This is a genomic window from Paenibacillus xylanexedens (assembly GCF_007680605.1).
Lineage (GTDB): Bacteria > Bacillota > Bacilli > Paenibacillales > Paenibacillaceae > Paenibacillus > Paenibacillus xylanexedens_B.
In genome coordinates, this window is the sequence record NZ_VEIO01000009.1 from 173,015 (window position 1) to 213,501 (window position 40,487).

Here is a 40,487-nt window from a genome sequence, read left to right on the forward strand (position 1 = left end):
CGTTTCCGGTGTAGATGATGTTGTTTTAATATCAACACGTTGGCTGCGTGAGTTCCAGTAAACTTTTTCCCCGAAAGCTTCGCTCACAAAACGAATAGGCACCATAGTACTGCCCTTGATCGTACTTGCAGGGACATCCAATGCATTAAGTTGACCATTGATATATGCAGCCTTGGAACCGAGTGTTAATCTCACTTCTTGATCCCCACGGGTTGCTGTAATGGTTTTCGTTCTATTGTTGAACTGCACTTCCGCGTCAATTCCTTCAAAGATCGACCGGAGTGGAACGAGTACACGTCCAGCCTTCATCACAGGGGCTTGAACCGCTGGTACCTCTGTACCGTTAATATAAATGCTGATTCTTGCAGCTGCATCCATTACCGATGTTGGCAGTGCAGACATAAGCATGGCTGATACAGCCAGTGCTGACATCACTTTCTTGACTTGATTTCCTCCCGCTTTCCTCATAAACCTATCCCCATTCTCCTATTATTGGTACACTCTTATAGTTAGCTGTTCATTTCAGTAATTCCTGTATTTACCTATGCACAACTAAGACGTTCCGAATCGTGAAAAGGTTTCCGGTTCCCCAAAAATTATTTTCGCAGAAACATTGGCCTTGCATCTACCTACAAAGGTTAAAATTAACAGAAGATTTTGTCACCATTCCGAAACCACTTCTTGTGCCAATTGCTTTAATCTGTGTGTAATAGTGAGTCAAGTCTACTTTTCATCCTTATCTGTTCATTCCAAAATTACAGGAGGTTTATATCTATGACATCATCTTTGTATTTTTATAAAAAGAAAGGTATGCGTACGCTACTTACCGCCACGGCTATTACTCTATTGTTACAAACAGCGGTTTCACCAGTGGCAGTCATTGCTTCCGCTGCACCTTCTGCGAATACCAAAGTAACATCAAGCAATTCGACCGCAATCTACAAATCCTTTCAGAACATGCTCTACAAAAAAAATGGCCTGCCCGCGGCTGACCGTTACCTGGAGTCTAAAATCAGCCAAGTGACTCCTTATCATGCAACCCTGATGGTGCTGCAGTTGGAAAACGCCCGCTTCAAAGCGCTAACAGCCATAACGGATCGCATGCTTGTGCCCAATGTTCAGGATCAGATGCAGAAATTATACAAGTGGAATGACAGCTTTACGCAGCTGATGTCACGCACCAAAGACACGAGTCTCCGTTCACTGTTGCAACAGGCCAGAGACAGTGGTTATCGTCTTACGATGATCGAGGGTTATCTCTATCCAATCATGAATTATGCCGCATTTGAAAAATACACTTCTTATGTAAATCAAGATATCAAACAGTACATCCGCATCATGGCAATCGAAACGAGCAATATCTCCTCTGAAGATGGGGGCCTCATGATCGGATATCAGGATATGCTGAACCGCGCGCTGAATCAGGAGCGGTTCCTGAATGATTTTCCTAAGTCTAACCGGAAAAACCAGGTACAGATGTTGATGAATCAATACACCTTGTACACCTTTTACGGGCTCGATAATACCCCGCTGTTCGATTACGACACCAACGTAATGGTGCCAAATGCTCAAAAAGGGTACAAAGCTGTCTTACAGCGGAATACTTCCGAGGACAGTGCTTTTTTGAAAAAACTGGGTGCCTTCATGGATGTCGTCGCTGAATCCAAGTTTGAAAGAACAGAGGCTGTCGACAAATGGCTGGAACAGAACGTATCTAGGGATGAATATCTGCCGGAGTACGGTATATAAAAGTTTTAGATCCATCTAACTTTGACAATCAGCTGCTTGCCTGGATACGTTGGAGGGTGAGCAAGGGAGTCCGGTTAAACAAACGTGTGCATGCAATGGTAAGCTTGGAATAGGCAGCGTTTTTCATACACCGTTCCTTGTGCTCGTCGCGTAGAAGGTTGCACGGATAAAAAAATTCTAACGGTCACCTCGGACCTTATTCGGCCAGTTTAGAGGTATGCAGCAATGTAACGATCACCAGAGACGTTATTTCATCTATAGTGAGCAAAAAACAATGATTTTTCTGCTGACTTCGGGAAATAACGTTTCTCCTGATCGTTAGAATTTTAAATGGGCTAAAATCAGACGAATAGCGTCATCTGAGATCGTTAGCCGGGTTGCGGCTCGTTGTAAAGCTTGATGATGTGGTGACTCGCTGCTCCTTTAACACTTCGCCATGCTCTATTGTGTTGATTGATTAAGTGCTACATATACATTCTTTTTATACATGAGGGAGGGTAGCATGGAAGACGTTGAGCTGCCTGTGGGAGATACGCTACTTCATAGCAAGGTGGTTCACTACATAAAACCAAAAAGACGAAGACAACTGCCCGTCAGGCATTGCTTCGTCTTTTTCATTGTTTCCGAGACGTCCGTGAATAACCACGCACCTTCCCCTCGAGTCACCACTAGGATTCAATTCGTTTAATCATATGGTAATACTCATGTCCACCGATGAGAATCACTTCATCTTGAACATAGCCTTGCCGTTCATAAAGTTGCATCGCGCGATTATTGTCTTGCTCCACGATCAGGGCAACCTGTGTGTGCCCGAGTTCTCTTCCATGCTGCTCAAAAGCAGCCATCAGTGCACGGCCGATGCCCTGCCCCTGAAATGGCTCACTTACCGAAAGAGTATCGAGATAATACTCTCCTGGACGGGTTTCTTTTACCAGAGCATATTTCTCATCCCCATCACGTCCGGGACGATCCAGAAGCGGTTGATCCAGACGCTCCACATCATCACCGGCATACGCTACCAACATGCCAGCAATCTGGCCGTCCTGCTCCATCACAGTGATATTTTGATAACTGATCCGGTTATTTTCCTGTGTAACAAACTCACGTAAGATGTCCATTGCCCGCTCGTTGTCCGCCTCGCCCGCAAGTGCATAAGCGATATCCCCGATTGCCTGCACCAGCAGCGGAATGATCTGATCCACATCTTCCTTCCGAGCAGGTCGGATCTGAGGCACTGGCTTCTGTTGCTCCGACCCTATAGTAGGTTTCACTTGTAAAAGACACCTCTCTCTCAGATCAACATGTTGAACAGATTCAAGTTTTTGTTCAGCTCGGTGTAGGCGATACCTTTGCGGTTCATCCGTTCGATGAGTGGCTGGTAGTCTTCCTTGTACATGAGCTCGATGCCGACCAAGGCAGGGCCATTTTCCTTGTCATGTTTTTTCGTATATTCAAATCTGGCGATATCGTCATTCGGGCCGAGCACTTCCTCCAGAAACTCACGCAGCGCCCCCGCACGTTGCGGGAAATTCACCATGAAATAATATTTCAGACCTTCATAGATCAGAGAACGCTCTTTGATCTCCTGCATCCGGTCAATATCATTGTTACCGCCGCTGATCACACAAACTACCGTCTTGCCTGCGATCTGTTCCCGATATTGCTCCAGCGCAGCTACAGCCAGCGAGCCCGCAGGCTCCACCACGATAGCATTTTCGTTATATAATTCCAGAATGGTTGTGCAGGCTTTGCCTTCTGGCACCTTCACGATGTCATTCAGGATGTTGCTACAGATATCATAAGTCAAATCACCGACCCGTTTCACCGCTGCCCCATCCACAAATTTATCGATATCATCCAGCGTAACCACTTGTTTGCGGAACATTGCTTCACTCATGGAAGCTGCTCCAAGCGGCTCAACGCCGATGATTTGTGTTTCAGGACTAACCGTTTTCATGTAGGTTCCTACCCCAGCCGCTAATCCGCCGCCGCCAATGGTGACAAATACATAGTCTGCATTCTCATCAAGGCTTTCCATGATCTCCATCGCAACTGTACCGTTCCCTGCAATAATCTTAGGTGAATCAAACGGATGGATAAAGGTCATGCCCTGCTCGTCACATGCCCGCATCGCTTCCGCATACGCATCGTCATACGTATCACCGATCAGGACAACTTCTACATTATCGCCGCCAAAACGTCGTACCTGCTTCACTTTCTGGTTCGGTGTTGTGCTTGGCATAAAGATTTTGCCGTGAATGCCCAGTGCATTACAGCTAAAAGCCACTCCCTGTGCGTGGTTGCCGGCACTGGCGCAGACGATGCCTTTCTCCATTTCGGCAGGGGTCAGACTGCGTATCATATTGTAGGCCCCGCGAATTTTGAACGAACGCACCACCTGAAGGTCTTCCCGTTTCAGATACACATTACAGTTATATTTAGCCGAAAGTACAGCATCCCGCTGTAGCGGCGTTCTGACAATCACTTCACGCAGCACATGGTGCGCGCGCACGATATCTTCCATGCCTACATGGACATTTCTAGAACCTTCGTTTCCGGCTCCCGTTCCTGCTGTTTCTTGATTCTCTGGTTTCATCTGTCTCCACACTCCGCTTATATGGTCTAGCAATGTCATCCATTGCTTTTTCTTTTTATTGTATCACTTTTGCTCTGTCCTTGCGCCGGGTAACGGAAGGAACAATCTTCTACTCACTATGGCGACTGTACTCAAATACTTCTCATTTCTCATTGTAAGGCTTTCTCACTCTTACTCCGTACCGCGTATCATTCGCATGATCTCATCGATGATCACTTCAGGATCTGTAAACATCACCATATGACCGGAACGAGCTGCTTCAATCCATCTCGCATTGGCTAGCTTGCTTACCGTCTGACGGTGAGCTTCAACGATGGCAGGTCTGATTTTACGTTCTCCCTTGCCTGGCAAGGTACCTGAAATAATGCTAACTTCCGAATCTCCCAGCTGGGGAGGTTGCTCCTGTAGTCCCTTTAAATCTTGCAAAAATTTTTTTCCCTCCGCAGCCATCGTCCGAGCAGCTTGTACCGTAAAGTCCTCACGGCGGTGATCTGCTACAACATCGTCAGGCTGATTAAGAAAGTCTTTGATGCCAAGGAAACGATACAGGCCCACACGAGCCAGAACTGGAATAAGTGTGCCATTAACCGCGAAACCCACCTTCGCCATACGGGAAAAATATAACTCACAATGCTCATCCGACGGGTCAACAAGAATGATACCCTGCAGACGCGACAGGTTGCTAGCCGCCGCTACACGTACAATTGGCCCTCCCCAGCTATGCCCCACCAGAATAATCGGCCCCGGCCCCATCGCCGCTATCAGTTCATTCAGGTCTTCCGCAATCCGGGCGAGCGTGCGTGGAGAAGAATCAACATCACTTCGTCCCGCTCCTGCCCTGTCGTATACAACGGTACGTGCATGTTTCGCAATCGTCGGTACAACTAGCCCCCATGTAGATCTGGATACACCCATCCCCGACTCAAAAACGACCGTCACCTCTCCAGCGCCCTTCGACATGTAATGCAACTTGCGGCCATCCCGGGTCTGAATATATGCACTTGAACCCAACGTATGTAATCGAGCATCATTACTCATTGCTTCACCTTCCCTCCCCACTGGTCCACAGTATCCCGTCTCTCATCACACTTCTAAATGAAAATGATTATCAATTACTAATTATACCTTTTTCCCTGTAAAAAAAGAACACCCGATCCATCATCGGATCGGGTCCTCCTTTCAGCCTTGCAGCATCGGGATAAAACTCTCTATCCGCGAATGCCGTGATCCTTGTTATTCATCTGATCCAGCAACTGATTCATCGCTTCCTCGGTCATCGCACCACCGCTAAAGGCCACAAGGGCACGCAGCGGCATATATTTCATCATCGCGTTCATCATGTCCGCATGGTCATTATCACCGGAATCGTCACCGCCGCCAAAACCGCTCGCTTCCTGAAATTGCTGCAAAGCCTGCTCAATCAGCTTTTTATTCTCGGGGTCGCGCTGAATATCGCCAAGGGTACTATTACGTGTATACGTTGGAATAAACGTGGCAGTAGACTCTACGCTTACCCGAGTCTGCATACGAATATCACGCGAAGAACTGCCCACCTGAATCTCGAACTCGCCAGTCTCAACATGCCAGTCTTTCATATCCACGTTGTAATACGCAAACGAACGCTTATTCAGCGTGAAACGAACTATTTTGGACTCGCCAGCCTCCAGTGCCACCTTCGCAAAACCTTTCAGCTCCCGATCCGGACGAATCACCGTACTCTCGACGTCACTAACGTACAGCTGTACGATCTCTTTCCCTGCACGCTCTCCCGTATTGGTGACGCGTACTTGTACCTGCACCTCGTCCAGATCCGTTAGCGCCGTGCGATCTACCTGTAAATCGCCGTACTCAAACGTGGTATAACTCAAGCCGTATCCAAACGGGAACAGCGGCTCCAGTTCTTTTTTATCATAATAACGGTAACCGACGAAGATCCCCTCGCGATAATCCACACGATCTGCCTCACCAGGGAAGTTCAGATAGGACGGATTGTGGCTAAGCTTGGCCGGGAAGGTCTCTGCCAGTTTACCGGACGGGTTCACCTCACCGTAGAGCAGATCGGCGACTGCGCCTCCTGCAGCCTGTCCGCCAAGATAAGCTTCAAGCACGGCTTGAACCTGCGGAAGCCAAGGCATCTCCACTGGAGAACCGTTGCTAAGCACAACCACTACACGGGACTGCACCTTGGCAACCTCTTCAATCAGTCGAATGTGGTTGTCCGGCAGACGCAGATGGGCACGGTCATACCCTTCGGATTCGTATCGATCCGGCAAACCCACACATACGATAGCTGTATCTGCTGCTTGCGCGGCTTGAACGGCTTCCTGCATCAGGGTGTCATCCACATCGTCCGCTTCAATCCGATAACCCGGTGCATACGAGATGCTCACCCCATTGCCTGCGACCTGAGTCATCTCATCCACAATATCGTCTACCTTGGTCGGATTGATATGGGAGCTGCCACCCCCTTGAAAGCGAGGTTTACGCGCAAAAGCACCTACGATAGCTACAGTGCCTTCGCGTTTTAGCGGAAGCAGCCCGGCCTCATTTTTCAACAAAACCATACTCTCGGAAGCGACTTTGCGTGCAAGCTGATGATGTTCCGTTTTATCGTAGGAAGCCCCTTCTTTCTTATGATCCATCGCCTTGAAAATTAAGTTCAGCAAACGCTCCACCGCAAGATCCAGCTTGTCCATGGACAGCTTACCGTTCTCTACGGCATCGATCACCTTACGTTCTCCAATACCACCGCTCGCCGGCATCTCCAGCTCCAGTCCTGCCGCAAGCGCATCTGCCCGCTCATTCACAGCGCCCCAGTCCGAGACAACCAGACCTTCATGGCCCCACTCATCCTTCAGAATGTCGGTCAGCAGCCACTCATTTTCACCCGCATACGTGCCGTTCACTTTGTTATAGGAACACATCACCGTCCATGGCTGTGCGTCCTTCACCGCCCCTTCGAAGCTGGCCAGATAAATCTCGCGTAGCGTCCGTTCGTCTACCACCGCATCAATCGACATACGGCGCTCTTCCTGGTTATTCACTGCAAAGTGTTTGAGCGACGTACCCACGCCCTGGCTCTGCACACCCTGAATATGAGCGGCAGCCATCTGAGTGGATAACAACGGATCTTCGGAAAAATATTCAAAGTTTCGTCCACCCAATGGGGAACGTTTAATATTCACACCTGGCCCAAGCAGTACCGCCACATCTTCGGCCTGACATTCCTCACCCAAAGCTATGCCCACCTGGCGCGCAAGCTCGGTATCCCACGAACTCGCCAGCCCTGCCGCAGACGGAAAACAGGTTGCAGGTACACTTGCAGTTAAACCCAGATGATCTGCACTGGTATCCTGTTTGCGCAATCCGTGGGGACCATCCGTTACCATAATAGATGGAATGCCGAGACGCTCCACCCCTTTCAGATGCCAAAAGTCGAGCCCTGAGCACATTCCCGCTTTTTCTTCCAGTGTCATCTGCCGTACCAAATCTTTGACGTTACGTTCCACATTAACCCCTCCAGTTCATGATATTCGTATAGTGTAGAAGCTATATACCAAGCATACTGCGTGAACTCTTACCTTTTCAAATCTTTACCCGTTTCATCACGTTTACATAACAGATGCGTTCATTGGATAAAGGCGAACGCTTCACTTTTCCAAAAAGCGAAAAAACAGCCCGATCTCACCGATCAGGCTGCCTGTGAACTTCTTATTATATGTCGATATATGCTACATCTCGTAATGCAATACATCCAAATTCCCAACCTTTAATAAGCCTGAGACTTATACCATGCTGCCGCAGCTTCCGCCTCGGTACGTGTCAGTTGATGGCCCTGACGTTCCCAATGCATATGCACATCGGCACCTGCCCCGCTCAGCAGGGAAGCCAATTCCTCCGTTTCACGTCTCGGCACAATCGGATCATTCTCTCCAGCACCGATAAACACGGGCAGTCCTTTCAGATTAGGCAGCGTCAGTCCGCGAAGCGGCACCATCGGATGGTGAAGGATTGCTCCCTTGAATACATCTGCCTGATGGAACATCAAACTTGCGGCAATGTTGGCACCATTGGAATAACCCAGGGCATACACGTTCGAACGGTCGAATCCATATTCCACCGCAGCGGCATCGATAAAGGCTCCCAGCTCTGCTGTCCGTGCAATCAGATCCTCTTCATCAAAGACACCTTCTGCAAGGCGGCGGAAGAAACGTGGCATCCCATTCTCGGACACGTTACCCCGTACCCCAAGAATCGCTGCCCCCGGAGCAATCATCTCCGCCAGTCCGATCAGATCATTCTCCGTTCCGCCTGTACCGTGGAGCAACAGTAATGTCGGTGCATCTGGCTGCTTACCTGCTTTGTAGATATGTTTCATCGTCGATGTACTCATGATTTAGAATCCCCTTTCCATTCCCGTACTTGAATTGGTGGCAGCAACTGTTCAATCTGCTCACGCTGTGGTTCGTACCAGTCAGGCAGCATCAATTTCTCACCCATCGTCTCTTGTGGTTCATCCCGTGCAAAGCCCGGAGGATCTGTAGCAATCTCGAACAAAATACCGCCTGGTTCCCGGAAATATACCGCATTGAAGTACTGGCGGTCAATCACGGGAGTTGGATGATACCCCGTTTGATCCAGGTCCTGTTGAATTTGTTCATGCTCCGTGTAATCTTTGGCACGCCATGCAATGTGGTGTACCGTTCCTGCACCACCGATACCGCGCTGGATACCTGTCGATTGAATATCGATGATCTGTCCCAGATCACCGCTCGCCCGCAGACGGATCAGGCCATTCTCTTCGCCAACCTGCTCCAGGCCAAGCTTGCTGACAAGCACATCCATCGTTTTCTCAGGCACGTGACTGTACAGTACCGCACCGCCAAAGCCTTTGATGGCATGCTCCGGTGTTACCCCGTTAAATGCCCACTGGCTTGGCTGACCGCCTTCGCGCTCAACCAGTTCAAGGAGTAAGCCCCCTTTATCGAAAAAACGAATATAGTGTTCACCGAATCTGGTTTTATTTTCATATGGAATATCGAAGGAAGCAAGACGTTCTTTCCAGAAGGACAAGCTACCCATCGGTACGGCATAGACGGTAACCCCGGTCTGACCTGAGCCAATCACACCTCTTCTTGCATTCTTCTGCGGGAAAAAGGTAATGATCGTACCTGGAGCGCCTTGCTCATTACCATAGTACAAGTGATACACATCCGGTGCATCAAAGTTGATCGTTTTTTTCACCAGTCTGAGTCCCAGTACACCTGCGTAAAAATCAACATTTTTCTGTGCGTCGTCTACAAAAGCCGTAATATGATGAATGCCTGAAGTTCTGAACATAATCTCCACTCCCTTGGTTTGGTTTATAATCATTATCTTGGTTGTTGTACATTTGTTTTATTTACTGCATCTGAGGATTTACTTCCTTTAGCCTTGCTATTTATCTTTAAATTAAGATTCTTTAAATTCATATTAATCCATATGCGATCAATATGCAAGTATTTATTTCAAAATTAAGATATTACGGTGGTAAACCTTAATTACACTCGTTGTTTTTGTCAAAACGTATCGCTCTGAACTGCTTTTCACATAAAAAAACAGGTCTCCGCACCGAAGTACGGGAACCTGTCTTTATATAAGAATACAAATGAACGATTTCAAACTAAATACATCAAGCTGCGCTCATTCCCTTTTCCATAACCCTAACGGTACCAGCGTACTGGTACGTATATCCCACCAAAACAAAACCTGCTTCTGGTCTTCTTACACCAATTTCAATTTCTTCGGTGGATTGACCAGATCCTTATGCTCGTATTCATCCTTGATATCCCCGACAATCTCTTCGAGAATATCCTCCATCGTCACCATTCCGATCGTTGCGCCTGCTTCGTCTTTGACAGAAGCGATATGCACACGGCTATGTTGCATTTGAACGAGCACATCCTTGATCGGTGAACGCTCCGAGAAGCTCGGCATTGGGTGCATGAACGTGTTCATGCTGAACGTTCTGCCCGCAGCTACACTCGTTAACGTCTGTTTGGTATTAATAAACCCGACAAAATGGTTTGCATCCCCGCCTGCAATGACAGGATATCTCGTATACTCATGCTGATTCAGCACTTCGATAATTTGATCCAGCGGCATTTCTTTATTCAATGTAACGATTTTATTGCGGGGAATCATGATCTCCTGAAGCAACCGCTCATCAAAGGCAAAGATGTTTTTGAGATAGTCCAGCTCGGTTTGATTAATCTCACCGCTCTCATAACTTTGCGCCATAATCAGCTTTAGTTCCTCTTCGGAGTGAACCGTATCATGTCCTGCAGGTTTGATGCCGAAAATGCCAAGTAATAAACGTGCTGCACCATTCAGCGCATAAATGAACGGATTCATAATCTTACCGAACCAGTAGAGCGGTGGTGCAAGCAACAACGTCATCTTTTCAGCAAATTGAATGGCAAGTGTCTTCGGTGCAAGCTCACCAATCACGACGTGCAGGAAGGTGATCACTGCCAGCGCAATACCGTAAGAAAGCACGGTGGACAACGCAGCAGGCACTTCCAAACTCTGAAATAACGGATGTAACATCTTCTCTACGGTCGGTTCACCCAAGGCACCCAGTACGAGTGCTGTAATCGTAATACCCAGTTGACAGGCAGACAGATAATAATCCAGATTATGTGCCACTTTTTTGGCGACCACAGCTTTTTTGTTGCCTTCCGCGATCAATTGATCGATACGGGACATCCGCACTTTCAGAATAGCAAATTCGGCTCCTACGAAAAACGCGGTCAAACCGATAAATACAGCTACTAAAAATAAGTTTAAGGCTATTATTCCGTCCAATGATTTCCCTCAGGCGAGGGATTCACCTCCATTAAGTTTTGAAATGTTAAGCCAAATCGCTTGCAGGTTCTTGGGCCTCAGTACCACTCACACGCTCAAGCAGCACCTGCTTGATGTGATAGTTCTCGGCATCCACAACCGTCCAGACATAGTCGCCGTGTTCAACGGTATCTCCTTTTTCCACACCGACACCCTTCTGGTACTGAATCCATCCGGCAACCGTATCCATCTCTTCATTCCCCTCGAATACAATGCCGAATTGACGCTCCAGTTCATCCAGAAGTACACGGCCACTAATCAAATACTGGTTTTCCCCGGTTTCCTGAATGTCCGCTACTTCATCCGCATCGAACTCATCCCGGATCTCGCCGACCAGCTCTTCTAGGATATCCTCCATCGTAATGATTCCCGAAGTACCGCCGTACTCATCCACGACGACAGCCATATGAACACGTTCCTGCTGCATTTTGATCATCGCATCCTGAATGGAAGTGACTTCCGATACGAACGGAATCTCACGCACGAATTCACTCAATTGATGTGCCCGGGTCGCAACCATGTCCGGCAAAATCTTCTTCACGTTCACAACACCGATAATACGGTCTTTATCTCCATCCTCGATCACGGGATATCTGGAGTAGTTATGTTCATCCAATATAGGAATGATATCGTCATACGTCATATCCTGATTCAGTGTAATCAGTTCGGTACGCGGAACCATGATGTCTTTCGCATCACGTTCGTCGAACACAAAAACATTTTCCAAATAGGAAAGCTTGGTCTTGTTACTCTCATCGCCTTCATAGCTCTGGTTCATAATGATCTTAATCTCGTCCTCGGAATAGGCTTGATCATGCCCGGCAGGCTTTACACCGAATCCACGCAGGATTACACGCGATGCACCATTAAGTGCCCAGATGAACGGATACATGATTTTACCAAACCAGTACAGCGGCGGCGAGAGTAACAAGGTTAATTTTTCGGAAAATTGAATCGCCAACGTTTTGGGTGCCATCTCACCAACAACGACATGCAAAAACGTAACGAGTATAAAAGCTATCGCATAAGAAGCTATCGCCGAGGCCGAGGCAGGTACATCCAAATAGCTAAACACCGGATACAATAATCTCTCCACGGTCGGTTTACCCAACGCCCCGAGTCCCAGAGCCGTAACGGTAATCCCCAGCTGGCAGGCAGATAGATAATAATCCAGATCCGAGACGACCTTTTTGGCGAGCACTGCCTTTTTATTGCCTTCGGCAACCAGTTGATCCACCCTTGATGTACGAATCTTCACAACAGCAAACTCCGACGCAACGAAAAATGCGGTCAGTACAATCAAGATGATAAGTAATGCGATATTCAATATGGTAATTATGTCCAAAGACTTCCCCGATTCTCAGGGATTCACCTCCAAAGATAGTTACAGCGTAATGCATTAACGTTCATGCCGTTAACGGTTCATGCGCTGTTAAATGTGCGATGCCAAGAGCCAGTGACGAATAAAACGCTACTTAACATATATAAAAATCAGTTCGTGATCCATTCTGTATAAGTCATTCTGTGACCTTGTAAATCTAAAACAGGAATCCAAGATGAAGTCAATAACGCCCATGACGTGTAGAAACGACTTCAATCAAAACGGGTTACCCCTCATGCTGTCCATTGTTCCTTGATCAACTCCATCTAGATTCTCCATTTGGACAATTTACAATATCGCCTACCCAATAGATATCCACCTCCCAACGTATCGATTCCTGTTTCCGAAAAGTATATCATGTTTTGCTCCAAACCATCCAGTTGCACGTTATGGTTTGGCACAAGCTTGCAGTCTATTGTTCACAGAATAGTCTATATGTATGTTATCCTCTGGTATTTTAACCAGCGTGATCCTGCCAAACAGGTGAGTTTCCTATGATCTATGTGTCTTCCTTTTTCGTGGCTTCTTCCGTATCTGTGAATGAATCTTTCCACTTTATTAGAATAGTGCAGTTTACTGAAATACTACCCGTTCCATTTGGCTATTAAACAGATTCAGATGTTCACTTTCGTAGCAGCTAAACGTTATTCTCGCGCAGGTTTGTAAAGGAATGTAACCGTCTTTTTTACACATGATATATTTAAATACGCGCAAAAAGCCCGCAGGATGCAAATACCTTGCGGTACCGATCCTACGGGCTGATTTTAATTCTTACACCAAGGCTTTGGCTGCAATGTCGGAGCGTTGATGTTTGCCTTCAAATTGAATGTGCTCTGCCTGAGCATACGCTTTGGCTCTTGCTTCTGCAATGTCAGTACCTAGGCCTACAACACCGAGAATACGTCCGCCGTTTGTCACCCATTCCCCAGCTTCATTACGCGCTGTTCCCGCATGGAACACAACAGCCTCTCGGGCTTGATCCAGTCCCTCAATCACAACACCTTTGGCATAAGGGCCCGGATATCCGCCTGAAGCAAGCACGACACATACAGCGGCTTCTTCGCTCCATTCAATCTCCAGATCAGCCAGCTTACCATGAACGGTTGCCCAGAAAATGTCGAGCAGATCCGTTTTCAAACGTGGTAGCACCACCTGTGTTTCTGGGTCTCCAAAACGTGCGTTGAACTCGATTGTTTTGGGTTTGCCATCCGGGGAGATCATCAAACCCGCGAACAATACCCCACGGAATGGACGGCCCTCTGATACCATTGCTTTCGCTGTTGGTTTGATGATAGTTTCAATCGCTTCTTCAATGATAGAAGTTGGAATATGTGGAAGCGGCGAGTATGTACCCATGCCGCCCGTATTAGGTCCTTGATCATTGTCGAACACAGGTTTGTGATCCTGCGCAGCAGCCATCGGACGAACCGTCTCACCATCGACAAAGGCCAGGATCGACATTTCCTGTCCTGCAAGGAATTCTTCGATAATGACTTTGGCTCCTGCTTCACCAAACACCTTATCGACCATAATGCTGCGAAGGGCCTGATTCGCCTCTTCACGGGAGTATGCAACGGTGACCCCTTTACCTGCAGCGAGTCCGTCCGCTTTAATGACAATCGGAATCGCTTGCTCATCCAGATAGGTTTGAGCCTGCTCGTAGTTGTCGAACTTCTCATATGCAGCCGTAGGGATATTGTATTTGTGTAGCAGATCCTTCATAAATGTTTTGCTGCCTTCGATTTCCGCTGCATTACGACGCGGACCGAAGACCGGAATGCCTGTCGAGTCAAATGCGTCTACAATGCCGTCTGCCAGCGGGTCATCCGGTCCAATGACGACGAGGTCTACTTTTAGTTCAACTGCCAGAGCTTTGAGTTTATCAAATTCATGTACCGCAATCGGGTGACACTCCGCCAGCTGTGCAATGCCCGCATTCCCGGGTGCGCAATGAATTTTGCCTGCCTTTGGACTTTTTGCGAGTGCCCAGATAATTGCATGTTCGCGGCCGCCGCCGCCGACTACCAAAATATCCATTCGTCTGTTCCCCTCCACGCTTTACTGGATTGTAATGTTCCTACTCTTCAAACACATGAAGTGCACTATTTTAAATTGATCTATTTCCTGAAAAAAGGAGTGCCCCGTACGTCATCAGCATGACAGGTGACACCCCTTTATAACACTTGCCACTTTTGTTTGATGAAGAGTTAAAGACCTCTGTTCGGTCTTTAACTCTTCAACCTGCTTATTACTTGTCCTAGTGTTTAAAATGACGTACGCCTGTGAATACCATGGCGATGCCGTATTCATTGGCTACTTTGATGGACTCTTCGTCTTTGATCGAGCCGCCTGGCTGAATGACTGCTGTAATACCAGCTTTTGCTGCCAACTCAAGTGTATCACCCATCGGGAAGAATGCATCGGAAGCAAGAATAGCACCTTTTGCCTGCTCACCGGCTTGCTCAATTGCAATTTTGGCAGCACCGACACGGTTCATTTGTCCCGCACCTACACCTACCGTCATGTCGTTCGCAGCAAGTACAATCGCGTTGGATTTCACGTGTTTAACCACTTTCCAGCCAAACAAAAGTTGCTTCATTTCTTCATCAGAAGGTGCACGATCGGTTACCACATTAAGTTCACTCGCTTCAATGGAGTGTACGTCCGATTGTTGTACGATCATGCCGCCGTCAATCGACGTCACCACGAATTGGCTTTCACGGTTACGAGCCGCACTCAGCTCGCCCGTTTTGAGCAAACGAATGTTTTTCTTTTTCGTCAGGATATCCAGTGCTTCTTGGGTAAAGTCAGGTGCAAGTACGATTTCCAGGAAAATCTCGCTAAGCTTGTTCGCCGTATCGCTGTCGATAATGCGGTTTGCCGCCACGATACCGCCAAAAATCGATGTTGGGTCAGCAGCATAGGCTTTGCTATAGGCTTCATAGATGCTTTCGCCAATACCTACACCACAAGGATTCATATGTTTCACGGCAACGACTGCTGGCTCTTCAAATTCTTTAACGATCTGCAGTGCTGCGTTGGCATCGTTGATATTGTTGTAGGACAACTCTTTACCGTGTAGTTGCTCGGCTGTAGTCAATGTATCCTGTGCAGCGAGTGGTTTGCGGTAGAATGCAGCTTGTTGGTGTGGATTTTCGCCGTAGCGCAAATCCTGGAGTTTTTCGTAAGTAACGGTCAGACGCTCTGGTAGCGGATCGCCATTAACGTTGGAAAGATAATCGGAGATGAGTGCATCGTAAGCCGCCGTATGGCGGAACACTTTTGCCGCAAGCCGTTTGCGAGTTTCCAGCGTTGTATCTCCGCCGCTACGAACTTCCTCCAGCACTTGGCTGTAGTCGGCCGCATCAACAACAACGCTAACAAAAGCATGGTTTTTAGCCGCAGAACGCAGCATCGTTGGCCCACCGATATCGATGTTTTCAATCGCATCTTCATAGGCTACATCCGGTTTAGCGATGGTTTCCTGGAAAGGATACAGATTTACAACGACCAGATCGATGTAACCGAGACCAAGCTCTTGCATTTGGCGTGTATGCTCTTCGTTATCACGAACAGCGAGCAAACCGCTGTGAACTGCCGGATGCAATGTTTTGACACGTCCGTCCATAATTTCAGGGAATCCGGTTACGTCCGAAATTCCGATGACAGGTACGCCTTCCTTCGACAGCAGGCTGCTTGTACCTCCTGTCGAAATAATCTCCACACCCATTTGCGACAGCTCGCGGCAAAAGTCCACGATGCCTGTTTTATCCGATACGCTGACCAGCGCTCTTTTGATACTCACAATATGCTCCTCCTTTATTATCCCATAAGCTTCGCGTTTCCTGACGAAACACTGCTGATTTATTTCCCGAGAAATATCACAATATGCGTACCAATTTTCGACTTCTGTTATATAAGTTGAACCAGGGTGTTTACACCGGACACTACGATGGCAGAACAACCTTGAGAGTAGCTGTTATCCCCAGATTTTTTGAATCCCTTTTCTCAAGGAAAAAATCAAGTAATAAGCTTATGCTTCCGATGCAGCTTTCTTTCAGAAAGCTTTCAGCCGAACGCTTCGCTTCTCCAGCTTATTTCTGTTCTCTCCGTTCATGTGTGGAAAAAATCTCAACTTATATCAAACCGGTTTGTTCACGGTGACGTAGCGTCCGTTTAATTGGACCAGACCTTGCGCGAACCAGGATACCACTTCAGGATATAACTGCTGTTCGGCTGCATGAATAGCTTGGCTAATCGTTTCCGCCGTATCCCCTGGCTGAACTGGCACAGGATGCTGGGCAATGATTGGCCCCGTATCCATGCCGCCGTCCACAAAATGAACGGTTACACCTGTCACTTTCACACCATAATCAAGTGCTTGTCCAATTGCATCTTTGCCGGCAAAGGCCGGGAGTAGCGATGGATGAATGTTGATCAGTCGACCCGCGTAACGCTCCACCATCACTGAGGTTAGAAGTCTCATATAACCTGCTAACACAACCAGATCAATCTGTTTGGATTCAAGCACTTCGATAATTTCTGCCTCGTATGCTTCACGCGAATCATACGCTTTGGGCGTAAACAGATGGCAGTCTACCCCTGCATCCTGTGCGCGCTGCACAACGCGTGCAGCAGGTTTATCACAGACGAGTAATTCCACCGATGCACCCAAATGACCATTCCGTGCCGCATCAACCAGAGACTGAAAGTTGCTTCCGGTCCCTGAGGCAAATACAGCAATACGGTAGTTCGTCATTAAACATCCGCTCCCGTGAAGGTTACTCGCGCATCTCCTTCAGTTACACGGCCGATGATGTACGCTTCTTCACCAGATGCTTTCAGTTGCTCCAATGCTTTTGTTGCATCCGCTTCGTTCACAACCAAGACAAGTCCGATCCCCATGTTAAACGTCGTGAACATATCACGGTTCGATACATCGCCTTTTTGCTGTAAAAGATTAAAGATTGGCAAGACCGGCCATGAACCATAATCGATATCTACGTTCACGTCGCTTGGTAACATACGCGGTATATTTTCAATAAATCCACCGCCCGTGATGTGCGCCATCCCTTTAACTTTGACATTCTCCAGCAGGGACAGTAATGGTTTTACATAAATTTTCGTTGGCTCCAGCAAGGCATCGCCCAGTTTGCCACCCAGCTCCGTCACTTCGGAATGCAAATCCAGGCCAGCTTCTTCAAGCAACAATCTGCGAACCAGAGAAAATCCGTTGCTATGCACGCCGCTGGAAGCGAGGCCGATCACCGTATCTCCAGGTGCGATAGTTGTGCCATTGATGATTTTTGCTTTATCCACGATACCCACGGTGAAACCTGCGATATCATACTCACCTTCACTGTACATTCCCGGCATCTCAGCCGTTTCACCGCCGATGAGCGCGCAGCCGGACTGATGACAGCCTTCCGCGATACCCGCAACGATCGCCTCAATCTTCTCCGGGATAACCTTATCGCAAGCGAGGTAGTCCAGGAAAAAGAGCGGCTCCGCTCCTTGAACAACGATATCATTGACACACATGGCTACTGCGTCGATACCAATCGTGTCATGACGGTCCATCGCAAATGCGATTTTCAGCTTGGTTCCCACACCATCTGTACCGGAAACCAGAACCGGCTCATCATATTTATCTTTGTTCAATCCGAACAGGGCACCAAATCCGCCCAAATCCGTCATCACTTCCGGACGGAAGGTACGCTTTACGTGTTTTTTCATCCGTTCAACCGCTTCATTCCCTGCCGCGATATCGACGCCGGCCTTTTTATATGCTTCGGACACAACCCTCACACCCTTCGTATCTTGTATAAATCGAGCTGAAAATATTTACACCGCACACTCCGATGACAGAATAACCTATGAAAAGTCTAACTCATTAATTGTTGTTGCTCATCTCTAAGAGATGATTCTGTACCAACTCAAATCCAGCTACACCCATTGTAATGTACTGACTGTACTCTTCCGGTGGAACCATTCGAATGAATTCGTCACCGTTGTATACCCCACCGGCACACTGGAATACTTGCAGTTCTTTTTTCGCCGGAGTCAGCGGGATGTTACCAACAATGCTCCATGTGCCATCCTTCAGCAGCTTGGGTGACGTGAAGATCACGTTGCTAGTACGTTTACCATACTTATAGACAAGGAATTCGCCGTCTTCCAAACTTACGGTTTCGTCACGCTGAATGCTCATCACGCCGAACGAAAATGCCTTTTTGAAGCGGTCTCTCAGTGCACATATCACCTGACACACGGCAAACCGTCCATCATGCATTGGAATCAAAAAAATATCGCCCTCATTATAGCTTTTTCTGCCCATAAGCCTACCTCCTAACAGCTGCAGCCAAACTTCTCTTCACCGTCGAAGTCAAGACGCGTCGGATAGTCATTATCGAAGCATGCCAGGCATAGTCCGCCCTTGTAGTCATCCTGATTGTCCCCTTGAATCGAAGAAATCAGTCCATCCGGGCTGAGGAACGCCAGGGAGTCCGCATTGATCTCGCGGCAAATCTCTTCAACCGACAGAGAGGAAGCAATCAATTCACGGCTATCCGGTGTATCAATACCATAGAAGCACGGATTCTTGAATGGCGGCGAAGTAATCCGCACATGCACTTCCGTTGCCCCTGCGTCACGCAGCATATTCACAATCCGGCGGGATGTTGTCCCACGTACGATCGAGTCATCGATCATCACTACACGTTTGCCTTCCACGACACGGCGCACGGCGCTGAGCTTCATCTTCACGCCCTGCTCACGCAACTCCTGGCTTGGCTGGATAAATGTACGTCCGGTGTATTTATTTTTGATCATGCCCATCTCATATGGAATACCGGTCTGTTCAGCGTATCCAATCGCCGCCGAGATGCTGGAATCTGGTACCCCCGTAACCAAGTCCGCATCCACAAACGATTCAATGGCCATCCGGCTGCCCATGCGTTTCCGCGCAGCATGCTGGTTCGCTCCGTTCATATCACTATCAGGTCGAGCAAAATAAATATATTCCATCGCACAGAGCGCCTTGCGGTGTTTATGATGATCAAAACGATCCTCATGCAAGCCATCTGCATCCAGCACAAGCAGTTCCCCTGGCTCAATATCGCGAATCAGCTCTGCGCCGATGGTTTCAAGTGCACAAGTTTCAGACGCGAACAGGTATGCATCCCCAAGCTTACCCATCGTCAGTGGACGAAGTCCATGCGGGTCAGAAGCAACCAGTAGCTTATCATTTGTCATGATCAGAAAGGCATAACCACCGACAATACGCTGGAATGCGTCCTTTGCCGCCTCTACAAGACCTTTCGAAGAACGTGCAATCAAGTGAGCAATAACTTCAGTGTCACTCGTCGTCTGAAAAATAGAACCGCTCTGCTCCAGCTCACGCCGGATCGTTGGTGCATTTACGATGTTGCCGTTCGTTGCAACGGCCAAGTCACCATCGCGATATTTAAAAACCAGCGGCTGTGCATTCGTCAGCTTGCTATCCCCACTCGTGGAATAACGTACGTGGCCTATGCTGATATCACCTGTCAGTGTCTGCATCAGGTCTTTAGTGAACACTTCTTTCACCAGTCCCATACCGCGGTGATAGTTAAATTGTGTGCCGTCGCTTACACACATACCTGCACTTTCTTCCCCGCGATGCTGCAGTGCATGCAGACCGTAGTAGGAAAGGGAAGCCGCATCAGGGTGCCGATACACCCCGAATACGCCGCATTCTTCCTTTAATTTGTCGAGTCCTTCCTTGCCGGACCCTTCGTTATAATAATCGCCTGTCCACAACGGTTCCGTCATCAGTTCATGAGACATGGAATCGCATCCTCCCAGACCTTAGCCAAACCTCCTACAGGTTCGTTCACGGCTGATGTTCCGTTCAATTCAATCGTCAGGTTACTTCCTTCAACACGTCCGATCACAGCTGCTGGCACTCCGCGTTCACGTACGAAAGCTTCCAGCTTACTCGCTTGCTCCGGCGAAGCCGACAGCAAAATACGGGATTGGCTCTCACTGAACAGAGCATGATCTGCACGCAGAGCAGTCTCTACATTCACTTGTGCGCCCACGTTACCGCTGATGCAGGACTCTGCCAATGCAACGGCCAGACCACCTTCGGACAAGTCATGCGCGGAGCGGACAAGCCCGGATTGGATAGCTTCCAGCACCGTGCTGAGCAACGCCTTCTCCGTGTTCAGGTCAAGCTCAGGCGGACGGCCTTCTGTTACGCCGTGAACGGCGTATTGCAGCTCGCTACCGCCGAGTTCCGCTTTGGTTTCACCGAGGAGCATGATGACATCTCCTTCGGATTTGAATGCTTGTGTCGTGATATGATCCGTATCATGAACGAGACCTACCATACCGACCACTGGCGTTGGATAGATGGAGCCTTTGGCGTTTTCATTGTACAAACTCACGTTACCACCGATGACTGGTGTATCCAGCACACGGCAAGCTTCCGCCATACCGTCCACGGCTTTTTCCATCTGCCAGAAAATATCCGGTTTCTCCGGGTTACCGAAGTTCAGGTTATCCGTAATTGCCAGTGGCTCCGCACCGGAACATACGATATTCCGCGCTGCTTCACTCACGGCGATACGTCCGCCCACCTCAGGATCAAGGTACACGTAACGACCGTTACAGTCCGTTGTCATCGCAAGACCTTTGCGCGTTCCACGAATCGTCACCACTGCTGCATCCGAACCTGGACGTACGGCTGTGCTTGTACGCACCATGTAGTCGTATTGATCGTAAACCCATTTTTTGCTCGCCACCGTCGGGGAAGCCAGCACTTGTTTCAATGCACCGCCGAGATCCGACACCTCGTCATAACGAAGCGTGTCGATGGAAGCACTTGCCTCATAATAAGCTGGTACGGAAGATGGCTTGTCATATACCGGACACTCGTCAACCAAAGCCGTTACAGGCATATCGCCAACCACTTCGCCATGGTGGATCAGCTTCAGGCGACCATCGTCTGTAACTTTACCGACTTTGGCACAGATGACACCCCAACGTTCAAAGATTTCCATCGCCTGCGCTTCATCCTTCGGCTCAACGACAAACAGCATCCGCTCCTGAGACTCCGAAAGCATCATCTCGTAAGGTGTCATGCCTTCTTCACGCTGTGGCACCTGATCCAGATACAACTCCAGACCGTTACCTGCTTTACTTGCCATCTCCGCACTGGAGCATGTCAGACCTGCCGCACCCATGTCTTGAATACCGAGCACGATGCCCGTATCGATCAATTCCAGACAGGATTCCATAACCAGCTTCTCCATGAACGGGTCACCGACTTGAACGGCAGTACGCTGGGACTCGGATTCTTCGGTCAGCTCAACGGAAGCAAACGTTGCACCGTGGATACCGTCACGACCCGTTGGTGGCCCAACGTAATACACCGGGTTACCTACACCTTTGGCTACACCGCGCTGGATTTTGTCATGATCGATCAGACCCACGCACATGGCATTCACGAGCGGATTGCCTTCATAACTCTCATCAAACATCACTTCACCTGCAACGGTCGGAATCCCGATACAGTTACCGTATCCCGCAATACCCGCTACCACATGCTCAAACAAATATTTTACGCGCTCGCTCTCCAGCTTACCGAAACGAAGGGAGTTGAGTAGCGCTACCGGTCTTGCACCCATGGAGAAAATATCACGGATAATGCCGCCTACGCCTGTTGCCGCCCCTTGATAAGGTTCTACCGCGGAAGGGTGGTTATGGCTTTCAATTTTGAAAACAACGGCTTGGTTGTCACCGATATCCACGATTCCGGCACCTTCACCCGGTCCCATCAGGACACGCGGACCACTTGTCGGGAAACGACGCAAGAGTGGCTTGGAGTTTTTGTATGCGCAGTGCTCAGACCACATAACGCTGAATACACCAATTTCCGTGTAGTTTGGCTTGCGGCCCATGAACTCACAGATCAGCTCATACTCGCTGTCAGACACGCCCATCTGTGCGTAAAGTTTATGTTCTGCGACCTGTTCTGCTGTTGGCTCCTTAGCGGATAGCTGCTGCGTCATGCCGATCCCTCCATGCTTTCAAAATTGATGTAAACATCCGTTTGCCGTCTTCCGAACCGAACAGTGAATCCACTGCACGCTCCGGGTGCGGCATCATGCCCACTACATTGCCTGCTTCGTTACAAATTCCCGCGATATCCCCCAGGGAACCGTTCGGGTTGCTACCATATGTGAATACAATCTGATTGTTTGCTTGCAAACTTGCCAGTGTTGCTTCGTCACAATAATAGTTGCCTTCACCGTGAGCAATCGGAATGACAATCTCTTCGCCCGGTGCGTAGTCACGTGTGAATGGTGTGTCTGCGTTAGCCACTTTCAATACCGTGTCATGACAGCGGAATTTCAGCGACGTGTTACGGATCAACGCTCCCGGGAGCAGACCTGCTTCCGTCAGGATCTGGAATCCGTTACAGATACCCAGTACATATTTGCCTTGCTCTGCAGCTTTAGCCACTTCGTTCATTACCGGTGCGAAACGGGAAATTGCTCCGCAACGCAAGTAGTCTCCGTACGAGAATCCACCGGGAACCAGAATGCAATCATACGCGGACAAGTCCGTAGCCGTATGCCATACATAATCAACCTCTTGTCCAATCGCATCCTCTACTGCTTTGTAACAGTCGATGTCGCAGTTGGAGCCAGGGAACACAAGAACTGCAAATTTCATGAGATTAACCCTCCAATTCGTAGCGGTAATCTTCAACAACGGTGTTGGCGAGCAGCTTCTCACACATCACTTTCAATCGTTTTTCCGCTTCCACACGATCTGTTGTATCCAGATTCAGTTCCATGACTTTACCGATCCGTACACTTTCCACTTCGTTGAATCCCATGGAATGCAGGGCTCCTTGAACAGCTACGCCTTGCGGGTCGAGTACGCTTTGTTTAATAGTGACATATACGGTTGCTTTGATCATGATCTGTATGTTCCTCCTCAGTAATGAACGGGATAAATGCTTTATGCTGTTAAAAAAAGTGCTGTGGCCTTGGGACGCTCGCTTCGGTGTGGATGGTTCCTCCGGCCGCTGGTTGTTCCCCGGTTTTTGATTCGTTTTGGCCCGCGCTGCGGTCAAAACCCGGGAACAAAGGCGGACGCTTCGCTCCTTCGTGAACCATTCCACCCCTGCGCCCCATTCTGCGGCGCTAATTTTTTTAAAGGCCTAAACCCTTTGCGTTGCTCGGCGGGTAGTAAAACAGGTGATGCCTTGGGACCTCGCTTCGGTGTGGATGGTTCCTCCAGCCGCTGGTTGTTCCCCGGTTTTTTGGATTCGTTTTGGCCCGCGCTGCGGTCAAAACCCGGGAACAAAGGCGGACGCTTCGCTCCTTCGTGAACCATTCCACCCCTACGCCCCATCCTGCGGCGCTAATTTTTTTTAAAGGCCTATACCCTTTGCGCTGCACGGCGGGTAGTAAAACGGTGGCCTTGGGACGCCCGCTTCGGTATGGATGGTTCCTCCGGCCGCTGGTTGTTCCCCGGTTTTTTGGATTCGTTTTGGCCCGCGCTGCGGTCAAAACCCGGGAACAAAGGCGGACGCTTCGCTCCTTCGTGAACCATTCCACCCCTACGCCCCATCCTGCGGCGCTAATTTTTTTAAAGTCCTATACCCTTTGCGTTGCTCAGTGGGTAGTAAAACGGTGGCCTTGGGACGCTCGCTTCGGTGTGGATGGTTCCTCCGGCCGCTGGTTGTTCCCCGGTTTTTTGGATTCGTTTTGGCCCGCGCTGCGGTCAAAACCCGGGAACAAAGGCGGACGCTTCGCTCCTTCGTGAACCATTCCACCCCTACGCCCCATCCTGCGGCGCTAATTTTTTTAAAGGCCTAAACCCTTTGCGTTGCTCAGTGGGTAGTAAAATCGGTAGCCTTGGGACGCTCGCTTCGGTGGCAACGATAGAACCAGCCCAATCACGCAAACGTAGACAGGTCTTAAATCCCTTTAGTAACCAATGATTTTCAGTCTTTCAGATTACATTATTGCCAGGCTTCATACTTGGTGAAGCCTGCGCCTTAATTACCTCATCCACCAGTTTGAACACTGGCGGAGGGAAAGATTTGAGCTGGAGAAACGAAGTGCTCGCCTTTGCAACCGGAATGTGTCCTTTTGAAAAAAGGATACGAGTCCAAACATTCCGGGGGCAACAGCGATCGAAAGCCAAACTTTCCAGAAGTCACGCTCAAATTTCACTCTACTTAATCTTTCCCGAAGCCCGTGCTCAAACGTCATCCACTTATTATTTCGTTAAACGTTTATAAATATCGACGTATCTTGCCGTTGTCGCTTCCACGACCTCTTGCGGAAGCGGGTCAGGCTTGCTGTTCTTGTCCCAATCGGTGCCTGCCAGATAGGTACGGACGGGCTCTTTATCCATGCTGTCGATCTCAATGTCGAGAGCATAGTTTTCTTTTGCCCAGAAGCGGGAGGCATCCGGGGTGAAGATTTCATCAATCAGGATCACCTTGCCGTCCACGATGCCAAACTCGAATTTGCAGTCTGCCAGAATGATACCGCGCTGATCGCAGTAATCACGCGCGAACTCATAGAGGCGCAAGCTTTTCTCCTGAAGTTCAATGGCAAGGGCGTCTCCGACAAGCTCTTTCATACGCTCCATCGGAATGTCCTCGTCATGACCAACGTCATTTTTGGCAGCCGGTGTGAAGATGGGCACTTCAAGCTTGGCATTTTTGCGTAGACCTTCCGGCAGTTTGATTCCATTCACTTCTCCGGTTGTCTCGTACTGTCTCCAGCCGCCGCCAGTAATGTATCCGCGCACCACACATTCAATATCGATGCGCTCGGCTTTGCGTGTAACCATGATGCGGTTTTTGAGCAATTCAGGTTCGGTGACCAGATCGCCCAGCTGACTCACATCGGTATGAACCACGTGATTTTCCATCATGCTACCTGTCAGTTCAAACCAGAAGCTGCTGAGTTGATTCAGCACATTGCCTTTCTCTGGAACCGCCGGGTCAAGCACATAATCAAATGCCGAGATGCGATCCGTTACCACAATAAGAAAATGCTCACCCAGATCGTACAACTCGCGTACTTTTCCTTTATACAACAGAGGTGCTTTAACAAGATCTGCCGCCGTGGACAGTGCCATGGGGTCACCTTCTTTCAGGAGATGTAAATTATACGTCCAATTCCCCTCATCACGCGGGGCCACTCCAAATGCAGAAGAACCTTCCGATCGCTGTTATCCCCGAATTTTTCTGATCAATTGTATAAGGGGAAAATTCGGTGATAAAGGCGAACGCTTCGCTTCTACAGGTTTTTTCTGCCTTCTCCGTTACAGCGTGAACACATAATCAACCTATAATTTTAGTAGGGTATTTCTGTCCTCTGCGTTCCCTGCTAGCCCACTATTCGATTCTCTAGCCTATTTGGAATATATATTAGTCATTCAAGCCGAGTTTTTTGAAAATGGTATCGACATGTTTCAGGTGCCAGGACGGGTTAAATGCATCTGCAATTTCTTCTTCGTTCAGCACGGCTGTGATTTCCGGTGTGGACTTCACGATGTCCTGGAACTGACGTTGTTCTTCCCATGCTTGCATGGCACGCGGTTGAACGGTATCGTACGCTTGCTCACGGCTGAAGCCTTTGTCGATCAGTTTGGTCATAACACGACCGGAGAAAGGTACGCCGAAGGTACGTTCCATGTTGCGTTTCATATTTTCCGGGAACACAGTCAAGTTCTTCACAATGTTACCGAAACGGTTGAGCATGTAGTTCAGCAACATCGTTGCGTCTGGCAGAATGACACGTTCTACGGAAGAGTGCGAGATGTCGCGCTCATGCCACAGTGTTACGTTCTCGTACGCAGACACCATGTGTCCGCGGATAACACGGGACAGACCAGAAATGTTTTCACTGCCGATCGGGTTGCGCTTGTGTGGCATTGCGGAAGATCCTTTTTGACCTTTGGCGAAGGCTTCTTCCACTTCACGGAACTCACTCTTCTGCAGTGCACGTACTTCTGTAGCAAATTTGTCCAGGGAAGTTGCGATCAATGCCAACGTAGCCATGTACTCTGCGTGACGGTCACGTTGCAACGTTTGCGTCGAGATTGGTGCAGGCTTGGTACCCAGCTTCTCACACACAAACTCTTCAACAAATGGATCGATGTTGGCATACGTTCCAACAGCTCCGGAGATTTTACCAAATTGTACGCCATCCGCTGCATGGCGGAAACGCTCCAGGTTACGCTTCATCTCTTCATGCCACAACGCCATTTTCAATCCGAAAGTTGTTGGCTCTGCATGTACACCATGCGTACGTCCCATCATTGGCGTATGCTGGTATGTCAGTGCTTTTTCACGCAAGATTTCAATGAAATTAATAATGTCTTTCTCCAGAATTTCATTCGCTTGACGCAGTACATAGCCCAGTGCGGTATCCACCACGTCTGTGGAAGTCAGGCCGTAGTGTACCCATTTCCGCTCTGCACCCAGGCTCTCCGATACCGTACGTGTGAATGCAATGACATCATGGCGTGTTTCCTTTTCGATCTCATAGATCCGATCAATGTCAAAAGAAGCGTTCTGGCGAAGCAAAGCTGCTTCTTCCTTCGGGATAACTCCAAGCTCAGCCCATGCTTCGCATGCACAAATTTCAACTTCCAGCCACGATTGGAATTTGTTCTCTTCTGTCCAGATGGCTCTCATTTCGGGTCTGCTATAACGTTCAATCATGAATTTGTATGCCTCCATAGATTAGTTTGTTCGATCCATTGCAATCCTTCTCGGGCATCCTGACAGAGCAGGTTTACATGCCCCATCTTCCGTCCTGTCTTCGCTTCGCTCTTTCCATATATATGAAGCTTAGGGATAACACCGAGTTCCATCGCCTCTTCATCAGGTTGCCCTGTTCTTGCGATGATTCCTTCCAGATGCTCACCAAGCACATTGACCATAACCACGGGACTTAACAGCGTTGTATCCCCCAGCGGCAATCCGCAAATGGCACGAATATGTTGTTCAAACTGTGATGTGGAACAGGCCTCCATCGTGTAGTGTCCGGAATTATGCGGCCTTGGAGCCAGCTCGTTCACATACAGTCTGCCGTCAGCGGCTACAAACAGTTCCACCGCCAGCAATCCGACAGCTTTCAGGGATTCGGCAACTGCAGCGGCCAGTTTCTGTGCTTCCAGTTGAATGTCTGTAGCCACTCGCGCAGGTACGATCGAAGCATGCAAAATGTTATTCACATGAATGTTCTCCGCAGGCGGGAACGTTTTGATCTCTCCATTCGTGCTACGAGCAACAACGACCGAAATCTCGCATTCAAACTTGATAAATTGCTCCAGCACCAGCTCTGCTCCTGTCGATGCAAGCTCTTGATACGCCTCTTCAGCTTCCGCTGCGACCCGGATCACCCGCTGACCTTTGCCGTCATATCCGCCAGTCACTGTTTTCAGCACACATGGAACGCCTAGTTCACTCACCGCAGCATTCATCGTATCCAAACTGGTAATCTCGCGGTATGGAGCAACTCTTACCCCGGCAGCTTCAATCGCACGTTTCTCACGCAAGCGATGCTGGGTTGTGTATAAAAGGGAACTTCCTTGCGGTACATACGACTCACGCTCTAGTAAAGCCGCCACTTCTGCATCCACATTCTCGAATTCATACGTGATCACATCGCATTGCTGCGCGAGTTCTCTTGCTGCCTGTACATCGTCGTATCCGGCTTCAATCTGTTTCGCAATCTGGCCACAAGGTGAATCCGGTGTTGGATCAAGCGTCACGAATCGATACCCCATCGCCGTTCCGGCTAGCGTCATCATCCGTCCAAGCTGTCCGCCGCCAAGAATACCGATTGTTGTATGTCCAGGTAATAAAACAGGCTGTTCTTGCCCTGTTCCTATATCCTGTCTAGTTGCCTCGTTACTCATAGCTCATCACTGCTTTCCAGTACTTCTTGTTTAATCCGTTCTCTGCGAGCTTCGGAGCGACGCTGCACCTCCGGGTCAAATGCGCCAATGATCTGCGCCGCAAGCAAGCCTGCATTTGTCGCACCCGCTTTGCCAATCGCAACCGTGGCTACCGGGATGCCGCCAGGCATCTGCACAATGGACAGCAAGGAATCGAGACCGTTCAATGCTTTGGATTGAACCGGAACACCGATGACGGGCAACATCGTTTTGGATGCCACCATACCTGGAAGATGAGCCGCTCCGCCTGCACCTGCGATAATGACCTTGAATCCGCGGTCGATCGCCTGTTCTGCATATTCAAACATCAAATCCGGTGTACGATGTGCGGAGACGACCTTTTTTTCATAACCAATCTCAAGCTCGTCCAGCACCTCGCACGCATGTTTCATCGTTTCCCAATCGGACTTACTGCCCATAATTACAGCAACTTGCACTGACATGAATACATCCCACTCCCATCTGAGCATTTTAAAAAACGAAAAAGTCCGCTACCCGCGAAAATATTACATTTTCTCCGGACACCGGACTCCAAGAAATACGTATCCCTCATTTGGGCATGCCAAAAGGGGCTTGCTGTCCGCAATCAACCATGCGACTCTCAGCCGTATCTCCTCGTAGTCCGGAAATTTACGGTTTCCGGGTAGATACTTCCGGGCCCTATTCCCGGCGTTATACGAGCAAATATCTATTCGTTACATCTTCGTTTACCATGTTCCACAATCATACAGCTTTCGTTCCTACTCGACCTTATTTTAACCTGATCGACACATCTAACATTCTAACAATCCCCTACAGCGTATGTCAACTTAAAGACGAACATTTAACATATTGACAAATCTAATGTTCGGGAATTAGTGAAGTGTTAACCAATAAACTCCAAATTCGCTTGAAATACCCCATCCTGTTGCTTCAAAATAAAATAAAGAAAGCCGGCTACTCTTCAATTTCTCGAAGACAACCGGCTTGTTCACACGGGAAAGGAGCACGAAGTACACCCTCCCTCTTATTTCAACATCATTTTACGATCAATACAGGAATTTGAGCATGCTGTACTACATTGTGGCTGACACTGCCCAGCACGAATTCACGGATTCCGCCTAAACCGCGGGAACCAATAATAATGATATCCGAGCCGTTTTCTTTGGCATAGTCCAGCAACACTTCGGCTGCAGCTCCTTGGATCAAATCCACATTGGCCGTAACACCGGCAGCTTGAATTCGCTCTTTCGCTTCATCGGTCGTTTGCACAGCCAGATTGTAGTAATCGTTATTCAGTGAAGCCGGAAGCGGCGCAAGCCCCTCCCCGATAAATACGCGCGGAAAATCAAATGCATGAATGACATCGAGCACAGCCCCCGGCGATGCCTTGGCGAACTCGATTGCACGATCCAGTGCTTTATTTGAAGCTTTTGACCCATCATAAGCTACTAATATTTTGGAAAATAACATGTAAATCCCGTCCCTTCCTTATATATGTAGAACCCGAAGCAAGCCTCGGTCTGACATCTAAATTCCTTACAGAGCCTGGAACCATGTAACTTCTTAAACCTTCACAGGTTGAAATGAACCACTTAATAAGAAACAATTTACATAATAAATTCATCCATCCCTACACAATCACTGCAAAAAGTAACCATACATCACTGCATTCAGAAATACGAGCAACGGAACGCCAATCGTAAAGCTGGGATGTTTCGTTTTATGCCTTTTCCGATACATCGCAATCCAGACGCCTAACGCACCACCGATAAAGGCTAGTAAAAACAACGTTCGCTCGGGCGTGCGATCCCGCCGCTGCTGTGCACGTTTCTTGTCGTCTGACATGACCAGATATGCGACAACATTAATAAAGATAAACCATACGATAAGTCCGGTATGCATATGCGTTTAGCGGTCCCCCTGTCCCGGGACATCTCCCTGTCTCCATTATAATCCCAAGACAGGCAGATGATCAACGCGGGCAGAGAACCGCACTCTTTTACATTAAAACTAATTCTACGATTCCTGTTTCGGAATTCCGTTCAGGCTAGGCACCCTTTTGGCTGATTTCTCAGGGGTCACTGCGATATTCTCTTCCCGAATGCTATCCTTATTCTGCTGGTTATTGCGTTTTTCCGGTTTGTTATGCGGCATCTCAGGCTCACCTCCTCCGCTTACGTTGCCTGAAAATGAAGCATCTTATACGAAGGGGCTTTAGGGAGCATGTCTAGTTGTTACGGTGGCTGTTTAGAAAATGATATAACGCTCCGTACAGGTTTGCATCGTTTCCAAACGTACAGGCTGTGATCTTCGGGCTCGCCTTATGCAAAGGGTTAATTCGCTTAAGTTCACCAATTGCCCATTGGATTCGCTCCAGCACAACAGGCTGTGCACTAATGCCTCCTCCAATGGCAAACACTTCAGGGTCGAGAATGTATTGCAGATTCATGATCTGAACCGCAATCTGTGTGCAAAAGGTGTCGAATACTCCGCACGCCTCCGCATCTCGCTGATTAATAATTTCAAACACGGCCTCACCATCGGCAGGGTCATCCAGCCCTTTTAACTCACCAATCTGTCTGACCATCTCTACAGCCGAGCTCTCCAGTCCAAAATAGGCCGCTTCCTTCGTTACCGGATCAATCCGGCTCATCACATAACTAACCTCTCCGGCTGACAAGTTTTTGCCACGCTGCAGTTTACCGTCCATGATGATTCCTCCCGCGATGCCGCTGCCCAGCACCATAACGACGGAATCCTTGGTATCTTTGACACTGCCGAGCCATAGTTCAGCAAGCGCTGCGCACTTCCCGTCATTTTCAATGGACACATGGATCGCATATCTGTCTTCAAGAAGCTTGGCTAAATTCACCTCATGCAAAAATGGAAAAGAACCGCCGTGATACACCATTCCTGTCTCCACATCGATTGTTCCTGGACAACTCAAGGCAATGCCCCGAATCTGTGACAAGTCTTGTGCATCCACGATGGCATAAAGAGCATCCTGCAGTTCCTGCAAGCCACTCCGACCAACGCCACGTTTTCCCTTCGACAACAGCTCTCCGTTTTCGCTCATGATTCCGTATTTAATAAAAGTTCCACCAATATCAATAACTAGATACATTCTGTCAGCCTCCTGATCTGCCTATCATTCATCACCATCATAATTGAAATATAGAGCGTTTCCATTTATATTTATGGTATTCATTTGCGATTAATGGTATTAAATTTTGATCTTTAGGGAGAAGGAGCATTCAGTGCCAACGATAACCGAAACCAAACTTCAATGGATCTTACAAACGATATATGAGACTTCCCGGGTTCCCGCGTTCTACCTGATGCGTGGTTTGGATCGTCACCCTTCTTTTAGCCCGGAACTCGCGAACCAGCTTCTCTCCGTCCCGATCCATCTAAAAATTCAGATCATCGACTACAATACACAAATGGATAAAATGATCCTGATGCCAGTCGCTACTCCTGAAGGGCAAGGTCTGCTTGTTCTCTGGCCCAATGCACAGTCATATGTTGAGCATGTTCCATTTTCATTGGATCAACAACTGAATTCAACCACATTCATTGAACACAATGATCTCCATCAACTGCTGAGTGTGGCAATTATGGCCCATTACCTTTTACATCATGAAATATTGGATCAAAATCAAGTACTTGAGGATAACAAACATGTTATAAATAGCCCTACGGAAGGTGTACTTGAACTGTCTCTTCTGGAACAGAGAGAGCGGAGATTGTTTCATAAATCCTACCTTTCGGAGAAAAAGGTATTTGATCAGGTTCGTCTGGGGAACAAACATAACATGCTTTTGTACCTGAAACAGCATATGGAGTTGAACGGGGTCTACGGCACATTATCGAAACAGGATAGTTTACGGAGCAAAAAGAATTTGATCATCGCAGCCATTACACTCGGAACCCGCGCTGCAATTGATGGGGGGTTGTATTCGGAGTCGGCGCTTACGCTTAGCGATACCTATATCCAACATATTGAGAAGTTGACCCGGATTGATTCGATTCACCCGATTCTGCATAAAATCCTAGGTGACTTTACCGAACGTGTAGCCAAAGTCCATCGGGCTCATAACTCCAAAGACATTCTGTTATGTCAGGAGTACATATTCAATCACTTATACGATGACTTAAGTCTCTCCGTACTATCCAAGCATCTGCAAATAAGCCCCTCCTATCTTTCCCGTAAATTCAAGGAAGAGACTGGAGAGGCACTTCGCATTTTTATACAAAGGCAACGGATTGAAGAAGCCAAAAATCTGATCGTTTTCTCAGACTATCGCCTGAGTGAGATTCATACGTTGCTTAACTTTCACGATCAGAGTTATTTCATCAAAGTGTTTCGAAAACATACGGGTTTCACACCAAAAGAATATCGTAATCGATTTGTGGTCAAGCCTTCTTGAACATGAGGACCTGAATCTGGTCATCCCATTTAAATAGTCCGAGATCGTTTAACACTTATTCTCTCACCTTATGTTATCTTTGCCGCATTCCTATTTTCCTTGTTTCTCCATAGCGGCCTTGAGTAAATCTCCCAGGTTGGAGCCGATGGATTCCTGCTTCGCGTATTGCTTCACCAGCTTTTGTTGCTCGCGTTTGTTCACATGCTGCTTGTCTTTATCCAGCGTTTCGGTGATTCCACATGGCAGACACTGTACATACAGTCCTGCTTTGCCTTCCTTAATCTCCATCTTTTTATGGCACTGCGCGCAGCGGCGGTTCGACAACCGCTTCTCATTGGAGCGGCGATAACCACAGTCCTCTGTAGGACATACGAGAAACTTGCCACGTTTCCCCTTTTTCTCAAGCAACTTGGCATTACAGTCCGGGCAGTGGCTGTTGGTTACATTATGCGGTTTGTACTCGGCTTTACTGCTTTTTACAGTGGATACAAGTTCCTTCGCCATCGAGCGAATACCATCCAGGAACGGCCCTGGTTTCCCCTGTCCACGTGCTATGCGCTCCAATTCAGCCTCCCAACGAGCTGTCAGTTCAGGTGTGCGCAATTGCGGGGCGGCAAGCTCAATCAACTGTTTGCCTTTGCCAGTTGGATGCAGACTGTTCCCTTGACGATCAATCGTATCCGAGCTGACCAGTTTCTCAATAATATCTGCACGTGTCGCAGGTGTGCCCAGTCCGTGCTTCTCCATCTGGGAGAGCAATCCTGCTTCCGTATACCTCTTCGGCGGCATCGTACGCCCACTCTTGATGTGGCAACGCTGAAGTGTCACCGTCTGCCCCTGTTGCAAGTCTGGCAACAAAGCTCGATCATGTTCACCTGCATCATCCGAACGCTCATCTTCTTCATCCGTGTAATCCCCGCCGTATACTTCACGCCAGCCACTATCCTTGACCGTTGTGCCTTTCACGTGGAAGGAATCCTTACCTACCTGTACCGTAACAGCTACTGAATCATACCTTGCTGCCGGATAGAACAGACTGATGAAACGGCGAACAATCAGATCGTATAACTTACGTTCCTCCGGGCTGAGTTGATTTAAGAGCACCGTCTGCTCGGTTGGAATAATGGCATGGTGATCGGTGACCTTGCTATCATCAACAATCCGTTTCGTGATATTCAGGTTTTTGCGCAGTAAAGGGCGTGCAAGTGATGCATAAGGTCCAACAGCTACACTCTCGAGTCGTTCTTTTAACGTTCCCGTCATGTCGGAAGTCAGATAACGGCTATCTGTCCGCGGATAGGTAACAAGCTTATGCTGCTCATACAGACGCTGGAGTACGTTAGAGGTCTGTTTAGCGGAGAAACCGTGTTTACGGTTCGCATCCCGTTGCAGTTCCGTAAGGTCATAAGCCAGCGGATGCGGCTCGACTTTCTCACTTTTTTTCACCTGGGCAATCGAGCCTTTCCGCCCTTCTACTCGTGCTTTCAATTGCTGCATATCCTGTTTGTCGAAAACTCTTGAATCCCCGCCAGATGCACGCCAAACCGCCTGAAAATCTCCAAAATCCGCAGTTAACGTCTCATATTCCTGTGAACGGAAGCCGTTAATTTCATTTTCCCGATCCATGATCATACCCAAGGTTGGCGTCTGTACACGTCCAGCGGACAATTGAGCATTGAAGCGTACGGTTAACGCACGTGTAACATTAAGACCAATCATCCAGTCCGCTTCTGCACGGCAACGTGCGGATTCGTAGAGACGGTCAAATTGACTTCCCGGCTTCAGCGAAGCAAATCCGTCCTTGATCGCTTTATCCGTTTGGGATGAAATCCACAGTCGTTTGAACGGCTTTTTCCACTGCGCCATCTGCATAATCCATCGTGCAAGCAGTTCTCCTTCACGGGCCGCATCGGTTGCGATGATAAGCTCACCTACATCCTGACGTTTCATCAGCTGCTGCACGGCTTTATACTGGTGATTCGTTTCCCGGAGCACCTTCAGCTTGGTTCGCTCTGGCAGAATCGGCAGATCCTCCAGATTCCACGTCGCGTACTTTTTGTCATAATCCTCAGGCTCAGCCAAACCCACCAAATGTCCCAAGGCCCACGTTACAATGTATTTCGGACCTTCCATATAACTTTTATGTTTATCACGCGCGCCCATCACCCTTGCAATCTCACGGGCTACAGATGGCTTCTCTGCGAGTACCAATGTCTTCACTTCGTATCTCTTCCTTTCTTTCCAGACGCTAATGATCGGCGACAACGGATCTTTCTTCCTTGTCTTCCTACCCTCTCATCTTTACATTATATCATCTCATCGGAATCATGTTTTCGACAAATGTGGATTCCAGGCGGTGTGTTAAACGGATCTCTTTTGAGAGCAATAAGCAATATTTGTTATCCCAATACCAACCCAACATGTAATATGTATGTAACTTATTTGTGTGGAATTTAATTTCAATCAAGATATGCACAACCTTTATTTCAAAGAAACATAGAGTAAATGACTGATTTCACTATAAAAAAGTGATTTGTATACGTTTTTTTGAATCGATTTAATCTTTGTCAGATTACTTAACACCAATGTAAGATGTGCAAAAGTATTTATACAAAGATTGCTAAAACACACACATCATCTTAGACACAGGAAGGGAGCGTGGATGCATGACTTATCATGGATCTGTATTGAAAAAAGGCGGTGCCTTATTACTCGCGGGAACCATGGTTGCCGCAACGTGGGGAGGAACTGCTGTACCTTCGGCTTTCGCCGCCGCCGCAACTCCTCCAAGCCAAACCTCCACCGTCACTACCCTTGCAGGGAAAACGCCGGTCAGTGCCGCAACCTTCGTTCAGTCCATGGAAGAAGCCGCTACACTTGCAGGTGTACCTTTCACCATGGACAAGCTCTCCGGTGCGACAATATCACGCAAAGATGCTGCACTTGCCTTGCAGCAATGGCTCAAGCTGGACACCGCTCCGGCATCCTTCAAGGATGTGCCGAAGCAGTCCGATTATGCCAGTGCCGTCGGTGCCCTGAATGCCGCCGGACTAATGAAAGGCTACACGGACTCTCTTTTCTTACCAAACGCTGTACTGACAGCGAGCGACGTCTCTATTTTGAAAAACCGCATCTATACCTACATAAAACCGTTTGTGCTTGAAGAAGCCACGATCATGGATATGCAGAATGCCATGGCACAAGGTAAACTGACATCCAAAGAGCTGGTGCAACATTATCTGGATCGTATCGCCAAATACGATGATCAAGGTGTCAGCATCAATGCTGTCCTGAATCTGAACCCGGATGCGCTTAAAATCGCAGAGCAACTCGACGAAGAGCGCGAAGCTCAGGGACCTCGCGGCCCGCTTCATGGTATCCCGATCCTGGTGAAGGATAACTTTGATACCAAAGACATGCCAACCACGGCTGGTTGTATCTGTCTGAAGGATTCTATTCCGGCCCATGATGCAGAGCAAGTGAAGAAGCTGAAAGCAGCGGGAGCCATTATTTTGGGCAAAACCAACCTGCATGAGTTCGCTTTTGGCATTACAACATCAAGCTCGCTGGGAGGACAAACGCTTAATCCGTACGCCCTTGATCATTATCCGGGTGGTTCGAGCGGTGGAACGGGTGCGGCCATTGCCGCGAACTTTGCTGCAGCAGGTATGGGTACCGATACAGGTGGCTCCATCCGCATACCGTCCAGCTTTAACAGCCTTGTGGGTATTCGTCCAACCATTGGCCTCTCCAGTCGGGAAGGCATCATCCCACTAGCACTGACACAAGACGTTGGTGGGCCGATGGCACGTACCGTAAGTGATGCGGCGATTATGCTGGATGCTACCGTTGGTTATGATAAAAAGGATGTCGCCACGGCTTACGCGGTAGGCAAAATCCCTTCCAGTTACACAGACTTCCTGGACGCGAACGGACTGAAGGGTGCTCGGATCGGTGTAGCCCCTGAACTCATCCCAAGCACCAAAGCGGAAGAAAAAGCGGTTGCCGACGTTATCAACGTTGCTGTCGAGGAGCTCAAATCCCTTGGAGCAACTGCTGTACCGATCTCCATTCCGAACTTTGCAGAGATCAATAAATATCCTAGCCTCAGTGGCTATGAGTTCAAATTCCAGCTGAATGACTATCTGGGTTCTCTAGGTGATAATGCCCCATATCATAGCCTGTCCGAGATCATCGCATCCGGTCAATTTGATAAATCCCAAGAACAAGCCATGAAAGCACGGGATGCACGTGACACGTTAGATACATCAGAGTACAAAGATATTGTCCTGAAGCGTACTCAAATTACTCGTGATTCCTTACTGAAAGTCATGGCGGATAACCATTTGGATGCAATCATCTATCCTACGTCAACACAAGCTGCTGGCGTGATTGGCAAAGGGCAAACCTCTGGTGCCAACAATCGTCTAAGCCCATTCTCCGGCTTCCCATCTATTACTGTACCGGCTGGCTTCACAACGGATGGCTTGCCTGTAGGCTTGGAATTCCTGGGCCGCGCCTTTGACGAGGGCACTCTGATCAAGCTGGCTTACAGCTACGAACAAGGTACACACCATCGCCAAGCACCAAAGTTAACGCCTTAACGCTTCCCCCTTTATTGAACATTCTTCATTAAACGCGCACCCCATTCACGATTCTGTGAATCGGGGTGTTTTTCGATTTATATTTTCAATTTGCCCAGTTCTTGATTTGTCGTCTACAATATGTATGAGGAAGTTTACTACTTGTACATCGTTTGAACCACACAATAACAGGAGGTTTTAGATGAACTATTCAAGATGGCATATGCTGCTTATTACTGTGCTCAGTTTCTCCCTTTTGGCCACATCAACGGTTAGTGCTGCCAAGACTACTAATGCCAAGAAATATAAGTGGGCCAAGCCCGCTGTAGAATTTATGGCCTCTCACGGTGTTATGCAAAGCTACGAACAGGAAGCAGATCGTTTAAACCAGACAGTGTCCAAAGCCGAATTAACCCAAATGATACATACCTTATTCAAAGAATTCCGTGTTGAACCCGACAAAAAAATCGAAATTGCAGGCGTACCAGAAGGAAGCACCTATTATTCTATTTTTAGAGATGTGTACGGAAGTATTCCGAGTAATCCTTCAGGAATGATCGCAGCAGCAGATCAGATAAACTACAATGATGAAACTTTTACGTATCAACCTTCTAAGAGTTTGTCTCGCTGGGATTTATTAATTGCCCTGAATGCACTATTCCCTGATATCCGTTATAGCCTGAATGAAATGGACACAAAAGAAATCATAAATAAAATAAATTCGTTCAGGGATATCCCGAAAAGAACATTTTCTTCTTTTGAAACATACGACAAATGGAAGTTTGCTTATCAACCACTGGCTCCTGAGTTAGGTATTATTCAAGAAAAAAAACACAATGTATATCTTGGATCCGATCTTGATGGTGTAAAAACATATGCTATGCTCAGCTTCTCTAAAGCAGGTATCATGAAACCCGATGCCAAAGGGAAATTTTATCCGAATCAAAAAGTAACGTTAGCAGAGACGGCAGTTATTCTGCAACGCATCTACAACTTTTATGGCGGAAAAGGTTATAAACATCAGCCAACCAAAGATGAACTGATCCCGAATGGCACCCGTTTGTTTTTGCATGAGGGTGAAAAATCTGCTACTGGAACCACAGGTGATTTCGCTCTAGTTAATGCGGATGATGTTTCAACATTGTACCTTTCCATTAGTGCCAAGGAACCGGTCGACCTAAGAATTACTGTAAACGGTGAATCAATCAACTATACCTATGAACGTTTAAACGTTCTTGATGCTCCGGTCATTATCCCTTTTGATGGTGCGTATTATGTTGAAATCTATCCCATCCTGCGCAGGACTGGCAAGCTCGTTGGAGAACCACAAACCGATGAAGAAGCCGAAGTTTATAACAACTTAAACCTGGCCTACTTTACTTCAGATCACTGGACTGATTTTACTGAGACTAAATTGGATTTCGATGATTCACAACGCGAGTATGAACAATATTTAAAAGAAAACGAATAGACAAGAAAAGGTAGAGCTCATTTATGGAGTCTCTACCTTTTTAATTCTTTCTGTCACATTGTGGATTCAAGTTTTAGTTCATCCGTTTCTATATTCACATCATGTTTACTCAAAGCTATTCATTTTAGCTATTATTTACCCTCTATCCGGCACACCCCATCGAACAACCAGACCCGAGTACGTTAGCCCGCCTCCAAAACCAAATAGTGCAACGTTCTGCCCATGTCTGAGCTTCCCTTCATCCACCGAAATCTGCAATGCAAGTGGAATAGAGGCCGCAGAAGTATTCCCACGATACTCCACACTCGTTAATGTACGCTCGAGCGGAATCGGTCCGCGTTCACACATCGCTTCAATCATGCGCATGTTGGCACTATGCGGAACAAACCAATCGATTTGCTCAGGTGACATTTCAGCTCTCGTAATAAGCTCAGCTAATTGTTCCGGAACCATGCGGACTGCCCATTTGTAGACCTCTCTTCCGTTCTGCACCAGATTGCCCCCGGCATTCAAAGGCTGACCATGCATCTCTGTAGAAAGTCCGCTTTTATATAAGTGCATGCCACCTTCTCCTTGTGTCCCGGAAATGACAGACTTAAAGTCACCCTGGTCAGAAGCACGTTCTACCAGAAACGCACCGGCCCCATCTCCAAACAACACGCACGTTGTGCGATCTGTATAGTCCGTTATTTTGGATAACGTTTCTGCCCCGATGACGAGTACCTTGCGATACATCCCACTGGTTACCAGACTATCTGCCAGCTGCATACCGTATGTGAACCCGGCACAAGCCGCGTTCAGATCAAGCACTCCTGTCCGGGGAATGCCCAGGTTTGCCTGGACTCGTGAAGCCGAACTTGGGAAAGCATACTCGGGTGTACTTGTTGCAAAAAGAATCATATCTACATCGGTGATCTTCACCTCGTAACGACGCACCATATCTTCCACAGCTTTTGTGGCCAGATCTGATACAAATTCATGTTTGCCTGCAATCCTGCGCTCTCTCATGCCAGTTCGCTGTACAATCCATTCATCACTTGTATCGACCATTTTTTCCAAATCTGCATTGCTTAGTATCCGCTCAGGTACATACGTACCCATTGCTGTTATTGTTGCTTTAGATTGATGATTCATAGCTAAGATCACCTCGAATGTTTTTTTATCATTATAGCACTAAGTCTTAGTACTTGGTACTAAATTATTTTTGTAGAAGACCATTATTTATTAACACGAACGCTGACAATACAAAAAAACAGTCCAATTTCTTGGACTATTCGACAATTAACCAGCGTAAGTATATAAAAAAATAAAAACCACCGCCGAATTACATTGGCAGTGGTTCTTTGCTTTGCTTGGCGGCGTCCTACTCTCCCAGGACCCTGCGGTCCAAGTACCATCGGCGCTAGAGGGCTTAACGGTCGTG

At 48.1% G+C, this 40,487-nt stretch carries 35 protein-coding genes, 1 rRNA gene and 1 riboswitch (1 of these 37 cut by a window edge); of the genes, 4 read left to right on the forward strand and 32 right to left on the reverse strand.

Annotated elements, in window-relative coordinates; translation table 11 throughout:
- Window positions 1-468 carry the 5' end (the start) of a copper amine oxidase N-terminal domain-containing protein gene (locus FS818_RS25155; RefSeq protein ID WP_145335805.1) on the reverse strand. 2,769 nt of this gene lie to the left of the window's left edge, so the window shows 468 of its 3,237 coding nt (coding positions 1-468); its start codon is at window positions 466-468; its stop codon lies off the left edge, out of view.
- Window positions 469-774: 306 nt separating this feature from the next.
- On the opposite strand from FS818_RS25155, the gene FS818_RS25160 reads away from it, so the two are divergent.
- The gene (locus FS818_RS25160) at window positions 775-1,749 is read left to right on the forward strand and encodes a hypothetical protein (RefSeq protein WP_145335808.1); all 975 of its coding nucleotides are present in this window, start codon (window positions 775-777) and stop codon (window positions 1,747-1,749) included.
- A 668-nt stretch (window positions 1,750-2,417) separates the two neighbouring features.
- Here FS818_RS25160 and FS818_RS25165 read toward each other — a convergent pair.
- The 28 genes from FS818_RS25165 to FS818_RS25285 all read right to left on the reverse strand — a co-directional run bounded on the left by FS818_RS25165 (window position 2,418) and on the right by FS818_RS25285 (window position 31,704).
- On the reverse strand, window positions 2,418-3,020 hold the full coding sequence (locus FS818_RS25165) for a GNAT family N-acetyltransferase (RefSeq protein ID WP_260989968.1): 603 nt from the start codon (window positions 3,018-3,020) through the stop codon (window positions 2,418-2,420).
- Window positions 3,021-3,040: 20 nt separating this feature from the next.
- Complete coding sequence (gene ilvA / locus FS818_RS25170) at window positions 3,041-4,273, reverse strand: threonine ammonia-lyase IlvA (RefSeq protein WP_090923415.1); 1,233 nt, start codon at window positions 4,271-4,273, stop codon at window positions 3,041-3,043.
- 243 nt (window positions 4,274-4,516) lie between these two features.
- Window positions 4,517-5,383, reverse strand: coding sequence for an alpha/beta fold hydrolase (locus FS818_RS25175; RefSeq protein ID WP_145335810.1), 867 nt, complete (start codon window positions 5,381-5,383; stop codon window positions 4,517-4,519).
- A 170-nt stretch (window positions 5,384-5,553) separates the two neighbouring features.
- Window positions 5,554-7,854 (reverse strand): beta-glucosidase family protein, encoded by a 2,301-nt coding sequence (locus FS818_RS25180; RefSeq protein WP_145335812.1) that lies wholly within the window; start codon window positions 7,852-7,854, stop codon window positions 5,554-5,556.
- Between the two features lie 260 nt (window positions 7,855-8,114).
- On the reverse strand, window positions 8,115-8,723 hold the full coding sequence (locus FS818_RS25185) for an alpha/beta hydrolase (protein WP_145335885.1): 609 nt from the start codon (window positions 8,721-8,723) through the stop codon (window positions 8,115-8,117).
- Window positions 8,724-8,734: 11 nt separating this feature from the next.
- Window positions 8,735-9,688, reverse strand: a complete 954-nt coding sequence (locus FS818_RS25190) for a ring-cleaving dioxygenase (protein ID WP_145335886.1) — start codon at window positions 9,686-9,688, stop codon at window positions 8,735-8,737.
- A 420-nt stretch (window positions 9,689-10,108) separates the two neighbouring features.
- Window positions 10,109-11,191 carry a hemolysin family protein gene (locus tag FS818_RS25195; protein WP_145335814.1) on the reverse strand — a complete coding sequence of 361 codons (1,083 nt, stop codon included), beginning with the start codon at window positions 11,189-11,191 and terminating at the stop codon, window positions 10,109-10,111.
- 46 nt (window positions 11,192-11,237) lie between these two features.
- A complete protein-coding gene (locus tag FS818_RS25200; protein WP_145335816.1) occupies window positions 11,238-12,575 on the reverse strand; it encodes a hemolysin family protein in 1,338 nt (445 codons plus the stop codon).
- A gap of 807 nt (window positions 12,576-13,382) precedes the next feature.
- A complete protein-coding gene (gene purD, locus FS818_RS25205) occupies window positions 13,383-14,648 on the reverse strand; it encodes a phosphoribosylamine--glycine ligase (RefSeq protein WP_145335818.1) in 1,266 nt (421 codons plus the stop codon).
- A gap of 220 nt (window positions 14,649-14,868) precedes the next feature.
- Window positions 14,869-16,416: a bifunctional phosphoribosylaminoimidazolecarboxamide formyltransferase/IMP cyclohydrolase gene (gene purH, locus FS818_RS25210; RefSeq protein WP_145335820.1), complete on the reverse strand. Its 1,548-nt coding sequence runs from the start codon at window positions 16,414-16,416 to the stop codon at window positions 14,869-14,871.
- Between the two features lie 336 nt (window positions 16,417-16,752).
- Window positions 16,753-17,370: a phosphoribosylglycinamide formyltransferase gene (gene purN / locus FS818_RS25215; protein WP_145335822.1), complete on the reverse strand. Its 618-nt coding sequence runs from the start codon at window positions 17,368-17,370 to the stop codon at window positions 16,753-16,755.
- Window positions 17,370-18,410, reverse strand: a complete 1,041-nt coding sequence (gene purM, locus FS818_RS25220) for a phosphoribosylformylglycinamidine cyclo-ligase (RefSeq protein WP_145335825.1) — start codon at window positions 18,408-18,410, stop codon at window positions 17,370-17,372. The genes purN and purM overlap by 1 nt, the downstream gene beginning before the upstream one ends.
- Before the next feature lie 94 nt (window positions 18,411-18,504).
- On the reverse strand, window positions 18,505-18,948 hold the full coding sequence (locus FS818_RS25225; protein ID WP_145335826.1) for an immunity 26/phosphotriesterase HocA family protein: 444 nt from the start codon (window positions 18,946-18,948) through the stop codon (window positions 18,505-18,507).
- 11 nt (window positions 18,949-18,959) lie between these two features.
- Entirely contained in the window at window positions 18,960-20,438 is a 1,479-nt protein-coding gene (gene purF / locus FS818_RS25230) for an amidophosphoribosyltransferase (RefSeq protein ID WP_145335828.1), read from the reverse strand.
- On the reverse strand, window positions 20,423-22,666 hold the full coding sequence (gene purL, locus FS818_RS25235) for a phosphoribosylformylglycinamidine synthase subunit PurL (protein WP_145335830.1): 2,244 nt from the start codon (window positions 22,664-22,666) through the stop codon (window positions 20,423-20,425). Before purL ends, purF begins: the two co-directional genes overlap by 16 nt.
- A complete protein-coding gene (gene purQ, locus FS818_RS25240) occupies window positions 22,644-23,333 on the reverse strand; it encodes a phosphoribosylformylglycinamidine synthase subunit PurQ (RefSeq protein WP_145335832.1) in 690 nt (229 codons plus the stop codon). The genes purL and purQ overlap by 23 nt, the downstream gene beginning before the upstream one ends.
- Before the next feature lie 4 nt (window positions 23,334-23,337).
- A complete protein-coding gene (purS, locus tag FS818_RS25245; RefSeq protein WP_090923368.1) occupies window positions 23,338-23,583 on the reverse strand; it encodes a phosphoribosylformylglycinamidine synthase subunit PurS in 246 nt (81 codons plus the stop codon).
- A gap of 152 nt (window positions 23,584-23,735) precedes the next feature.
- Window positions 23,736-24,002, reverse strand: a complete 267-nt coding sequence (locus tag FS818_RS25250) for a hypothetical protein (RefSeq protein WP_145335834.1) — start codon at window positions 24,000-24,002, stop codon at window positions 23,736-23,738.
- Between the two features lie 45 nt (window positions 24,003-24,047).
- A complete protein-coding gene (locus FS818_RS28980) occupies window positions 24,048-24,221 on the reverse strand; it encodes a hypothetical protein (RefSeq protein WP_186375599.1) in 174 nt (57 codons plus the stop codon).
- 62 nt (window positions 24,222-24,283) lie between these two features.
- A complete protein-coding gene (locus FS818_RS28985) occupies window positions 24,284-24,439 on the reverse strand; it encodes a hypothetical protein (protein ID WP_186375600.1) in 156 nt (51 codons plus the stop codon).
- A gap of 454 nt (window positions 24,440-24,893) precedes the next feature.
- Window positions 24,894-25,766: a phosphoribosylaminoimidazolesuccinocarboxamide synthase gene (locus FS818_RS25255; RefSeq protein WP_145335836.1), complete on the reverse strand. Its 873-nt coding sequence runs from the start codon at window positions 25,764-25,766 to the stop codon at window positions 24,894-24,896.
- A 292-nt stretch (window positions 25,767-26,058) separates the two neighbouring features.
- On the reverse strand, window positions 26,059-27,357 hold the full coding sequence (gene purB, locus FS818_RS25260; RefSeq protein WP_145335839.1) for an adenylosuccinate lyase: 1,299 nt from the start codon (window positions 27,355-27,357) through the stop codon (window positions 26,059-26,061).
- Complete coding sequence (gene purK, locus FS818_RS25265; RefSeq protein ID WP_145335840.1) at window positions 27,354-28,559, reverse strand: 5-(carboxyamino)imidazole ribonucleotide synthase; 1,206 nt, start codon at window positions 28,557-28,559, stop codon at window positions 27,354-27,356. Before purK ends, purB begins: the two co-directional genes overlap by 4 nt.
- Window positions 28,556-29,041, reverse strand: coding sequence for a 5-(carboxyamino)imidazole ribonucleotide mutase (gene purE, locus FS818_RS25270; protein WP_090923373.1), 486 nt, complete (start codon window positions 29,039-29,041; stop codon window positions 28,556-28,558). The genes purK and purE overlap by 4 nt, the downstream gene beginning before the upstream one ends.
- Window positions 29,042-29,196: 155 nt before the next feature.
- A riboswitch (purine riboswitch) is annotated at window positions 29,197-29,298 on the reverse strand.
- Between the two features lie 317 nt (window positions 29,299-29,615).
- Complete coding sequence (locus FS818_RS25275; protein ID WP_145335842.1) at window positions 29,616-30,050, reverse strand: universal stress protein; 435 nt, start codon at window positions 30,048-30,050, stop codon at window positions 29,616-29,618.
- A 168-nt stretch (window positions 30,051-30,218) separates the two neighbouring features.
- A complete protein-coding gene (locus FS818_RS25280) occupies window positions 30,219-30,482 on the reverse strand; it encodes a DUF1294 domain-containing protein (protein ID WP_145335844.1) in 264 nt (87 codons plus the stop codon).
- 114 nt (window positions 30,483-30,596) lie between these two features.
- Complete coding sequence (locus tag FS818_RS28990) at window positions 30,597-30,734, reverse strand: hypothetical protein (protein WP_167375798.1); 138 nt, start codon at window positions 30,732-30,734, stop codon at window positions 30,597-30,599.
- A 73-nt stretch (window positions 30,735-30,807) separates the two neighbouring features.
- Window positions 30,808-31,704 carry an ROK family protein gene (locus tag FS818_RS25285; RefSeq protein WP_145335846.1) on the reverse strand — a complete coding sequence of 299 codons (897 nt, stop codon included), beginning with the start codon at window positions 31,702-31,704 and terminating at the stop codon, window positions 30,808-30,810.
- 133 nt (window positions 31,705-31,837) lie between these two features.
- Here FS818_RS25285 and FS818_RS25290 point away from each other — a divergent pair, with 133 nt between their 5' ends.
- Complete coding sequence (locus FS818_RS25290) at window positions 31,838-33,010, forward strand: helix-turn-helix domain-containing protein (protein WP_145335848.1); 1,173 nt, start codon at window positions 31,838-31,840, stop codon at window positions 33,008-33,010.
- Between the two features lie 90 nt (window positions 33,011-33,100).
- Here FS818_RS25290 and FS818_RS25295 read toward each other — a convergent pair whose 3' ends face one another.
- On the reverse strand, window positions 33,101-35,230 hold the full coding sequence (locus FS818_RS25295) for a DNA topoisomerase III (RefSeq protein ID WP_145335850.1): 2,130 nt from the start codon (window positions 35,228-35,230) through the stop codon (window positions 33,101-33,103).
- A gap of 446 nt (window positions 35,231-35,676) precedes the next feature.
- Between FS818_RS25295 and FS818_RS25300 the strand changes: the two genes are divergently transcribed.
- Window positions 35,677-37,614 carry an amidase family protein gene (locus FS818_RS25300; RefSeq protein WP_145335852.1) on the forward strand — a complete coding sequence of 646 codons (1,938 nt, stop codon included), beginning with the start codon at window positions 35,677-35,679 and terminating at the stop codon, window positions 37,612-37,614.
- A 181-nt stretch (window positions 37,615-37,795) separates the two neighbouring features.
- Window positions 37,796-39,064 (forward strand): S-layer homology domain-containing protein, encoded by a 1,269-nt coding sequence (locus FS818_RS25305; RefSeq protein ID WP_145335854.1) that lies wholly within the window; start codon window positions 37,796-37,798, stop codon window positions 39,062-39,064.
- Window positions 39,065-39,199: 135 nt separating this feature from the next.
- Here FS818_RS25305 and FS818_RS25310 read toward each other — a convergent pair whose 3' ends face one another.
- Both FS818_RS25310 and rrf read right to left on the reverse strand, forming a co-directional pair.
- Complete coding sequence (locus tag FS818_RS25310; protein WP_145335856.1) at window positions 39,200-40,198, reverse strand: ketoacyl-ACP synthase III; 999 nt, start codon at window positions 40,196-40,198, stop codon at window positions 39,200-39,202.
- Between the two features lie 216 nt (window positions 40,199-40,414).
- A 5S ribosomal RNA gene (rrf, locus tag FS818_RS29630) occupies window positions 40,415-40,487 on the reverse strand; the annotation flags it as partial.

Bases quoted from the DNA above. Each gene is read 5' to 3' on its own strand.
- FS818_RS25160 (WP_145335808.1), top strand. From the start codon at position 775: ATGACATCATCTTTGTATTTTTATAAAAAGAAAGGTATGCGTACGCTA.
- ilvA (WP_090923415.1), bottom strand. From the start codon at position 4,273: ATGGAAGATATCGTGCGCGCGCACCATGTGCTGCGTGAAGTGATTGTC.
- FS818_RS25175 (WP_145335810.1), bottom strand. From the start codon at position 5,383: ATGAGTAATGATGCTCGATTACATACGTTGGGTTCAAGTGCATATATT.
- FS818_RS25185 (WP_145335885.1), bottom strand. From the start codon at position 8,723: ATGAAACATATCTACAAAGCAGGTAAGCAGCCAGATGCACCGACATTA.
- purD (WP_145335818.1), bottom strand. From the start codon at position 14,648: ATGGATATTTTGGTAGTCGGCGGCGGCGGCCGCGAACATGCAATTATC.
- purN (WP_145335822.1), bottom strand. From the start codon at position 17,370: ATGACGAACTACCGTATTGCTGTATTTGCCTCAGGGACCGGAAGCAAC.
- FS818_RS25225 (WP_145335826.1), bottom strand. From the start codon at position 18,948: ATGGGCAGAAAAAGCTATAATGAGGGCGATATTTTTTTGATTCCAATG.
- purF (WP_145335828.1), bottom strand. From the start codon at position 20,438: ATGTCTCATGAACTGATGACGGAACCGTTGTGGACAGGCGATTATTAT.
- purL (WP_145335830.1), bottom strand. From the start codon at position 22,666: ATGACGCAGCAGCTATCCGCTAAGGAGCCAACAGCAGAACAGGTCGCA.
- purQ (WP_145335832.1), bottom strand. From the start codon at position 23,333: ATGAAATTTGCAGTTCTTGTGTTCCCTGGCTCCAACTGCGACATCGAC.
- purS (WP_090923368.1), bottom strand. From the start codon at position 23,583: ATGATCAAAGCAACCGTATATGTCACTATTAAACAAAGCGTACTCGAC.
- FS818_RS25250 (WP_145335834.1), bottom strand. From the start codon at position 24,002: ATGGTTCACGAAGGAGCGAAGCGTCCGCCTTTGTTCCCGGGTTTTGAC.
- FS818_RS28980 (WP_186375599.1), bottom strand. From the start codon at position 24,221: ATGGTTCACGAAGGAGCGAAGCGTCCGCCTTTGTTCCCGGGTTTTGAC.
- FS818_RS28985 (WP_186375600.1), bottom strand. From the start codon at position 24,439: ATGGTTCACGAAGGAGCGAAGCGTCCGCCTTTGTTCCCGGGTTTTGAC.
- FS818_RS25255 (WP_145335836.1), bottom strand. From the start codon at position 25,766: ATGGCACTGTCCACGGCGGCAGATCTTGTTAAAGCACCTCTGTTGTAT.
- purB (WP_145335839.1), bottom strand. From the start codon at position 27,357: ATGATTGAACGTTATAGCAGACCCGAAATGAGAGCCATCTGGACAGAA.
- purK (WP_145335840.1), bottom strand. From the start codon at position 28,559: ATGAGTAACGAGGCAACTAGACAGGATATAGGAACAGGGCAAGAACAG.
- purE (WP_090923373.1), bottom strand. From the start codon at position 29,041: ATGTCAGTGCAAGTTGCTGTAATTATGGGCAGTAAGTCCGATTGGGAA.
- FS818_RS25275 (WP_145335842.1), bottom strand. From the start codon at position 30,050: ATGTTATTTTCCAAAATATTAGTAGCTTATGATGGGTCAAAAGCTTCA.
- FS818_RS25280 (WP_145335844.1), bottom strand. From the start codon at position 30,482: ATGCATACCGGACTTATCGTATGGTTTATCTTTATTAATGTTGTCGCA.
- FS818_RS28990 (WP_167375798.1), bottom strand. From the start codon at position 30,734: ATGCCGCATAACAAACCGGAAAAACGCAATAACCAGCAGAATAAGGAT.
- FS818_RS25285 (WP_145335846.1), bottom strand. From the start codon at position 31,704: ATGTATCTAGTTATTGATATTGGTGGAACTTTTATTAAATACGGAATC.
- FS818_RS25300 (WP_145335852.1), top strand. From the start codon at position 35,677: ATGACTTATCATGGATCTGTATTGAAAAAAGGCGGTGCCTTATTACTC.
- FS818_RS25305 (WP_145335854.1), top strand. From the start codon at position 37,796: ATGAACTATTCAAGATGGCATATGCTGCTTATTACTGTGCTCAGTTTC.
- FS818_RS25310 (WP_145335856.1), bottom strand. From the start codon at position 40,198: ATGAATCATCAATCTAAAGCAACAATAACAGCAATGGGTACGTATGTA.